At 63.1% G+C, this 53059-nt stretch carries 61 protein-coding genes and 1 riboswitch (2 of these 62 only partly in view); of the genes, 35 read left to right on the top strand and 26 right to left on the bottom strand.

Going from position 1 to position 53059, the window contains the following annotated elements; all coding sequences use genetic code 11:
* The 6 genes from HF955_RS05040 to HF955_RS05015 form a co-directional block, all read left to right on the top strand.
* Positions 1–219: the 3' portion of a DUF350 domain-containing protein gene (locus tag HF955_RS05040; protein WP_291078420.1), read on the top strand. The gene continues 213 nt to the left of window position 1, outside the view; only the last 219 of its 432 coding nucleotides appear in the window; its start codon lies beyond the left edge, outside the window; its stop codon occupies positions 217–219.
* Between the two features lie 19 nt (positions 220–238).
* A complete protein-coding gene (locus tag HF955_RS05035) occupies positions 239–1060 on the top strand; it encodes a serine protease (protein ID WP_291078418.1) in 822 nt (273 codons plus the stop codon).
* Positions 1057–1956, top strand: a complete 900-nt coding sequence (pyrF, locus tag HF955_RS05030; RefSeq protein WP_291078416.1) for an orotidine-5'-phosphate decarboxylase — start codon at positions 1057–1059, stop codon at positions 1954–1956. Before HF955_RS05035 ends, pyrF begins: the two co-directional genes overlap by 4 nt.
* Before the next feature lie 99 nt (positions 1957–2055).
* Complete coding sequence (locus HF955_RS05025; RefSeq protein WP_291078414.1) at positions 2056–4212, top strand: PQQ-dependent dehydrogenase, methanol/ethanol family; 2157 nt, start codon at positions 2056–2058, stop codon at positions 4210–4212.
* 46 nt (positions 4213–4258) lie between these two features.
* Entirely contained in the window at positions 4259–4798 is a 540-nt protein-coding gene (locus HF955_RS05020; protein WP_291078412.1) for a hypothetical protein, read from the top strand.
* Between the two features lie 58 nt (positions 4799–4856).
* Entirely contained in the window at positions 4857–5681 is an 825-nt protein-coding gene (locus HF955_RS05015) for a sulfotransferase family protein (RefSeq protein WP_291078411.1), read from the top strand.
* Here HF955_RS05015 and HF955_RS05010 read toward each other — a convergent pair.
* Positions 5665–6345, bottom strand: a complete 681-nt coding sequence (locus HF955_RS05010; protein WP_291078409.1) for a glutathione S-transferase family protein — start codon at positions 6343–6345, stop codon at positions 5665–5667. The two genes, HF955_RS05015 and HF955_RS05010, sit on opposite strands and share 17 nt — an antisense overlap.
* Positions 6342–6638, bottom strand: coding sequence for a YciI family protein (locus tag HF955_RS05005; RefSeq protein ID WP_291078408.1), 297 nt, complete (start codon positions 6636–6638; stop codon positions 6342–6344). The genes HF955_RS05010 and HF955_RS05005 overlap by 4 nt, the downstream gene beginning before the upstream one ends.
* Positions 6639–6775: 137 nt before the next feature.
* Between HF955_RS05005 and HF955_RS05000 the strand changes: the two genes are divergently transcribed.
* A complete protein-coding gene (locus HF955_RS05000) occupies positions 6776–7396 on the top strand; it encodes a TetR/AcrR family transcriptional regulator (RefSeq protein ID WP_291078406.1) in 621 nt (206 codons plus the stop codon).
* A 228-nt stretch (positions 7397–7624) separates the two neighbouring features.
* Here HF955_RS05000 and tsaD read toward each other — a convergent pair whose 3' ends face one another.
* Positions 7625–8731, bottom strand: coding sequence for a tRNA (adenosine(37)-N6)-threonylcarbamoyltransferase complex transferase subunit TsaD (tsaD, locus tag HF955_RS04995; RefSeq protein ID WP_367279753.1), 1107 nt, complete (start codon positions 8729–8731; stop codon positions 7625–7627).
* A 76-nt stretch (positions 8732–8807) separates the two neighbouring features.
* Between tsaD and HF955_RS04990 the strand changes: the two genes are divergently transcribed.
* Both HF955_RS04990 and HF955_RS04985 read left to right on the top strand, forming a co-directional pair.
* Complete coding sequence (locus HF955_RS04990; protein WP_291078402.1) at positions 8808–9665, top strand: hypothetical protein; 858 nt, start codon at positions 8808–8810, stop codon at positions 9663–9665.
* 19 nt (positions 9666–9684) lie between these two features.
* Positions 9685–10086 carry a globin gene (locus HF955_RS04985; RefSeq protein ID WP_291078401.1) on the top strand — a complete coding sequence of 134 codons (402 nt, stop codon included), beginning with the start codon at positions 9685–9687 and terminating at the stop codon, positions 10084–10086.
* 22 nt (positions 10087–10108) lie between these two features.
* Here the strand turns inward: HF955_RS04985 and HF955_RS04980 are convergent, their stop codons facing one another.
* Positions 10109–10915 carry an enoyl-CoA hydratase-related protein gene (locus HF955_RS04980; RefSeq protein ID WP_291078399.1) on the bottom strand — a complete coding sequence of 269 codons (807 nt, stop codon included), beginning with the start codon at positions 10913–10915 and terminating at the stop codon, positions 10109–10111.
* A gap of 143 nt (positions 10916–11058) precedes the next feature.
* Between HF955_RS04980 and HF955_RS04975 the strand changes: the two genes are divergently transcribed.
* Both HF955_RS04975 and HF955_RS04970 read left to right on the top strand, forming a co-directional pair.
* Positions 11059–11580 (top strand): sigma-70 family RNA polymerase sigma factor, encoded by a 522-nt coding sequence (locus HF955_RS04975; protein ID WP_291078397.1) that lies wholly within the window; start codon positions 11059–11061, stop codon positions 11578–11580.
* Positions 11573–12169, top strand: a complete 597-nt coding sequence (locus tag HF955_RS04970; protein WP_291078395.1) for a hypothetical protein — start codon at positions 11573–11575, stop codon at positions 12167–12169. Before HF955_RS04975 ends, HF955_RS04970 begins: the two co-directional genes overlap by 8 nt.
* Positions 12170–12177: 8 nt before the next feature.
* Here the strand turns inward: HF955_RS04970 and HF955_RS04965 are convergent, their stop codons facing one another.
* A complete protein-coding gene (locus tag HF955_RS04965) occupies positions 12178–13017 on the bottom strand; it encodes a class I SAM-dependent methyltransferase (RefSeq protein WP_291078393.1) in 840 nt (279 codons plus the stop codon).
* Positions 13018–13093: 76 nt separating this feature from the next.
* On the opposite strand from HF955_RS04965, the gene HF955_RS04960 reads away from it, so the two are divergent.
* Positions 13094–13525: a helix-turn-helix domain-containing protein gene (locus HF955_RS04960; protein ID WP_291078391.1), complete on the top strand. Its 432-nt coding sequence runs from the start codon at positions 13094–13096 to the stop codon at positions 13523–13525.
* On the opposite strand, the gene lepA is transcribed toward HF955_RS04960, so the two are convergent.
* Positions 13522–15327 (bottom strand): translation elongation factor 4, encoded by a 1806-nt coding sequence (gene lepA, locus HF955_RS04955; protein WP_291078389.1) that lies wholly within the window; start codon positions 15325–15327, stop codon positions 13522–13524. The two genes, HF955_RS04960 and lepA, sit on opposite strands and share 4 nt — an antisense overlap.
* Positions 15328–15512: 185 nt before the next feature.
* Here lepA and HF955_RS04950 point away from each other — a divergent pair, with 185 nt between their 5' ends.
* Positions 15513–16007 carry a ferritin-like domain-containing protein gene (locus HF955_RS04950; protein ID WP_027839841.1) on the top strand — a complete coding sequence of 165 codons (495 nt, stop codon included), beginning with the start codon at positions 15513–15515 and terminating at the stop codon, positions 16005–16007.
* Between the two features lie 122 nt (positions 16008–16129).
* Here the strand turns inward: HF955_RS04950 and HF955_RS04945 are convergent, their stop codons facing one another.
* Positions 16130–17719 (bottom strand): AbgT family transporter, encoded by a 1590-nt coding sequence (locus HF955_RS04945; RefSeq protein ID WP_291078386.1) that lies wholly within the window; start codon positions 17717–17719, stop codon positions 16130–16132.
* A gap of 168 nt (positions 17720–17887) precedes the next feature.
* Between HF955_RS04945 and HF955_RS04940 the strand changes: the two genes are divergently transcribed.
* The 9 genes from HF955_RS04940 (at position 17888) to HF955_RS04900 (ending at position 26097) form a co-directional block, all read left to right on the top strand.
* Positions 17888–18985, top strand: coding sequence for an aromatic ring-hydroxylating dioxygenase subunit alpha (locus HF955_RS04940; protein WP_291078384.1), 1098 nt, complete (start codon positions 17888–17890; stop codon positions 18983–18985).
* A gap of 1314 nt (positions 18986–20299) precedes the next feature.
* Positions 20300–20938 carry a fasciclin domain-containing protein gene (locus tag HF955_RS04935; protein ID WP_291078382.1) on the top strand — a complete coding sequence of 213 codons (639 nt, stop codon included), beginning with the start codon at positions 20300–20302 and terminating at the stop codon, positions 20936–20938.
* A gap of 81 nt (positions 20939–21019) precedes the next feature.
* Complete coding sequence (gene ruvC, locus HF955_RS04930; RefSeq protein ID WP_291078380.1) at positions 21020–21523, top strand: crossover junction endodeoxyribonuclease RuvC; 504 nt, start codon at positions 21020–21022, stop codon at positions 21521–21523.
* Positions 21520–22146, top strand: a complete 627-nt coding sequence (gene ruvA / locus HF955_RS04925) for a Holliday junction branch migration protein RuvA (protein ID WP_291078378.1) — start codon at positions 21520–21522, stop codon at positions 22144–22146. Before ruvC ends, ruvA begins: the two co-directional genes overlap by 4 nt.
* The gene (ruvB, locus tag HF955_RS04920) at positions 22143–23171 is read left to right on the top strand and encodes a Holliday junction branch migration DNA helicase RuvB (protein WP_027846499.1); all 1029 of its coding nucleotides are present in this window, start codon (positions 22143–22145) and stop codon (positions 23169–23171) included. Before ruvA ends, ruvB begins: the two co-directional genes overlap by 4 nt.
* A 96-nt stretch (positions 23172–23267) precedes the next feature.
* Positions 23268–23510: a YdcH family protein gene (locus tag HF955_RS04915; protein ID WP_027846498.1), complete on the top strand. Its 243-nt coding sequence runs from the start codon at positions 23268–23270 to the stop codon at positions 23508–23510.
* Between the two features lie 22 nt (positions 23511–23532).
* Entirely contained in the window at positions 23533–23661 is a 129-nt protein-coding gene (locus HF955_RS04910; protein WP_291078374.1) for a hypothetical protein, read from the top strand.
* A gap of 102 nt (positions 23662–23763) precedes the next feature.
* Positions 23764–24075: a hypothetical protein gene (locus tag HF955_RS04905; protein WP_291078372.1), complete on the top strand. Its 312-nt coding sequence runs from the start codon at positions 23764–23766 to the stop codon at positions 24073–24075.
* 1104 nt (positions 24076–25179) lie between these two features.
* Positions 25180–26097 (top strand): hypothetical protein, encoded by a 918-nt coding sequence (locus HF955_RS04900; protein ID WP_291078370.1) that lies wholly within the window; start codon positions 25180–25182, stop codon positions 26095–26097.
* A gap of 7 nt (positions 26098–26104) precedes the next feature.
* Here the strand turns inward: HF955_RS04900 and HF955_RS04895 are convergent, their stop codons facing one another.
* The gene (locus HF955_RS04895) at positions 26105–26566 is read right to left on the bottom strand and encodes a phage tail protein (RefSeq protein WP_291078368.1); all 462 of its coding nucleotides are present in this window, start codon (positions 26564–26566) and stop codon (positions 26105–26107) included.
* A 379-nt stretch (positions 26567–26945) separates the two neighbouring features.
* A complete protein-coding gene (locus tag HF955_RS04890; RefSeq protein ID WP_291078366.1) occupies positions 26946–27167 on the bottom strand; it encodes a SlyX family protein in 222 nt (73 codons plus the stop codon).
* Between the two features lie 131 nt (positions 27168–27298).
* On the opposite strand from HF955_RS04890, the gene HF955_RS04885 reads away from it, so the two are divergent.
* Positions 27299–27874: a hypothetical protein gene (locus tag HF955_RS04885; RefSeq protein WP_291078365.1), complete on the top strand. Its 576-nt coding sequence runs from the start codon at positions 27299–27301 to the stop codon at positions 27872–27874.
* A 442-nt stretch (positions 27875–28316) separates the two neighbouring features.
* On the opposite strand, the gene HF955_RS04880 is transcribed toward HF955_RS04885, so the two are convergent.
* The 3 genes from HF955_RS04880 to HF955_RS04870 form a co-directional block, all read right to left on the bottom strand.
* Entirely contained in the window at positions 28317–29270 is a 954-nt protein-coding gene (locus tag HF955_RS04880) for a hypothetical protein (RefSeq protein WP_291078364.1), read from the bottom strand.
* A 263-nt stretch (positions 29271–29533) separates the two neighbouring features.
* On the bottom strand, positions 29534–31483 hold the full coding sequence (gene thiC, locus HF955_RS04875) for a phosphomethylpyrimidine synthase ThiC (RefSeq protein ID WP_291078362.1): 1950 nt from the start codon (positions 31481–31483) through the stop codon (positions 29534–29536).
* Positions 31484–31494: 11 nt separating this feature from the next.
* Positions 31495–31821: a hypothetical protein gene (locus tag HF955_RS04870; protein WP_291078360.1), complete on the bottom strand. Its 327-nt coding sequence runs from the start codon at positions 31819–31821 to the stop codon at positions 31495–31497.
* A riboswitch (TPP riboswitch) is annotated at positions 31818–31930 on the bottom strand. Its footprint overlaps the gene before it by 4 nt.
* 107 nt (positions 31931–32037) lie before the next feature.
* On the opposite strand from HF955_RS04870, the gene HF955_RS04865 reads away from it, so the two are divergent.
* From HF955_RS04865 to HF955_RS04855, 3 genes are all read left to right on the top strand, one after another.
* A complete protein-coding gene (locus HF955_RS04865) occupies positions 32038–32391 on the top strand; it encodes a helix-turn-helix transcriptional regulator (RefSeq protein ID WP_291078359.1) in 354 nt (117 codons plus the stop codon).
* 1 nt (position 32392) lies between these two features.
* Positions 32393–32848 carry an SRPBCC domain-containing protein gene (locus HF955_RS04860; RefSeq protein ID WP_291078357.1) on the top strand — a complete coding sequence of 152 codons (456 nt, stop codon included), beginning with the start codon at positions 32393–32395 and terminating at the stop codon, positions 32846–32848.
* A gap of 113 nt (positions 32849–32961) precedes the next feature.
* Positions 32962–33765, top strand: coding sequence for a hypothetical protein (locus HF955_RS04855; protein WP_291078355.1), 804 nt, complete (start codon positions 32962–32964; stop codon positions 33763–33765).
* 4 nt (positions 33766–33769) lie between these two features.
* On the opposite strand, the gene HF955_RS04850 is transcribed toward HF955_RS04855, so the two are convergent.
* From HF955_RS04850 to HF955_RS04825, 6 genes are all read right to left on the bottom strand, one after another.
* The gene (locus HF955_RS04850) at positions 33770–34480 is read right to left on the bottom strand and encodes a hypothetical protein (protein WP_291078353.1); all 711 of its coding nucleotides are present in this window, start codon (positions 34478–34480) and stop codon (positions 33770–33772) included.
* A 73-nt stretch (positions 34481–34553) separates the two neighbouring features.
* A complete protein-coding gene (locus tag HF955_RS04845) occupies positions 34554–34916 on the bottom strand; it encodes an MmcQ/YjbR family DNA-binding protein (protein ID WP_253065367.1) in 363 nt (120 codons plus the stop codon).
* The gene (locus HF955_RS04840) at positions 34913–35269 is read right to left on the bottom strand and encodes an ArsC/Spx/MgsR family protein (protein ID WP_291078352.1); all 357 of its coding nucleotides are present in this window, start codon (positions 35267–35269) and stop codon (positions 34913–34915) included. The genes HF955_RS04845 and HF955_RS04840 overlap by 4 nt, the downstream gene beginning before the upstream one ends.
* Positions 35270–35303: 34 nt before the next feature.
* Positions 35304–35684 carry a DUF2065 family protein gene (locus tag HF955_RS04835; protein WP_027839090.1) on the bottom strand — a complete coding sequence of 127 codons (381 nt, stop codon included), beginning with the start codon at positions 35682–35684 and terminating at the stop codon, positions 35304–35306.
* Positions 35685–35737: 53 nt separating this feature from the next.
* Positions 35738–36490 carry a phosphodiester glycosidase family protein gene (locus HF955_RS04830; protein WP_291078347.1) on the bottom strand — a complete coding sequence of 251 codons (753 nt, stop codon included), beginning with the start codon at positions 36488–36490 and terminating at the stop codon, positions 35738–35740.
* Between the two features lie 44 nt (positions 36491–36534).
* Positions 36535–38667 carry a spermidine synthase gene (locus HF955_RS04825; RefSeq protein WP_291078345.1) on the bottom strand — a complete coding sequence of 711 codons (2133 nt, stop codon included), beginning with the start codon at positions 38665–38667 and terminating at the stop codon, positions 36535–36537.
* Positions 38668–38892: 225 nt separating this feature from the next.
* Here HF955_RS04825 and HF955_RS04820 point away from each other — a divergent pair, with 225 nt between their 5' ends.
* Positions 38893–39498: a PadR family transcriptional regulator gene (locus HF955_RS04820; protein ID WP_291078343.1), complete on the top strand. Its 606-nt coding sequence runs from the start codon at positions 38893–38895 to the stop codon at positions 39496–39498.
* A gap of 86 nt (positions 39499–39584) precedes the next feature.
* Positions 39585–41081: a tryptophan halogenase family protein gene (locus HF955_RS04815; protein WP_291078342.1), complete on the top strand. Its 1497-nt coding sequence runs from the start codon at positions 39585–39587 to the stop codon at positions 41079–41081.
* Positions 41082–41083: 2 nt separating this feature from the next.
* On the opposite strand, the gene rlmN is transcribed toward HF955_RS04815, so the two are convergent.
* Positions 41084–42253: a 23S rRNA (adenine(2503)-C(2))-methyltransferase RlmN gene (rlmN, locus tag HF955_RS04810; RefSeq protein WP_291078340.1), complete on the bottom strand. Its 1170-nt coding sequence runs from the start codon at positions 42251–42253 to the stop codon at positions 41084–41086.
* A gap of 176 nt (positions 42254–42429) precedes the next feature.
* Here rlmN and HF955_RS04805 point away from each other — a divergent pair, with 176 nt between their 5' ends.
* Entirely contained in the window at positions 42430–43074 is a 645-nt protein-coding gene (locus HF955_RS04805) for an OmpA family protein (protein WP_027839085.1), read from the top strand.
* 102 nt (positions 43075–43176) lie between these two features.
* Here the strand turns inward: HF955_RS04805 and HF955_RS04800 are convergent, their stop codons facing one another.
* The gene (locus HF955_RS04800; RefSeq protein WP_291078337.1) at positions 43177–43692 is read right to left on the bottom strand and encodes an invasion associated locus B family protein; all 516 of its coding nucleotides are present in this window, start codon (positions 43690–43692) and stop codon (positions 43177–43179) included.
* 174 nt (positions 43693–43866) lie between these two features.
* Here HF955_RS04800 and HF955_RS04795 point away from each other — a divergent pair, with 174 nt between their 5' ends.
* Both HF955_RS04795 and HF955_RS04790 read left to right on the top strand, forming a co-directional pair.
* The gene (locus tag HF955_RS04795) at positions 43867–44457 is read left to right on the top strand and encodes a sigma-70 family RNA polymerase sigma factor (protein WP_291078336.1); all 591 of its coding nucleotides are present in this window, start codon (positions 43867–43869) and stop codon (positions 44455–44457) included.
* Positions 44450–45142, top strand: coding sequence for a cupin domain-containing protein (locus HF955_RS04790; RefSeq protein WP_291078334.1), 693 nt, complete (start codon positions 44450–44452; stop codon positions 45140–45142). Before HF955_RS04795 ends, HF955_RS04790 begins: the two co-directional genes overlap by 8 nt.
* On the opposite strand, the gene HF955_RS04785 is transcribed toward HF955_RS04790, so the two are convergent.
* From HF955_RS04785 to HF955_RS04775, 3 genes are read right to left on the bottom strand one after another with little or no spacing between them, the layout of a single operon-like run.
* Positions 45143–45667: an RNA methyltransferase gene (locus HF955_RS04785; protein ID WP_291078332.1), complete on the bottom strand. Its 525-nt coding sequence runs from the start codon at positions 45665–45667 to the stop codon at positions 45143–45145.
* A 1-nt stretch (position 45668) separates the two neighbouring features.
* A complete protein-coding gene (locus tag HF955_RS04780; RefSeq protein ID WP_027839082.1) occupies positions 45669–45989 on the bottom strand; it encodes a hypothetical protein in 321 nt (106 codons plus the stop codon).
* Complete coding sequence (locus HF955_RS04775; protein WP_291078330.1) at positions 45989–46861, bottom strand: isoaspartyl peptidase/L-asparaginase; 873 nt, start codon at positions 46859–46861, stop codon at positions 45989–45991. Before HF955_RS04775 ends, HF955_RS04780 begins: the two co-directional genes overlap by 1 nt.
* Positions 46862–46960: 99 nt before the next feature.
* On the opposite strand from HF955_RS04775, the gene HF955_RS04770 reads away from it, so the two are divergent.
* Both HF955_RS04770 and HF955_RS04765 read left to right on the top strand, forming a co-directional pair.
* The gene (locus HF955_RS04770) at positions 46961–47950 is read left to right on the top strand and encodes an NADPH:quinone oxidoreductase family protein (protein WP_291078328.1); all 990 of its coding nucleotides are present in this window, start codon (positions 46961–46963) and stop codon (positions 47948–47950) included.
* Between the two features lie 68 nt (positions 47951–48018).
* Positions 48019–48327 carry a PilZ domain-containing protein gene (locus tag HF955_RS04765; RefSeq protein WP_291078326.1) on the top strand — a complete coding sequence of 103 codons (309 nt, stop codon included), beginning with the start codon at positions 48019–48021 and terminating at the stop codon, positions 48325–48327.
* Positions 48328–48403: 76 nt separating this feature from the next.
* On the opposite strand, the gene dnaK is transcribed toward HF955_RS04765, so the two are convergent.
* Positions 48404–50317, bottom strand: coding sequence for a molecular chaperone DnaK (dnaK, locus tag HF955_RS04760; RefSeq protein ID WP_027839078.1), 1914 nt, complete (start codon positions 50315–50317; stop codon positions 48404–48406).
* A gap of 304 nt (positions 50318–50621) precedes the next feature.
* Here dnaK and HF955_RS04755 point away from each other — a divergent pair, with 304 nt between their 5' ends.
* Positions 50622–50834: a DUF2061 domain-containing protein gene (locus tag HF955_RS04755; protein ID WP_291078323.1), complete on the top strand. Its 213-nt coding sequence runs from the start codon at positions 50622–50624 to the stop codon at positions 50832–50834.
* 76 nt (positions 50835–50910) lie between these two features.
* Positions 50911–51762 (top strand): hypothetical protein, encoded by an 852-nt coding sequence (locus HF955_RS04750; RefSeq protein WP_291078321.1) that lies wholly within the window; start codon positions 50911–50913, stop codon positions 51760–51762.
* Here HF955_RS04750 and HF955_RS04745 read toward each other — a convergent pair.
* Both HF955_RS04745 and hrcA read right to left on the bottom strand, forming a co-directional pair.
* On the bottom strand, positions 51759–52367 hold the full coding sequence (locus HF955_RS04745; protein WP_291078319.1) for a nucleotide exchange factor GrpE: 609 nt from the start codon (positions 52365–52367) through the stop codon (positions 51759–51761). The genes HF955_RS04750 and HF955_RS04745 overlap by 4 nt on opposite strands.
* Positions 52364–53059, bottom strand: the 3' portion of a protein-coding gene (gene hrcA, locus HF955_RS04740; RefSeq protein WP_027839074.1) for a heat-inducible transcriptional repressor HrcA. The gene runs 396 nt beyond the window's last position; the window shows 696 of its 1092 coding nt (coding positions 397–1092); its start codon lies beyond the right edge, outside the window — the gene reads right to left on this strand; the stop codon is at positions 52364–52366. Before hrcA ends, HF955_RS04745 begins: the two co-directional genes overlap by 4 nt.

Genomic DNA, 53059 nt, shown 5'->3' with positions numbered 1-53059 from the left:
GCTTCAAGCGTCACGTTGATAGATTTGGCGATCTGGGGCGTGGTATCCCTGCTGATCCAGCTTCTGGTCTATCGCCTTGTGGATGTGCTGCTGACCGACATTCCGAAGCGGATCGAGAAGGAAGAGGCCGGCGCGGCTGTCGTCCTGATCTCGGCCAAGCTCGCCTCCGCCATGATCATCGCCGCGGGCCTGTGGGACCCGGTATTGCAGAGATTCTGAAGGAGAGGCGTCGACAGGGATGCGTTCGTTTGACTGGGTGATCTACGCATTGGTGCTGGGCGTCGTCGTCTGGACCCTGTTCGCGCGCGATCCCAAGGCCGACGCGCCAGAGCCGCCACAATCCGTGATCGAGGCCGACGGGCCCACCCTGCCGCCGCCATCGCCGCTTGATGAACAGGTTCTGGTTCAGGTCAGTGAGCCCAAGGATGGCATCGGCACCGCCTTTGCCGTCAACAAGCAAGGCCAATGGATCACTGCCCGCCATGTCGTGGACGGCTGCAATTCGGTCGGCCTGCTGGTCGCCCCCGGACAATATGTGCCGGTCGACAGCATCGTCGTCGATCCTGACCATGACCTTGCCTTGCTCTCCACGGGGCGCAGCCCGAACCCCGTCAAGCTGGACCTTGAATCCCCGCTGCGCATTGGCACGCCGGGCTATCATGTCGGCTACCCCCAGGGGCGGCCGGGTGAAGTGGCCACAAAGCTGATGTCCCGCTCGAAACTCATCACGCGTGGCCGCCGCGAAGGGGCAGAACCCATCCTGGCCTGGGCCGAGATCGGGCGCACGCGCGGCCTCACCGGCTCGCTGGGCGGCATATCCGGCGGTCCGGTCTTTGATGCGGGGGGCGCCGTGCGCGGCGTGATCGTTGCCGAAAGCCCGCGCCGCGGTCGCATCTATACAGCCGCGCCAACCTCTATCGACGCCTTTCTCACCAGTCTCAGCATTGATCGTGAGGACGGTCCCGCCGAAATTTTTGCCGAAGAGACCTATGGCCCGATGTCGGACAATGCCCGCCGGCGTCTTCAGGTCGTAAAGGTCGCCTGCCGGGTCACGCCATGACACATTTTGCTTCCCGCCTCATCGGTGCTGTCCGGCGCCAAGGCCCCCTCTGTGTGGGCATTGATCCGCATCCGGGGCGCGTGCCCACCCTGTTCGGTGGGGATACGCCGGAAGGCCTGGCCGCATGGGGGGAGGCGGTGGTGGCTGCCACAATCGGGCGCGCGGGCATCGTCAAGCCGCAGGTCGGCCTGTTCGAACGCCACGGTCCGGACGGCCTGCGGGCCCTTCAGCGCGTCTGTTCCGCAGCAACCGAAGCGGGCCTGATCGTCATCACCGATGCCAAGCGCGGAGACATCGGCACCACGGCAAAGGGCTATGCAGCGGCCTATCTCGCCAACACGGCGCCCTTTCCGTCCGACGCCGTGACGGTCAATCCCTATATGGGCCTCGACACGCTGGAACCCTTCCTCGATCAGGCCGAGGCCAATGAAAAAGGTGTGGTGGTGCTGGCCCGCACGTCAAATCCGGGTTCGGCCGATTTCCAGGCCCGGGACCTGGACGGCGCCCCGCTTTATGCGCGCGTCGTCGAGGCGCTCGCCCCGGCCATTGAGCGCCTGAAAGGCCCCGAAAACTGGTCCAGCCTGATGCTGGTGGCTGGCGCGACCGGCCCGGAGGAAGCCCGTCACCTGCGGCGGCTCGCGCCTGACGCGCTGTTTCTTGTACCCGGCTACGGGGCACAAGGCGGCGGGGCGGCCGATGCCCTTGCCGGCTTTGCGCGGATCGGCGACCGGCTTGAAGGCGGCGTGGTGAACGCCTCCCGGTCTGTCACCTTTCCTGAAGGATCGGATACAGCGACCGATCTTGTCGCCTGGCGCGCCCTGATCGAGACGGCCATTGACGCGGCCCAGTCGGACCTGTCCGTCCATGCCGGGCAGGGGGCTGACACGCACGCCTGACCTTGAGACAGGTCTCGACAATCGGCCCGCCTCCTCTACTCTTTCCCGGGAAAGCGGCGTCAGACCGTTTCGAGGAAACGAACAGGGAGAGGAACCGCCATGACAAACTGGCAGTCCACACTGATTGCGGGGGCATCCTTCGTAATTCTCGCCGCTTGCGGGCAGGCGAAAACGGCCGACACAGACACATCAGCTGAGCCAGAGGCATTCGCTTCGGTCGACACCAACCGGATCAGCACGGCCAGTGCCGGAGAAGAATGGCTGACCTATGGCGGAACATATGACGAGCAGCGCCATTCCAGCCTGACAAATGTGAACACCGGCACCGTCGCCGATCTCGGTGTTGCCTGGACCTATGACCTCGCCACCAATCGCGGTGTGGAATCGACCCCGATCGTTGTGGATGGCGTCATGTATGTCACGTCAGCCTGGTCACTGGTCTATGCGCTGGATGCAAAGACGGGTGAGGAACTCTGGGTCTACGATCCGGATGTTGATCGCGCCGTCGGCGTAAAGGCCTGCTGCGATGTCGTGAACCGCGGTGTCGCGGTCTATGACGGCAAGGTCTTTGTGGGCGTCATTGATGGCCGGCTGGAAGCGCTCGATGCAAAAACCGGCGATGTCGTCTGGAGCAAAGTCACGGTCGACCAGTCAAAGCCCTACACGATCACCGGGGCACCGCGCGTCGTGAACGGCAAAGTGCTGATCGGCAATGGCGGCGCGGAACTGGGCGTGCGCGGGTATATCTCCGCCTATGATGCGAATACCGGCGACAAGGTTTGGCGTTTCTACACCGTTCCGAACCCCGAGAAGCAACCGGACAATGAAGTGTCCGACGCTGCGTTTGAAGAGATCGGCAATGTCACCTGGGGGGATGAAGGCGCCTGGGTCACCGATGGCGGCGGTGGCACCGTGTGGGATTCCATCGTCTATGATGAGGTGAACGAACAGGTCATTTTCGGAGTCGGCAATGGTTCACCCTGGAACCGGGATTTCCGCGATCCGTCCGGCGGGGACAATCTGTTCCTCTCGTCCATTGTGGCCGTGGATGCGGAAACCGGCACCTATAAATGGCACTTCCAGACGACGCCGGGCGACAATTGGGATTATACCGCCACCCAGACCATCATCCTGGCGGACCTGCCGGTCGGCGAGGATGGCGAGTCCCGCCGTGTTGCGATGCAGGCCCCGAAGAACGGGTTCTTCTATGTGCTGGACGCCGCGACCGGAGAGTTCATTTCCGGCGATGCCTTTGTTCCGCTGAACTGGGCCGAGGGGCTCGATGAGAACGGGCGTCCGATCGAGATCGCGGATGCCCGCTATGGCACCGTCCCCTACGAACAGCTTCCCGGCCCGCTCGGGGCGCATAACTGGCACCCGATGGCGTTCAATCCGGATTTGAACCTTGCCTATATTCCCGCACAGGAAATTCCGCAGGCCTATGCCCGCGATCCCCGGTTCGAGACCCAGTCCATCGCCTGGAATACGGGCGCCGACTTCGCGGCCGGTGTGCCCCCGATTGCACCGCCCGAAGTGGCGAAATACCTGCGCTCGACCCTCAAGGGCCGCCTGATTGCGTGGGATCCAATTGCCCGAGAAGCGCGCTGGTCAGTCGAACATGGCAATGCCTGGAATGGCGGGGTGTTGTCGACGGCGGGTGGTGTCGTTTTCCAGGGCAAGCTGAACGGAGACTTTGTCGCCTATGATGCCGCGACCGGGGACAGGCTCTGGAGTCATGAGCTGAAATCCGGCGGCGCGTCCGGCCCCGGCACATACATGGTCGACGGCGAACAATACGTCACCATCACAACCGGCTGGGGCAGTGCCTTTGGCCTGTCAGCCGGCTTCGCCTATGACGAGACCGTTCCTTCGACTGTCGGCAAGGTCGTGACCTTCAAGCTGGGCGGGGAGGGTGAAATCGCCGATCCGGACTTCCCGATGATCGACAAGACACCGAAGGCGGATTCGTTTGGTGACGAGACCATGATCGCCGAGGGCTCCGTGCATTATGCGCGCAACTGCACCGTCTGCCACGGACCATTGGCGGTCAGTTCCGGGGTCCTGCCGGATCTGCGCTGGTCGGCCATAACGGGCAATGAGACGGCATGGAAAGGTGTCGTGCTGGATGGCAACCTCGCCTCGAACGGCATGGTCTCCTTCGCAGACCATCTGTCCCCGGAGCAGGCGGAGGCCGTGCGCGCCTATGTGCTGGCCCAGGCGCATGCGGCAACGCCTGCAGACTCCGGCGCAGACTGACCGATTGTGAGTGGCGCGGCCTTCGGGGCCGCGCTACATACACGTCATGCATATCCTGATCCTCATTCTCGGTATCCTGACGACGATCGGCATCTGGTCCTGGCGGATCCAGATGGCGCGCCGCGGGGCCAGGGTGGCGATGGATGCAGCGGGGGCCATCGCCAATGCGCCCCGGCGCTTTGCCTTCAAGTACCGGGCCGGGAAAGCGGGAATAAGCCTGATCGAGGACCCGCGCGAAGCCGCCGCCATCATGATGATGGAAGTGGCACGGGCGCGGGAAGGACCGCTGACCGATGCCCAGGCCCGCACCATTGATGAAGAGATCATGCGCCATTTCAGGTTCACCCGCAAAGAGGCGGATGAATTGTCGGCGCATGCGGCCTGGGTCACCAATTCAGCACCCGACCCGCTGGCGACCATGCGCACGCTCAGTCAACTCGTGGTCAGCGCCCCTCAACTTGGTCCGAAGGAGATCGTTGATCTCGACGCCATGCTGGTCGCCGTGTCGGAAGCCGAAGGCGTGCCCACGCGCGCGCAACTGGCCCTGTTGCAGGTGTTCAGGGACAGGGCAGGCCTGAAGACCTGACGCGCCAACCGCTGTCGGCGCTTGCGCCGCCGGTGTGGGCGCAATAGGGATTTGGGTCATGTCAAAGCCATTGCCCAGCGAGTACCGCGCCAAGGTCCTGAACGAATCCTGGACCAATTTCTCCATTCTGCGGCATGGCCGGTTCGACGGCATGCTGGTGACGTCGAAGAATTCCGGCACGCACTGGCTGAAATACATGCTGGCCGTCGCGCTGGCTGAAACACACGGCATTCCCCATCCGGCCTATTTCTCCGAGAATGCAGTGCGGCCCTATATCGGCTGGCCCAAGGATGATGTGACGTTCCCGGAATTGCCGCGTCTGGCTTTCAGCCACACCATTCCACACCATCTGGCCGAATGGGGCTGGGCCCGCAGCCTTGCAGGCCTGCCGCCCTATGTGCTGGCGGTGCGCCATCCCATGTCCATCCTCGCCAGCCACCATGCCAAATGGGAATACGACATCAAGGTCGACTGGCTGACCTATCTGAAAGGCGATCCCGGCGGGTCGAAATATCGCTGTGATCTCTACTGGCTGGCGCGCTTCTGGAATCGCTGGGGCGATGTACGTGCGCGCCATGGAGAATCCCTCCTGCTGGTCCAGTATGAGCGGACCCAGAAGGATCCCCGCGCGGTCCTGCAGGCCGTGTCGGATCATTGGGCGCTCGGCCTGACTCCTGCCGCCCTGGACGTCGCGCTTGCCGCTGGCACCAAGGAGGCGATGGCCCTCAAGGTTGATCCCGACGCCGAGCCAAACGTCCTGCAGAACCGCAAGACGCCGCTTTCAGACCTGTTCACGGGCGAGGCGATGGACATCTATGCAGACCATGTCCGGACCCTGTTCCGGCATGATCTCGACTATGACCTGTTCAGTCTTCCGGCTTGAGATAGCCGCTTGATCGGCCATCGGCGGTGTATTTGATCCACCATGGTTCGGCCTCGGCCTGCGCTTCCAGCTCCAGGAAGAGCGGGTCTTCCAGAACGGCCGCCGAATACTCCGCCGCTGCGCCGGTCAGCGGCAGGCCATAGGTCCGGAAGCGCGTCACGACCGGGGCATAGAATGCATCCGCCGCGCTCCACTTTCCTAACAGGAAATCGCCGCCCGCGCCAAATTGCGCGCGCATCTCGTCCCACATGACCTGAATGCGGGCGATGTCGGCCGCCAGCGCCTCGGTCATTTCAGGCGTGGCGGTACGGCCGCGAATGTCCATCGGGCACGCCTTGCGCAAGGCCGGGAAACCGGCATGCATCTCGCTGGTTACCGCGCGCGCAATCGCCCGCTTGCCGGCATCTTCCGGCCAGACCTCGCCCGCAGGCGCCCAGTCGGCAATCCATTCCGTGATCGCCAGGCTCTCCCAGACGGTCACATCGTCCCAGATCAGCAGCGGCACTTTCGCGGTCGGGCTGATCTCCTTCAACCGTGCCGACGTGTCCGGGAAGTCCAGCGGCACGATCACTTCCTCCACCGGCAGGCCCACGCGCCGCGCCACCAGGAGCGGCCGGATCGACCAGCTCGAATAGTTCAGATTTCCAAGGACCAGCTGTCTCATGCGCGCTTTCCTTCCCCGATCAGCCACTTCACCTCATGCACCCGGACCTCCCCGAACACCCCCGCCCTGGCATAGGGGTCCTCCGCGCCCAGCGCCTTCGCCGCCGCCAGACTGTCTGCCTCGATCAGGCACAATGAGCCGATCATCCGGCCATCCTCCGACAGGAGCGGCCCGGCCATGCGCACCGCCTCGCCCAGGGTCTGGACCCATGCCAGGTGGGCCGGGCGATTGGCGGCGCGCAGCTCGGCGCCATTGATGTCATTGTCGAGATTGTGAAAGGCGAAAAGCGGCATGTATCGAGGCTCCGGCAACAGGTGTGGCTGACCTGCCATATGGCACAGGCGGCGCCCTCTGCCCATAGGCGCGGATCGCGACAGAAATGGGCTGAATGAATCATTGATCCTTCAGTAACAAGGAGTATGGTGGCCGCATGAATGACACGACCGATACCCGCCAGCAGATACTGGAAGCCGCCATGGAGCGCATCGTCCATTATGGCTATGCCAAGACGACGATGTCCGAGATCGCCCGGGACTGCAACATGTCCGCGGGCAACATCTATCGCTTCTTCGCGTCCAAGCTGGACATTGCCGAGGCGATCGCACGCAAGTTCAATTCCGAACTCTACCAGACCTATGCCGGCATCTGCCGTCAGTCCGATTCCGCCGCCGACCGTCTGCGCCGCTTCTTCGAGTTCAGCCTGGTCCGCACCTTTGAAGCCTTCGAAGAGAAGGACAAGTTGATCGAACTGGCCGAGACGCTGAGTGACGAGCGCCCTCTCTTCTTCAATGAGCAGCTCGCACAGGAGCGCGTCTATCTCGTCCAGATCCTGGAGGCCGGCATCGAGTCGGGCGAATTCCGCCAGATCGAGCACAAGGACGAGACGGCAGAGATGATCCAGGCGGCCATGATGAAGTTCCGCTTTCCGCAATTGTTCTCCCATCTGACGCTGCCAAAACTGAAACGGGAACTCGCCGGCGTCATGAACCTGGTTCTGGCAGGCCTGTCCGCCGGGGCCGCGGTTCCGGAGCGCAAAATAGATAAACTCTGAATAATTTCGTTTTCGTTCATTGATAAATGTTCAGGCTGATGCTATATGTCAGGCATCGGCAGCGATGGTTGCTGCCGGCAAGAGCTGAAAGATCAGATCAATGACCCTGTCCAAGACCGAAGCCCGCCAGTCCCTGGTCGCTTTTCTTGCGGCATTGCCGATGGCGCTGGCCATCCTCGCCGCCACCTATTCGCTTGCTGAATTCGCAGTATAGACCCTGTAGTCAGGTTAGGCCTTCGCGCCCCGTCGCCCGGTCTCGTAAACCGGTGCCGCCCGCGCTGCCGCTTCGTCCAGCGGCCAGCGGGGGCGCGCGCCGGTGGCGAGGTCTCCATCCGGCTCGCTGACCAGGCCTGCTGCCAGCCGTTCGGCTCCGGCCAGGGCGATCATGGCTGCATTGTCCGTGCAGTGCCGAAGCGGAGGGGCTATCAGGCGGGCGCCTGCAGCGTTGGCAACCGCCTCCAGCGCGGCCCGGATCGCCTTGTTCGCCGCCACGCCGCCCGCCACGACCAGCCGTTTTTGGCCATCCCCACCCGGATCAAACCCGTCCAGCGCCCGCGCGGTGCGTGAGGCGAGGATATCGGTGACCGCCTTCTGGAAACTGGCGCACAGATCCTTGATCCGCGCGTCCGTCATGCCGCTTTCCGCGGCGCGCGCGACCGCCGTCTTCAAGCCTGCAAAGCTCATGTCCAGGCCCGGCCGGTTCAGCAGGGGCCGGGGCAGCGCAAACGCGTCCGGATCGCCCCCCTCGGCCAGCCGCTCGACGGCGGGTCCGCCCGGAAACCCGAGGCCCAGCGTCTTGGCGGTCTTGTCGAAGGCTTCCCCGACCGCATCATCAATGGTCGAGCCGAGGCGGCGATAGTCGCCCAGGCCGCGGACCTCCAGAAACTGGCAATGCCCGCCGGAGACCAGCAGCAGAAGATAGGGGAAGGGGCAGTCATTGCCGAGCCGCGGGCTCAGCGCATGACCTTCCAGATGATTGACCGCCACAAAGGGCTTGCCGGCCGCCTGCGCAATCGCCTTGCCGGTCATCATGCCCACCAGCACGCCGCCGATCAGGCCGGGGCCGGACGTGGCGGCCACGCCATCCAGGTCTTCATAGCCGATCCCGGCCTCGTGCATGGCGGCCTTCACGGTCAGGTCTGCCAGTTCGGCATGCGCGCGGGCCGCAATCTCCGGCACGACGCCCAGATAGGGCGCATGCTCGTCGAGTTGCGTACGGATCACGTCAGACACCAGCTCTGCCCGCCCGTCGGTCAGGCGCAGCACCGCCGCAGCGGTCTCGTCGCAACTGGTCTCGATGCCCAATATGGTCAGCGTGTCGCTCATCCCGTGCATTTAGGCCGCCGGGAAGCATTTGGAAAGCGCGGCCCGCAGGCCCTATAATCAGTAAAAAACAATGGGAGGCACGATCTTGGCGACACCATTCCGGTGGAATATTGCCCGTCGGGAACAATTGGGCGGCCTGATTTCGGCGACCGCGCCGGGTCGGCCCCTGAACGACATGTTCCTGGAATCCCTGCGCGCCACGGCATCGCGCATCCTTGCCCATGCCAACCGGTCCGACCTCGCCTTCATCGGCCGCACGCCGGAAAACCTGTATGATTACCTGTCGGGCTGTTTCGAGGGCTTGCGCGATGTGCCGGCGCTGCATCTCGTGCAGTATTCGTTGCGCAATGCCGGTTCGGTCGAGCAAGTGCCCGAGCCCGCCCTCAACGGTCTGTTCGACTACCTGACTGCCGAAGGCCTCGGCCCCAGGGCGATTGCCACCGGCCCGCGGCCGATTGCCCTGGTCGACTTCGTCGCCTCCGGTGGCACGATGGAAGGGCTGATCCGCCTGATGAGGCTTCAGGCCGAGCGGGAAGGGCAGGACTGGACCGCTGTCCAGCGCCGCCTGCGCATCATCGGCCTGCGCGTGCGCACGAAGAATTCGCCCAATACATGGCGCTGGCAACAGCATCAGGACTGGTTGCACTTCATTCCGGACACGATCATCCGCAATGTCTCCGCGCCTGCCGCCTTTCTCTACTATCTCGGCAATGACCAGCCCAAGGTGACGGCCAGCTTCCATCCGGGCCGCTGGGCAGAGGAGGAAGGCGCCGCCCGCCGTCCCAGTCGCGACCAGCAGGCCGCGCTCGGCTTCGCGGCCCAGCTCTATGATCTCGGCCGCTCACGGGACGAACGCCAGTGCCTCGCCCACCGCATCGCCCGCCATCGCAAGATGAGCCAGCGTGCCACGCGCCGCCTCGTTCTGCGATTGCGAGGGGGATAATCGCCAGATAGGATACTGCATGACCCAATCCGACCCGATAACCGCCTCTCTTGAACGCTTCGGAGCGCTCTGCGCCGATCCGGCGCCGTTGATTTATCAGCGCCTGTTCGCGCGGCATCCGGATTTTGAGGAATTGTTCGCGATGGACACGGATGGCGGTGTGCGCGGATCGATGCTGACAACCTGTTTCGAATGTATCATCGGTCTGGCGGAAGGCAGCCCGCTGCCACGCTTCGAAATGCAGTCTGCGCGGCTTTCACATCAGGGCTATGGCGTACCCGAGTCCAAACTGGATGACATGTTCGCCGCCATCCGCGATACGTGCCGGGATACGCTGGCGGGCGAGTGGACCCCCGCCATGGAGGCCGCCTGGGCGGCAGTTCTGGCCGAAATCGCCTGCATGGGCCACGCCCCGGCCTAGTTCAGTCTGCAGAAAGGGGGCGCTACCGCCCCTTGAATGCTGCTGGTCGTTTCTCCAGGAACGCCATCATGCCTTCGCGCGCATCCTCTGTCTTCAGAAGGGGCAGCAATTGCAGGAAGACATGATGCACATGCTCCGTAAACGGCTCTGACAGGCCCATCCGCATCAGACGCTTCGAGGCCTGCACGGCCAGTGGCGCATTTGACGCAATCTCCCGGGCCATCGCACGCGCTTCATCCATCAATGTGTCGTGAGACACCACTTTCGCGCACAGCCGCTCAGCCAGGCAGTCCTCCGCGCTCAGTGTGCGGCCGGTAAAGATCAGCTCGCACGCTTTCTCCCAGCCCAGCATGCGGGGCAGGAACCAGGTGCCGCCGGATTCCGGAAGGATACCGCGCTTGGTGAAGGCTGCAGCCATCTTGGCCTTGTCCGACATGATGCGGATGTCACAGCCGAGCGCCGTATCCATGCCATAGCCGGCCGCCCCGCCATTGATCGCGCAGATCGTCGGCGTATACATGTTGAACAACACCGTTGGCGGCGTATTGCGCAGATCCAGCGTGGCGCTCGCCACGGCGCCGGACCCGATACCTTCGCCTTTCGTGGCGCTTTCCAGATTGAGCCCCGCACAAAAGGCGCGGCCCGCCCCGGTCAGGATCACGCAGCGCACATCCCTGTCAGCATCCGCTTTGAGCAGCGCCTCACACAGCTCGTCCAGCATCGGGCCGGAAATGGTGTTCAGCCGTTCCGGCGCATTCAGCGTGATCGTCGCAACATGGTCTGCGACCTCATAAAGAATTTCAGCAGGTTGTATGTCTGTGTCCGCCACGGCGTGTCTCCCTCTTGTTTTGGCCGGAAGCGTAGCGTGGACCGACAGGCGAGCCTAGGCTGTCCTCGCGGCAGTTTTCCGTCGCGGCGGACCAGTTTTCAGATTCTGTGTAAGAAAGTCAGGTCGCGGTGGACTAAGAAGACATGACACACGCAAAAGATCAGGAAGATCGCTACCGGGCAGCGGCTGAAGAGTTCGGCCCTGCGATGCAGCGGCTCGCCCGCGCGACAGAGGCCAATTCCGCCCGGCAAGCCGATTTGCTGCAGGAAATGCATGTCGCACTCTGGCAAAGCCTTGCCCGGTTCGACGGCCGCTGCGGCCTCGGTACCTGGGTCTATCGGGTCACGCACAATGTGGCGGCCGACCATGTCCGGCGCGAACGCCGCCACCGGCAGGCCGCTGTGCCCCTGGATGTTGTTGACCAGATGCCGGACGGCCGCAGCGTCTCTGCCGAGCGGGAACAGGCGGATGCGCTAGCCCGCCTGCATCAGTGGATTCGGGGATTGGGCCCGCCCGACCGGCAAGTGATGCTGCTTTACCTCGAAGAAGTGAGCGCAGCCGACATTTCCGACATCACAGGCCTTACGCCCGGCGCTGTGGCCACCCGTATTTCCCGTCTCAAATCCCGCCTCAGTTCAGATTTCAAGGAGTCCCGTCATGACTGATTTCGACCAGATTCGCGCCCTTTGGACCGCTCAGCCTGTCGAGCCATTTACACTGTCCGTAGACCAGCTGCGCAAGCGCGCCGGAAAATTCCAGGCTCGGATCCGCCAGCGAAACATCACCGAATATCTCGCCGCCCTTCTGGTGATCGGTGTATTCGGCTGGATGGCCTGGCTCATTCCGGTGTTCACAGTGAAGGCGGGCGCACTCCTGATCATTCTCGGCGCGCTTTATGTCTGCTGGAAACTGCACAGGATCGCCGGGCAGGGGGCTGGTCAGCAGGCAGACAATACAGCCCGCTTGCTGGACCATCACCGCACCGAACTGCTGCGCCAGCGTGATGCGCTCGCCTCGGTCTGGCGCTGGTATCTCGCCCCCTTTGTGCCGGGATCGGTTCTGTTCGTGGCGGGGGTGAATTTCTCGCCGGACACCGGACTGCCCTTCCTGGCGGGGCTTGCCAGCTTCGCTGTCTCCATGGCGATCATGACCGGCGTGTTTGCCGCCATCATATGGCTCAACAATCGCGCGGTGAATCAGCTCGATGCAGAGATTGCCGAACTCGATCGGGTGTGGAACGAGGGCGCAGCCTAAGCCTGGGCCTAGGCCGCCCGAGCCGTCGTTTTCCAGCACGCAGCCGTAAAGGCGATTTTGTCTCCCTCGGCAAACTCCATGATGGCGGCCCGTACCACATCGATGACTTTCTCGCGCGTCGCCTCATCCACGCCCTGTGCCATTGCATAGCCGACCGGCCCCATCAGCGAGACGTAGAGATCCATCGCCGACAGGGGGAACCGGCAGTCCACGTCCAGCTTCTCATGCGCCAGATCCTGCCATCCGGCCTCGGACAGAATGCGCTCCACACGCGCAGAATCGGCAAAGCCGAACTGGCCCCGCGCGTTCGGCTCGCGCTTCGGCAGGCCGGGCAGAAGCGGGCGCGCGGCGGTCTCGGCAGCTGTCATGAACGGATTCTCCGCCGGGTCCCGCCAGCTGAGCAGCACCATGCCGGCCCCCGGCGCAGCGGCGCGGTTCAGATTGCGGAAGGCCGCGACGGGATCTTCAAAGAACATCACGCCGAAGCGGGAGGTGATCAGGTCATAATGACTGGCGGAAAACTCATGCGTCTGTGCGTCGGCCACAATGAATTCGGCGTTTGACCCGGCCTCAGCGGCGCGTTTGCGGGCATGCGTGATCATCGTCTCGGAAATGTCGAGGCCGAGGCATTCTGCATCCGGGCCGAGGGCGTCGCCCAGGGCCAGCGTCGTTGCGCCGGTTCCGCAGCCAATGTCCAGCACGCGGGCCGCCCCCGCTGCTGATGCGGTCTCGACCAGAACACGCTCAAAGGGCGTGAAGGCAGCATCCAGCAATGCCTGCGCCCGGACCCATGCCTTGCCGCCGGCGCCGTTCCAAATCTCTTCCTGATCCTTGTTTGCGATGCTCATTCTGCCTGCCTTTTCCTTGTCAAACTGGGCTGATATCGGCATCCTGCCACTTCAAGCCGACTTGAGGTCAAGAGCCATGTTGGAAATTTCAGACGTTGCGAAGCAATCCGGCATCCCGGCCTCCACGCTGCGCTATTATGAAGAGCGCGGCCTCATTCGCTCGGCCGGACGGCGTGGCCTGCGCCGCCTGTTCGAACCGGACGTTCTGGAACGGCTCGGCCTCATCTCCCTTGGCCGTGCCGCCGGTTTCACGCTGGAAGAGATCGCCGCCATGATGTCGGAAGAGGGGCCCCGCATCGAACGCGCGGCGCTGGTCTCAAAGGCAGATGAGCTGGACGAGAAGATCCGTCAAATGACGATCATGCGCGACGGCCTGCGCCACGCCGCCAAGTGCCGCGCCCCCAGCCATATGGAATGCCCCAGCTTCCGCCGCATCCTTCGCGCCGCCATGACAGGTAAGATTTCGGTGAAGGACAGACCGATGGGGCTCAGTGGACGAAAGTCTTAATCCCCATCCATCCGCAGTGCTGCCACAAAGGCTTCCTGCGGGATCTCGACCTTGCCGAACTGGCGCATGCGCTTCTTGCCGGCGGCCTGCTTGTCGAGCAGTTTCCGCTTCCGGCTGGCGTCGCCGCCATAGCATTTCGCGGTCACATCCTTGCGCAGGGCACTGAGCGTTTCACGTGCGATCACCTTGCCGCCAATGGCTGCCTGGATCGGGATCTTGAACATCTGGCGGGGGATCAGATCCTTCAGCCGCTCACACATCTGGCGGCCCCGGCTTTCGGCGCGGTCGCGGTGTACCAGCATGGCGAGCGCATCCACCGGCTCGTCATTCACCAGGATCTGCAGCTTGACGAGATTCTCCGCGCGGTGGCCGACAATCTCATAGTCAAAGCTCGCATAGCCGCGGCTGATGGATTTCAGCCGGTCATAGAAATCGAACACGACCTCGTTCAGTGGCAATTCGTATTTCACCATGGCGCGCCCGCCGACATAGGAGAGTTCGGTCTGGATGCCGCGCCGGTCCTGGCAGAGCTTCAGGATGCCGCCGAGATATTCGTCCGGCGTGTAGATCGTCGCATTGATCCACGGCTCGCGGATTTCCTTGATCTTGGTGACTTCCGGCATGTCCGCCGGATTGTGCAGCTCGATCTCGGTATCGTCCGTCATCGTCATTTCATAGACAACGCTCGGCGCGGTCGCGATCAGGTCCAGGTCGAACTCGCGGCTGAGGCGTTCCTGGATGATTTCCAGGTGCAACAGGCCGAGGAAGCCACAGCGGAAACCCATGCCCAGCGCCGCAGAGGTCTCCATCTCCCAGGTGAAGCTCGCATCATTCAGGCGCAGCTTGCCCATCGCGGCGCGCAGTTCGTCGAAATCATTCGCATCCATCGGGAACAGGCCGCAGAACACGACTGGTTGCACGTCCTTGTAGCCGGGCAGGGCCTTGGCGGTCGGGCGCTTCTCTTCCGTGATCGTATCACCGATGGCCGTGTCGCTGACTTCCTTGATCGAGGCGACGAGAAAGCCAACTTCGCCCGGCCCCAGCGCGTCGGTTTCGGTGATCTTCGGATTGAACGTACCCACCTTGTCGACCTCATAGGTCGCGCCGGTGCGCATCATCTTGATCTTCTGCTTCTTCTTCAGCACGCCGTCATGCACGCGCACGATGACCACCACGCCCAGATAAGGGTCATAATAGGCATCGACCAGCGCGGCCTTCAGCGGCGCGTCGGCCTCGCCCGTTTGCGGGGCAGGCAGGCGCTGCACGATGGCCTCCAGCACGTCCGGAATGCCAAGGCCGGTCTTCGCCGAAATCTCCAGCGCGTCAGACGCGTCGAGCCCGATCACATCTTCAATCTGCGCTTTCACGCGGTCAACGTCCGCGGCGGGCAGGTCCACCTTGTTGAGCACGGGCACGATCTCATGGTCCTGGTCGATCGCCTGATACACATTGGCCAGCGTCTGCGCCTCGACGCCCTGAGAGGCATCCACGACCAGAAGCGAGCCTTCGCACGCGGCCAGGCACCGGCTGACCTCATAGGCGAAGTCCACATGGCCCGGCGTGTCCATCAGGTTCAGGACATAGGTCTCCCCGTCCTGCGCCTTATAGGTCAGGCGCACGGTCTGGGCCTTGATGGTGATGCCGCGCTCCTTCTCGATGTCCATCGAGTCGAGCACCTGTTCCTTCATCTCGCGGTCGGTCAGCCCGCCGCAATGCTGGATGAGGCGGTCGGCCAGCGTCGACTTGCCATGGTCGATATGGGCGATGATCGAGAAATTGCGGATTTTGTCACGTGATATCATGGCCGGGATATAGCCGTGCTTGCGGCCTGCGGGAAGCGGTCACATTCACAGGAGGCGCGCTTCCCGGCCGCGGATCGCCGATTTCCCGCGGATTTCCATTAAAATCAGGCAATTCCGGAACTTCCCCCGGCGCGCGTCCATTGAGTCCCTGTCACATGAACCCCAGCCCGACGGAAGGAATTCCCATGAGCATCACGACTCTCAAAGACCTCTATATCGACCAGTTGCAGGACCTCTACAGCGCCAATCGCCAGTCGCTGAAAGTCACCCGCAAGCTCGCCGACAAGGCCAGCAATGACAAGCTGAAGGATGCGCTGAAACGCGGCGTGGACGGCATCCAGGACGGCATCGATGCAGTCGAGGGGCTGATCCGCCAGCACGGCGCCGATCCGCGCGGCGAGTTCTGCCAGGGCATGGAAGGCCTCGTGAAGGAAGCAAACGCCCACGCCATCGAGGCCGACATTGCCGACAAGGATGTGCTCGATGCCTCGATCATCTCGCAATATCAGCGCATGACCCATTATGCGCTCGCCGGTTATGGCACGGTCGTGGCCTTCGCCCGCCGCCTGCGCCTCAGCGACGAGGTCCGCACGCTTCAGGCGTGTCTCGACAGCACCTATTCAGGTGATCGGGAAATGTCGCAGCTTGCCGAAGGTGAAGTGAACCGAGAGGCGGCCTGATCCGTAAAGATCTTACCACCGAGAGAGAGCTGGCGGCCGGTCGCCCCCATCCATAGACGGCCGCCCGCCAGGGTGGGAACCCGGTCCGGCATATGCCGGGCCGGGTTTTCCATACAGGCTGCCTAGCCGCCGGTGCCCGGCACGGTGATGTGCGCGGGGGCGCCCGGGCCAAAATCCATGCCGAGGAAGATCCAGCCCATCATCAGCACAACGCCCGTGATCAGCATCCACACCGAATAGGGGATCATCATCGCCGTCAGGCTGCCGAGCCCGAAATCGGTTTGCCAGCGCCGCGCAAACACCAGGATCAGCGGGAAGTACACCATCAGCGGCGTGATGATGTTGGTCGCGCCATCGCCCACGCGATAGGCCGCTGTCGCCCCTTCGGGGCTGACGCCCAGCAGCATCAGCATCGGCACCAGAACCGGCGCCAGCAGCGCCCATTTCGCGCTGGCCGAGCCGACGAACAGGTTCAAGAGCGCCGAGAACAGCACGATCAGGCCCAGCACGATCGGCAGCGGCAGGCCGCTGGACTGGATCGCGTCCGCGCCATGCACGGCCGAGATCAGGCCCAGATTCGACCAGCCGAACATCGCGACGAAATGGGCCGCCGCAAAGGCGAGGACGAGGTAATAGCCCAGATCCTTCATTGCCTCGGTCATCATGTTCACGAGGTCGCGGTGATTGTTGATCGTGTTGGCCGCTGCGCCATAGGCCCAGCCGGCCGCCAGGAACAGGACGAGGAAGCCTGCCACGAGGGAGCGGAAGAACGGTCCAGCCTTCTGGTACCACGGGTCGCCCTCGGTGCCCGGCCCGTCTGCCAGCAATGGCGTGCCCGGCCCGAACGTCATCAGCGCCCACAGCGCGCAGACGCCCAGCACAGCCAATCCCGCCATGCGCAGGCCCTTCTGCTGTTCAGCGGTCAGCGGCTTGTCCTCATCGCCCGCCTGCACGGCGGCGTCCGGGGCAGGGGTCCATGTGCCAAGGCGCGGCTCGATCACCTTGTCGGTCACAAACCAGATGACCGGCAGGTAGATCAGCAGCAGCGCGATGATGAAATAGGTGTTGCCGGCAATGTTCATCGTCCAGCCCGCATCGATATTGCTCGCGCCATAGGCCGCCTCGGTGATGCCGAACAACAGCGCGTCGAGCTGGCCGGGCGAGATGTTGGCCGAAAACCCGCCCGACACGCCTGCAAAGGCCGCCGCAATGCCCGCCAGAGGGTGGCGTCCGGCCGAGGCGAACAGGATGCCCGCCAGCGGGATCATCACCACATAGCCCGCATCGGCGGCATGGTTTGACAGCATGGCCACCAGCGCGACCAGCGGCGTCAGCAGGACTTTCGGCGCATTGCGCACGGCGGCGCGGATCGCGCTGGAAAACAGGCCCGAGCGCTCCGCCACGCCCGCGCCCAGCATCACGACCAGAACATAGCCAAGCGGATGGAAGTGCGTGAACGTCTTTGGCATCTCCACCCAGAGTCGCTGGATGTTGTCTGCCGAGAACAGGCTGGCGGATTCGATGATCAGCGGCGTGCCACCCTCGGTCACCTGGGTTGGGTGCGGCGCGCTGAAACTGGCCCAGGCGGCGATCTGCGAAATCGCCATCAGGGCGATAATCAGGTAGAAGAACAGGAAGACCGGATCGGGCAGGCGGTTGCCCGTCTTCTCCACCCATCCCAGGAATCCCTTGTTGGTCACTGTCTCGGCCATGCCCGATACCCCATTGTTTCCGCGCCAAAGGCGACACCTTATTGCCAATTGCCGCGCTGGCAATATTCGGCCCTGCATGCGCCACAGTCTGCGCTGCAGCCCGAACACTGGTGACCCCCTGCCAAATGCGGTAATCAGGCGCTTCAGTTGACCAAACGGCCCCCGCCCATGCCCGACACACAGCCTCCCGCGCCCAAACAGGGCATTACCGAAGACGGCTTCCTGACCGACAGCTGGTATCTGGCGGCGCCCTCGACAGAGCTGAAACCCGGCAAGCAGCACCGGATCATGGTTCTGGGGGAGCCTGTCGTGGTGGGGCGCACGCCGAAAGGGGAGGCGTTTGCCCTGCGGGACATCTGCCCGCACCGGCTGGTGCCGCTCTCGGCCGGCCAGCAGCTGGAAACCGATGGCGAATGGACGCTGCAATGCCCGTATCATGGCTGGCGCTTCGGCACGGATGGCGGTTGCAAGCTGATGCCCTCCCTGACCGACGACAGCCCCTATGATCCGTCCAGGGTGAAAGTGCGCCGCTATCCGGTGCATGAGGCGAATGGCGCGGTCTATCTCCATGTCGCGCACAATCCCCGCAGCGTTGAGCCGCCGGCCGTGCCGCCGCCGGAATTCGGCCCGCTGCCGGAAAAGCCGGGCTTCGTCATCCATGACGTGTTCAACGCGCATATGGATGATGCCGTCGTCGGCCTGATGGATCCGGCTCATGTGCCCTTCGTGCACAATCAATGGTGGTGGCGCCCGCCCTCGACGGGCCTGAAGCTGAAGGAAAAGCCCTTTGTGCCCACGACACGCGGCTGGGCGATTGACCGGCACCGGCCAAGTTCGAACTCGAAACTCTATCGCTGGGTGTTCGGCGATGATGTGGAAACCGAAATCCGGTTCCAGCTGCCCGGCTATCGCTGGGAAATCATCTCCAACGACAAGGCGCGCCTCCTGACGCTCACCTGCCTGACGCCGGAAGCCCCGAAACGTACACGGATCACCCAGTTCACCTGGTGGACCGGCGCGCCGCTGCTCCACCTCGCCGTGCCCATCGCCAAACCCATGGCGCGCAAATTCCTCCGCCAGGATGGCGATATGGTGGATCTGCAAAACCAGGGCATGGCCCACCAGAAAGCCATGATGTGGATCGACGACATCGACATCCAGGCCAAATGGTACCAGCGCCTAAAACGTGAGTGGACGGACTGCCGGACAGAAGGGCGCGAGTTCGCGAACCCGATTGAACCGCGCGTGCTGAGGTGGATGAGTTAGGGAGGCTGGTCGACAGCTCAAGAGGGTTCGCCTTGCGATTCTGTAGGGCGGGGTAGCGGAGCGCAACCCGCCCTACGCTACTCCTCTCCCCGTCTCTTCCTCTCTCCGCATCTCCGGCGGATGCCGGAGTCTCCTGCGGCTGGTTCCGCGCTCTTACCGCAGGAGGCCCCGGCATCCGCCGGGGATATGTTGTATGGGGATAAGGTTTGCGCTCTCCTCCTGGCGTCACCCCCGACGCGCAGCGTCTGGGGGCCCATCTCTGAAAGACGCCGCAAGTGCGTCACACGCAATCGCGGGGGCCAGGCCCAATCGTCCCCTTTCTCCGCATCTCCGGCGTACGCCGGAGCCTCCCTCGGCTGGCTCCGCGCTCTAACGGCAGGAGACCCCGGCATCCGCCGGGGACACGGTGCTGGAGGATGGAGATCATGCTCTCCCCCCGCAGGCCCCTGCGAAGGCAGGGGCCCATCTCCTGCTTCCTCCTCAAGCGCTTCAGGCGATGGCGGGAGATGGATACCTGCCTGCGCAGGTATCTCCGGACCAGCTGAATCCGGCGCACAGCCCCTCATGCGATGATGGTCATCTGCCCTTCCGGGAGCCGGATCAGGTACCGTTCTGGTCGGGAGGGCAGGGACAGGAGGGTGCGGGCCGGAGCAGCGGTCCGGTCCGCACCTAGGCAGGTCAGGCCAGGGTGAGCCTGCGAAAGCAGGTCGGGCTGTCGAGGAACAGAAATCGTGCCAGTGGCACGATTTCCCGAGACAGGCCTCGTCCAGAGCCCTGCGCTTGCGCTTGGGCCTGCTCCGGGCAATCGCAGTGCGATTGCTTTTCCTCCGCAGCCGGTAACGAAGACCCGGGACCATGGGCCCCCATGAGGGTGTCCCGCCGAAGCCCCTGTCCGGCGCGGCGGGCGGTAACGCTCCATTCCGTAGCCTTGTTCAGTTCCAGGCGGAGCGCCACGGCGCCCGCCGCGCCATGGCTCTGTTGGGGCCGGTTGTTGGATCCCCGGATGGCGAGCGCCAGTCCGGCTTTGGGTGCTGGAGGAAACACCCTCACCTCCCATTGCTGACGCAATGGGCCCCTCCTCTCCCAAAGGGAGAGGGGTGCAACTCGGAGCCCGGACAAATCCCTCTCCCGCTTGCGGGAGAGGAGAGACCCGCGCCGAAGGCGTGCGCGGGGTGGTGAACTGGACGATGGGCCGCCCGCGTCCTGCCATGGAAAACCCGCATTGAGCGCGCGGAATCCGGTATGCGCCACTGAACCAAATCACGGCGCGCGCGTTGTCTGCCCATTGCCTGCCGGAGGAAAGGATCCCCGCATATGAAACCCGCCCTGCTTGTTCCTGCTCTCGCCGCACTGATGCTGGCCACCGCCTGTTCGGGCGAGTCCCCGCAACCCCAGGCCCTGCCGGATGATCCGGTCCAGCCCTATGCGGACGACATCGACATTGCCGATCCGGCCCTGCCGGAACCGGAGGAGGAGGACGTCTTTACCGAAACGATGGACCGCGACGCGATGGTCCTGTCCGGACCCAATATCCTCGACACGATTGCGGCCGATCCGCGCCTGTCCACCCTGTATGGCGCCATCGAGGCGGCCGCGCTGGACGAGACGCTGGCAACGGGCGGCCCCTATACCGTGTTTGCGCCGACCAATGATGCGTTCGACGCCCTGCCGGAGGGCCAGCTGGAAGACTATCTGCGTCCCGAAAAGGCGGACCGTCTCGTCCGCATGCTGGAATACCATATTGTCGAGGGCGAGCTGCGGGCGGCAAATGTGCCTCCGGCCGAGGACGGCACGCCCGTCGCCAGCCTGAACGGGCTGGACCTGTCGCTGCGGGACATGGGCGGCGGTGATCTGATGATCAATCAGGCCAGCCTGATGGAAACCGATATCGACGGCGGCAATGGCGTCGTGCATGTCATCGACTCCGTGCTGGTGCCGCGCGAAACAGAATAGGAGAAAGCGGCTGCAGCCGGTGTGAACAAATCGAGAAAATGCAAGGTGTCATTAACCCCGTGCCTTGATAGGATGACGGGGATGAGCACCACGATTCGCATTCTCGGCATCGATCCCGGCCTGCGCCATACGGGCTGGGGCGTGATTGAACAGACCGGCGCCCGGCTGGCGCACATCGCACATGGCGTGATCTCGGTCGATCCGGCCCTGGCGATGTCGGACCGTCTGGGCGGAATCTTCGAGGCGGTCGGCGAACTGGCCCGGCATTATGGTCCCCATGCATCGGGCGTGGAGGAAACCCTGGTCAATGCCAATCCGCGCTCGGCGCTGAAGCTCGGCCAGGCGCGCGGCGCAGCCATGGCGGCACTGGCCATGGCGGGCATTCCGGTCGCCGAATTCGCGCCGCGCAAGATCAAGCTTGCCATTGTCGGCACCGGCACGGCCGACAAGGACCAGGTCGCCTTCATGGTCAAGCGCCTCCTGCCCCGGGCCGGGCAGATGAAAACGGACTCGGCCGATGCCCTCGCCTGCGCGATCTGCACCGCGCATCATTTGCCGCTGGATGTGAAACGGGGCGCAGCATGATCATTGGCAGGCTGACCGGCACCGTTGCCGCCCTCGGCGCGGACCATGTCCTGATCGACGTCAATGGCGTCGGATATGTCTGTATGGCGGGCGCGCGCCTCCTGGCCAAATTGCAGGCCGGTGACGAGACGGTGCTGCATGTGGAAACGCGGGTGACGGAAAACTCCATCACCCTGTTCGGATTCGGCTCGGACGAGGAGCGGGCCTGGTTCGTGCGGCTGCAGGATGTGCATGGCGTCGCCGGCAAGGCAGCGATGGCGATCCTCGATGCGATCACGCCCGCAGAATTGATGGATTCGATCGCGCTGGGCGATGCCTCCGTGCTGACTAGGGCCAAGGGTGTCGGCAAGAAGCTGGCCGAACGCATTACCGGGGAATTGGCCGGCAAGCCGCCGCCCCTGGGCCGGTTCGGAAAGTTTGAAACGGCAAAGGTTGCCGGCCTTGCCAGCGCGCCCGTGGCCGCCGCCACGACCGGGGCACGCAGCGAAGCGATCTCGGCGCTGGTAAACCTTGGATATGCCCAGGCCGACGCCGCCCGCGCCGTCGCCAGCGCAGCGAAGGAGACAGGCGATGAGGAGGTCGGCGCGCTGATCAAATCCGCCCTGAAGGAGCTGGCGCGATGAGCCGCGAGGGCGCCTTGTCCGACCCGAACGCCCAGGGCGGCGATGCGCTGGACCGCGCGCTGCGGCCGCAGGCCTTTGATGACTATGTCGGCCAGCGCAAGGCGAAGTCCAATCTGAAAGTCTATGTCGAGGCCGCGCGCAAGCGTGCCGAAGCGCTGGACCATGTTCTCCTGTTCGGCCCGCCGGGCCTCGGCAAGACGACGCTGGCACAGATCCTGGCCCGGGAAATGGGTGTCGGGTTCCGCGCGACCTCCGGCCCCGTCATTGCCAAGGCCGGGGATCTCGCGGCGATCCTGACCAATCTGGAGCCGAACGATGTTCTGTTCATTGACGAGATCCACCGCCTGCCGCCCGTCGTGGAGGAAATCCTCTATCCTGCGATGGAGGATTATGCCCTCGACATCGTGATTGGCGAAGGCCCGTCGGCGCGCTCGGTGCGGCTGGATTTGTCGCCCTTTACCCTTGTCGGCGCCACCACCCGCGCCGGCCTGCTGGCCACGCCCTTGCGGGACCGGTTCGGCATTCCGCTGCGGCTGGAATTCTATGAGCCGGAGGAACTCGCCCGCATCGTCATGGCCGCCGCGCGCAAGCTGACCGCACCGATCACGGAAGAGGGCGCCATCGAGATTGCCAGCCGGGCCCGGGGTACACCGCGAATCGCGCTGCGCCTGCTCCGCCGGGTGCGCGACTTTGCCGAAGCCGATGGCGGCACGATCACGAAAGACGCCGCCGCCAGCGCGCTGAAACGGCTTGAAATCGATTCCGACGGACTCGACGCGCTGGACCGGCGCTATCTGCATGCGCTGGTAAAGACCTATGCCGGCGGGCCGGTCGGCGTGGAGACGCTGGCCGCGGCCCTGTCGGAAGCGCGCGACGCGGTGGAGGACGTGATCGAGCCCTATCTGATGCAGAAAGGCTATGTCGCCCGCACCCCGCGCGGCCGGGTCGCCGCGCCGCTCGCCTATGATCGCCTCGGCCTGCCGAACCCCGGCACCGGGCAGGCAGGCCTGTTCGGGGAAAAATGACCCCCGATCCCTCCGGTTAGGTAGTTTTCCCGATTCCGGCAGCCCCCGCGAACGGGCCAATTGGGCCCAGACGCTGTTTAGAGGGAGCCGATCCACATGTCGCACACGCCGCACGAACTCGCCGCCGATTTTCCGGAAGCTGCCGACCGCATCCGGGCATTGAAGGAGTCCAATCCCCATTTCGCGCGCCTGGCCGAGGAATATCATGAGGTGAACCGCCAGATTCACCGCATCGAGACGGATGTCGAACCGGCCAGCGATGATTTCCAGACCCGGCTGCGCAAGCAGCGCATGGCGCTGAAGGATGAATTGTACGCCCTTCTGAACGCCCCGGCCTGACGCTGAACAGGAGAACACGGTCATGGGCAATCTCAGCGTGGACGCCCTCGCCATTGCGGCGCTGGTCGGCTTTTCGACCCTTTTGCTGATCGGAGCGGGCCTGACGGCCTGGCTGTGGAAGCAATCCGGCAAGTCGGAAGGCGATCTGTAGGATTGCATAGCTGGCCTGCAACAGCTTGCTCAAATTAGGGGAAGACATTTCAACCGAGCGGTGTTACGTAACAATGCAATCGATTGTAGTGGGACCAATCCGATGACGTATTCCTTTGCTGGACTTGCCGGTGAATTTCCGGACGCCGTGCCTGAAATCTTTGAACTGACCTCGACAGACGAGGCCTTCGAGCAGATGGCGCGGGCCTTCGAGGACATCACCCAAATGCTGGCCGAAGCCGAGACCAGCATTGATGCGCCGGATCTGCGCGACCGGGAGAAGCTGGAAGCCCGCCGGGCCGAATTGCGCGCTGCCCTGTGCGCGGCGCTGTGCGAGGCCACGGGCCAGGATCGCTGGTGTGAAGAGGCCGCTGGCCTGCGCGGGGACAAGAACCCGCGCAGGTCGGCCGCCTGAACGCGATCTGACACCGCCCCCGTGCGATAGCCAGGAGGCGCGGTCCCTTCCCGTTCCCGTCATCCCGGAATTTGCGTGAGCAAATATCCGGGACGCTGCGGATGCCGGAGGCAGATGAGGGCACGCCTCCCTCGCAAGCGGGGGAGGTGCCGAGCCTCGCGAGGCGGAGGGGGCTGGTGCTGGGGGTCCGGAGTCCCCCCTCCGTCAGCCGGCTGCGCCGCCTGCCACCTCCCCCGCAAGCGGGGGAGGAGAAGAGGTGCGGTGTTCATTTTCGATTCCTCCTGCACATTTGGCCGGACTGGCGCGCGCCATCCGGGGATCTCATAGGCGGCCCCAGCAGAGCCACGGCGCGGCGGGCGCCGTGGCGCTCCGCCTGGAAATGAAAAGGCTACGGAATGGAGCGTTACCGCCCGCCGCGCCGGACAGGGGTTTCGGCGGGACACCCTCATGGGGGCCCATGGTCCCGGGTCTTCGTTACCGGCTGCGGAGGAAAAGCAATCGCACTGCGATTGCCCGGAGCAGGCCCAAGCGCAAGCGCAGGGCTCTGGACGAGGCCTGTCTCGGGAAATCGTGCCACTGGCACGATTTCTGTTCCTCGACAGCCCGACCTGCTTTCGCAGGCTCACCCTGGCCTGACCTGCCTAGGGCCCGGCGGGACCGTCTGTCTCCCGCAAGGCCCATCCTGTCCCTGCCTCTCCGACCAGAACGGTACCTGATCCGGCTCCCGGAAGGGCAGATGACCATCATCGCATGAGGGGCTGTGCGCCGGATTCAGCTGGTCCGGAGATACCTGCGCAGGCAGGTATCCATCTCCCGCCATCGCCTGAAGCGCTTGAGGAGGAAGCAGGAGATGGGCCCCTGCCTTCGCAGGGGCCTGCGGGGGGAGAGCATGTTCTCCATCCCCCAACACCGTGTCCCCGGCGGATGCCGGGGTCTCCTGCCGTTAGAGCGCGGAGCCAGCCGAGGGAGACTCCGGCGTACGCCGGAGATGCGGAGAAAGGGGACGATTGATGGGGGCGGGGGTTTCTCCTAGAAGGGGCGGAACGGAGATCAGGCCGGGGCCTGGGAAGAGGGGGTCATGACCGGGTCGGGCCAGCGCGCGCCATGCTGATATTCACCTCCACGCTGGCCGTCTGGGCACTTGATCCGGATACGGGCGATTGCTGGCAGATCGACAGCGGCAAGGGTGTCTATTACGGCATCAGCTTTACCGAGGACCGCCTGTTCATCGGGGCCCGGCAGGCCGCCTATGGCAGTGACCAGTCCGTGCAGCAGAATGTTGTCCTGGTCTATGACCGGGCCCTGCGCCTGAAGAATGTGCTGGCCCCGCGCGGCGCGCCGATCCGCGACCTGCACCAGATCCTGGTGGCGGGGCGCAGCCTGTATGTCACCTCCACCTATGATGACACGATCGCCATTCTGGACCTGTCCGACCGGCGCTGGACCGAATGGCGGCCCTTGCCCGCGCGGGCGGGGGCGCCGGACGAGTATCATGTCAATTCCCTGTTGGCGGCGGGCGAGTCGCTCTGGCTGGCAGGCAAGCGGCCAAAGCCCTGGGTGGCCGAGTTCGACCGGGCCGGGCGGCAGCTGAAACGGCAGATGCGCCTCGGGCGCGGCACGCACAATGTCTGGCTGGACGATGGCGTGCCGGGCGTGTGCAGTTCCGATGAGGGCGCGCTGGTCTGGCAGGATGGCCGCCGACGGATGATTTCAGACGGGGCCTGGACACGCGGCTATTGCCGCCTCGGAGACCGCATCTTTGTGGGGCTGAGCGAGGTGAATTCGCGCGAGAACCGGGCGCAATCGGATTGCTGCCTTGTTGAACTGGATGCCGATCACGCCCCCGTGCGGGCCTGGCATTTGCCGGGCTGGGGCATGCTGCATGATGTGCGGGCCCTGAACACAGCGGATGCGAGCCATAATGGCGTGCGCTTTGCGCTGGACCGCGCCCGGCTGGATCTGCGTTTTCGCCGCCAGCGCCTGTCGGCCGGGTTTGGCCCGTTCACGCCGCCGCCGGCCTGAGGCCGGATCAGTTCCGGGACGGGAAGATGCCTTGCGTCACGACGCAGTGTTTCAGCGCGAGATAAGGCGGCATGTTGTTTCCGGCGGCGGAGTCGCCCAGCGGGTCTGCTGCGCCATCATGCGCCAGTGCCGGGCCAGCAATGTCGGATTCGGTGCCGCCACGCTCGCCTTGCCGGCGGTCGGTCAGGCCGGGGCCCTGGCCCGCGCCGACGACCACCCGTCCGCGCAGATCGGGCAGGGCAAATGTGGTGCGCCCATCCCCGCCATACATGGTGCCGAGCAGGGAGAAGAGCGCCGAATTCTGAGAAATCGGCAGCAGGCGGCCATCCGCCTCCAGCGTGCCGCGCGGGCAGAAATTGAAGCCGACGGTCAGGATCTCGCCGAGATACTCGTCCGGGCCGGCCTGCGCCGATGGTGCGGCCAGTGTCGCTGCGATGAGTGCTGCCGTGAAAATGGAAAGCCGGGCCATGATGCATCCTCCCCTTGATGGATGGGACGCAGTCTAGGCGGCTTTGGGGGCGCGGCAAGGGGGGCGTCGATTGCCATCAACACCGGATCCCCGGCGGATGCCGGGGTCTCCCGCCATTAGAGCGCGGAGCCAGCCGCAGGGGACTCAGGTGCCCTGCGCCCCACGCTTGGGCCTGCTGCGGGGCGAATGCAGTGCATTCGCTTCATCCCTTCGCAGCGCCGGAGATACGGAGAGAGGGAAGTTTGTCATCCCGGAAAGCGCGCAGCGCTTATCCGGGACCCATCCTGCCGAAAAACACCCATGCTGCTGGGTCCCGGATATTTGCTGCCGCAAATTCCGGGATGACAAGGTTGAGACGTGGAGGGCGTGGCGGGTTACGCTAATAATGCGGGGGCGGCCGGTCCACGGGGGCGGCCTGGCCGGCGGACTGTTCGGCATCCGCCACGCGCTCGGCAAGGCGCGCCACCTGCCGCTCCAGCCGCTCGATCAGCTTCCATTGCGCCGTGATGGCCGCGTTGAGGTCCTCAATCGTCTGCTCCTGATGGACAGCGCGCATTTCAAGCTCGTCGAGTCGGGAGGCGGTGTCGGGTGTGTCTGACATGGCGGAGGGATTAGCGGGGGCGGTGGGGGGAGGCAATACAACAAAGCGGACCTTGCAAGAGGGGCTTTGGTTGCGCGGGTGGACTGGCGCGTTATGATAAACAGAGACACGTCCTTGATGCAGGAGCTCTCATGATCATTCGATTTGTCGTTTTCGCGGTCCTTATCCTTCTGGCAGTTTCAACTGTTTCATCCGCGAGTGCGCAGATCAGGGAGTATGAGGCGGCCCGCGTCGACATGTCGGCCAAGAGCCGCGAGTGCAAGGCACAGGGCGGGAAAATCGCTGGCGCGATGGACTGCTTCCGCACCTGCGCGATGAGCGCGCGCACGGTCCAGAACTCGACCGGCCTTGCCGCCGAAGCGGTCGCGCAGATGCAGGCGGAATGCGACGCGAAATACCGCTTCGCCCAGACCGGCACGGCGGCGCCGGTTCCGGCTGCGCCTGACTATTCCGGCCGCGCCGCAGCCCTGCCGGCCAAAGCCGCTTATTGCCGCCAGGCCGAGGCCCGCATGGGTTGCCCGGTCGACCCGTCAGAGCCCAACTGGGTAAAGCGCGAGCAGATCTGCAACACCGCCAAGGTCTGTGGCCGCTGCGGCGATGCGGGGCTGGTCGAACGCCTGAGCACCACCCCCGCCCGCCGCGACACGATGATGCTCGACAGCTGCGAGGAAAACCATGACGCCGTGAAAGCCTGGCTGGACGGCTAAAGCGGGCGGGTGTGCGATCTGATTTTGCTGTACGGCCGCTCGATCAGCGTCCACTGCGCCGTGATGGCCGCGTTGAGGTCCTCGATCGTCTAATCCTGATGGACCGCACGCATTTCAAGCTCGTCGAGGCGGGATAAGGTGGAGGGTGTGTCTGTCATGGGGCGAGGGCTTAGCGTTGGAGGTGGGGGGAGGCAATGCGGGAACCCATAGGGCGGGTCATGACTCGCCAAGACTTTGTGCGAAGGGGGTGGCAATAGCGGCTCTGGCGGAAATGTGCGGAGGTAGGATGGGCCCACGCAACGCCGATATCCACCGTGCGATATTTGCGGTGAGGCCGGATGGTGGCTATCGCTCCGCTCAACCCACCCTACAGCAATGCGGAGCATCGCATTACTATGGCGATCCAAGGCATCGCTTTGCTGATATTCTCATTGTGCCGAACTTACTGTTCAGAAGAACTTCGAGGACCATCGATCATAAACAGCCTGCGCAGCACTGAGCGGAATTTCCTTCTGTCTCTAAACTTCAGCATTAGAAATGGAGGAATCAGGTATATGAAGGTGCCAATGACAACGGCGAGAAATAGACCTCTATCGATTCCTACAACCGTCTCTTGAAGGGTCATATTTGACAAAGATGCATTGGTGATAGGTAGTTCCTCGCAATCTCGAAATGTAAAGATAGAGGAGCGTTCGGTACAGACTTTGAATTTATTAGACTTCGGACGAAACAAGACGCCACCCGAGGCGTGTTCTCCTTGAAAATAGATGCTTGACTGCACTCCGTTGTCCAGAAACAGAGAGCTTCCCAAGATTGTAAATAGAACAACATAAGCGACGGCCAGAGGAGCAAGTATCGGACGCGTCATCGGCTTGTCATCGACGTCAACCAATCTAGCCTCGAAGTTGATGTTCTTACGATCAAGTGTTTCAGATTTTGGAACCATACAAACGGCAGAGATGGATATGCTTTCTCCGCGCTTTAGCAGAGACCACTCCGCGCAAACTTTCTCTTTGCCAAGCGTGCGTACTTGAACGTCGGCGGCTCCTGAGCAGTCAATAGATAGAATTTCGCAAAAATCGGGGAAATGAAAAGTGACAGGACTTAGAAATCGGTCCTGCGATATATCTCGCGTGCCGATATTCTTGATCTTCAACTCCGCCACGTAGATATCTTCATGTACTTGATTGCCATCTACCGTGTACTGCACGGACACTTTTTCATGGCTTCTGGACAGGCGAAGACCAATAAGGCTTATAACCTCGTACCCAAGCTTACCTCTAGAGCCTAATCTTGGGGCGATTAGAGTAGCGAATACCGTTAGACCTCCGATAGTTACCACCCAAAAGAGGGAGTTGGTGAGCAAATCCAGAAAAAAGGGCTTCAAATTTTCCATCTTGAGCTTTTCAATCAGAACCTAAAGGAATTCCAATCTTACACTTAAGGTGTAATTCCGCAAACGATCCAAAGGACTAAGAAAGTGATTGCCTCGATTTCTTGCGAAAGTAACCCTTCTGAAGGGAAGACAGCGCTTCCATCAGTGAGCTCATATCGACAATATATATGGCTTCTAGCTCGCGGGGGAAGATGAGGGCTATAAGCGCAGTTTCCGGAGTGAAAAGGCTTCATTCTAGGGCCCGTTCGAACGTAGCAAGGCGACTACGTTGTCTCAATGTATAGTTGGCGTCCCATTGCCTCATACTCGGCGCTCTTCTCTTCCATCCCCTTTTTCGCCTCCGCCGCCTGCTTCTCTAGGTCCAGTCGCTCATTCTCGCTCATGCCCGCCGCATATTCCCGGACCTCCGCGGTAATTTTCATGCTGCAGAATTTCGGGCCGCACATGGAGCAGAAATGGGCGACCTTGTGGGCGTCCTTGGGCAGGGTCTGGTCGTGGAAGTCTCGGGCGGTTTCGGGGTCGAGGGAGAGGTTGAACTGGTCTTCCCAGCGGAATTCGAATCGGGCGCGGGAAAGCGCATCGTCGCGGATCTGCGCGGCGGGGTGGCCCTTGGCGAGGTCTGCCGCGTGGGCGGCGAGCTTGTAGGTGACAACGCCGACTTTCACATCGTCACGGTCCGGCAGGCCCAGATGCTCCTTGGGCGTCACATAGCAGAGCATGGCCGTGCCATACCAGCCGATCATCGCCGCGCCGATGCCGGAGGTGATATGGTCATAGCCGGGCGCGATGTCTGTGGTGAGGGGGCCGAGCGTATAGAAGGGGGCCTCGCCGCATTCGCGCAGCTGCTTTTCCATGTTCACCTTGATCTTGTGCATGGGCACATGGCCCGGCCCCTCGATCATGACCTGGCAGCCCTTGTCCCAGGCGACCTTTGTCAGCTCGCCAAGGGTTTCCAGCTCTGCGAACTGGGCGGCGTCATTGGCGTCTGCAATCGCGCCGGGGCGCAGGCCGTCGCCGAGGGAAAAGGAGACATCATAGGCGCGCATGATGTCGCAGATCTCCTCGAAATGTTCGTAGAGGAAGCTTTCCTTGTGGTGGGCCAGCATCCATTTCGCCATGATCGAGCCACCGCGCGAGACGATGCCGCAGACACGGTCTGCGGTCAGGTGGATATAGGCGAGGCGGACGCCGGCATGGATGGTGAAATAGTCGACGCCCTGTTCGCACTGTTCGATCAGCGTGTCGCGATAGACTTCCCAGGTGAGGTCTTCGGCAATGCCGTTCACCTTTTCCAGCGCCTGATAGATCGGCACCGTGCCAATCGGGACGGGGGAGTTGCGGATGATCCATTCGCGCGTGTTGTGGATGTTGCGGCCGGTGGAGAGATCCATCACATTGTCGGCGCCCCAGCGAATGGCCCAGACCATCTTGTCGACTTCTTCCTCAACCGATGAGGCGACGGCGGAATTGCCGATATTGGCATTGATCTTCACAAGGAAGTTCCGGCCGATGATCTGCGGCTCCAGCTCGGCATGGTTGATATTGGCCGGGATGATGGCGCGGCCGGCAGCGATTTCCTGACGGACGAATTCCGGCGTGATGTATTCCGGGATATGCGCGCCGAAGCTCTCGCCCTGTGCGATCTGTTCCGCGGCGCCCTCGGCGGCTTTCGCGCGGCCAATGTTCTCGCGCGTGGCGACATAGATCATCTCTTTCGTGATGATGCCGGCCTTGGCGAATTCGTATTGCGTAACGAGGTTTTTTGATTTGCTCGCGGCTGTTCCGTCGCCTTCGGCTCCGGGCCGCTGCGCCTGCGCGTTGCTTGTGGGGTCAAAATCAATCGCCTTAAGAGGCCGGTGCTTTACCGGGAATTCGCGGGCAAGGTATTTGCCGGTGGCGCCGCCATTGTCTTCCGGTTTCACATCGCGGCCGTCATATTCCTCGACGCCGCCACGCTCCAGCACCCAGGCGCGCCGGTCGCGGGCGAGGCCTTTCTCGACATCGATGGTGACCGACGGATCGGTATAGGGGCCGGACGTGTCATAGACCGGCACGGCAGGCTCGTTCGCGGAGGGGTGAAGGTCAATCTCGCGGTGCGGCACGGCGATGTCCGGCGCATCGGCGGGATGGGAATAGACCTTGCGGCTGGCGGGCAGGGGGCCGGTGGTGACGTTGGGGGTCTCGAACTGGCTTTGATCGGCGGGCTTGTTCATGGGGCTATTCCTTAGATGGCCGGTGTGGCGGACATGAATGTCTTGTTGAAGTCGGCGGCTGTGGCGGGCAGCTGGACGAAACCTTTCCGGGCCCATTCCTGCACAAGGTCTGCCGAGGACGCGTATCTGTTGGCGAACAGGCAGGGATCGGCGGAGTCGTAGGCCCAATCGGCAAAAGCCGACTGTCGGTTGGACTGGATGGCAATGCTGTTGTTGACGGCGTGTGTATCGCAAATGTGGATTGTGCGCTTCACTGCAGCGTTTTGATTCAGCTCGAACCACCGCTCTTCCGGCGTTGCGAAGACGGGATCCCGATACTGAAGTCGTATATATTCCACGCGCTCACTCCCGTCCCTTGCGCCGGTATTAGCCGGATCAGGTTCAAAGGGTGCTCGGGCGGCATCAGCCCAATCTCAGCGCTTACCAGACGCGCCCCTCGGATGCGGGAAGAATAGGCGGGTTGGAGGCGGAAGGAAAGAGGCGAGGTGGCGACAAAAGGTAGGTGATTGCCTAAGTGTCTTGACGGGATCGCGCAGTCCGGGATAGGTAGCCATATGCCTAACCATTTCTCTTCCGACCCTGCCGCCCTCGACCGCGCCTTTCAGGCATTGGGCGATGCGACGCGGCGCGGCGTGCTGGCGCAGCTGGCGCTGGGCGAGGCGCCGGTGTCAAAGCTGGCCGAGCCCTATGACATGGCCCTGCCGACCTTCCTGCAGCATCTGAAAGTGCTGGAGGCGGGCGGACTGGTGTCCAGCCGCAAGCAGGGGCGCGTGCGGCTCTGCAGGCTTGAGGCGGCGCGGCTGGCCGAGCTGCGATCCTGGATCCGGCAACATGAACAGGTCTGGGCGGCGCGGCTCGACCGGCTGGATGATTTCCTGAACACACACGATCCCGAGAAGGATACCTGACATGACCCATCACACCGCCCAGCATGGCACCGCCACGCTCGAGAAGGGGCTGTCTGCCCCACCAGCCCGCGTCTTCGCCGCCTGGGCCGATCCGGAGCAGCGCAAGGTCTGGGGCTCTCCCTCGGACGAGATCGACATGCGCATTGATGCCGCCGACTTTACCGTGGGCGGAGAAGATGTGACGACCTGCCTGGCCGGCGGCGAGGCCGTCGCCGTGGTGCGCGGGCGGTATCACGACATCGTGCCGGACAAACGCATTGTCTATACGGAGATCATCGCGTCGATGGAGGCCCTGGAAGGGGCGTGCCTCGTAACAGCCGAATTCCTGCCGGAGGGGGATGGCACCCGCCTCGTCGTGACACTGCAGACGGTGGCGCTGGATGGATCAACCCTGCGGGAGGAAGCGCAGGAGGGCTGGGCCAGCGCCCTGATCCGGCTGGAAGACCTGCTCGCCTGACGCCGGACTGCGGAAAAATAGCAGCTGATTAATGCCAGAGGGCAGTTTGTTAACCCTATGGCGACTCCGAATCGCAATGTTTGGCAAGAACCCGATGACGGAGACCTGCCCCCATGGCTTTCACGGCGACATTCGGCCCGGCTGAAGAGACGAAGGCGAAGACGAAGTACAAGACGTTCAAGGTGGACCTCTGGGCGACGGATCTGAATCCGACCGAGATCGGCATCATGAAGCGGACCCAGCATGAGGCCGCGTCTGACCAGTTCACCAAGGATATGGAAATCTTCGGCCAGGTGAAGGATGGCCGGGAGCGGACCGGCATCCTGGCCTATCGCAAGGAAATGTGGAAAACCGAGGAGGGCATGAAGCGCCGTCTGGTGCTGAAACTGTTCTCCGAGGGCATGCATTGGCGCGGGACGGCCGAGCTTCTGATGGGGCGTTCCCTGCAGTTGAGCATCGGGGCCAAGGGTGTCCCGGTTCCGGCCTATTCAGTGAATATCAGCCGCCATGACCAGATTATCCAGCTGGAGCGATCGGCCCACAAATGGCCCCTGTTTCCGGAGAAATTCTCCTTCTTCATCGATACGAAGAACGGCCCGCGTTTCTACCGCCTGCGCCGGAACGTGATCGGCATCGGTGCGGACTATAGCCTGTATGACGATCGGGGCCGGAAGATCGGCAGCCTGGACCACCGGATCATCAATCTGGGTGGGTCCTGGATCGTGAAGCTGGATGCGGCGGAGAGCTATGCCAAGCTGGAAGCTGTCTTGCAGATATTCTGTGCCCTGCTGAAATTCAACGGATCTGCGCGCAGGCATGTGGCGAAAGAGGTGGAGCAGCTGCATATCGGGCGGGCTGTGCGCCAGCTGGACACGCAGGAACGCAACCTCTACCTGAACCCGCGGCGCCGTCGCTGAGCGGTCAGGCGGCTTCCTGTTTCAGTTCGATCCACAATTGTTCCGACTGGGCGAGCAGCCGTCCATCGCGCGTGAACAGCGCAGTGGCTGCGCCATGCTTGCGTCCATCATCAAACAGGGACCATCCGGCGACGATCAGTTCGTCTCCCGGGGCCGGCCGGTCGTGGATCTGGGCGGTGATGCGGGCCAGAACCATGGGATTGTCCTGAAACCCGATCGCGAATGCGCCCGGACAATCCAGCGCCGCCCAGAGGATTTCGGGACGGATCAGCCCATCATCGCCTGCCAGGCTGGCCTCCGGCGTCCAGACATCGGTCACGCCGTCATAGTTATCGGGCCGGCCCGTGAACAGGCAGAGCCCGTCTTCGGTGCGGGCCGGTCCACAGACATAGCAGCCGGGAAAAGCGTGGGTTTCAACTGGCGGGAAATGGTCCGGGCCGGATTTCGCGATCTCGTAACCGGGGGCAGCCGGAGGCGGAGCGAGCGGCGCGCCGGGGCGAACCTGCATGACGATTTGCCCGTCGTGACGGACGTCATATCCGTCGGCGGTCGGCACGCCCTGCATGGGCATGTCCAGAGGAGGGGGCGCGCGCAGCGATACTTCTGCCGGACCGTCAATCCGGCTGGCGGCGAGGCCCGCGGAGACGCCGCCATTGGCCGAGCCGGGCGGTCCGTTGAACATGGCGGGGACAAGGATTGTAAACGCGGTGGACATGGGGCAACTCCTGTCCTGCGCGCATGCCGATTGCAGGCCGCCCTGCCAATGCGACATGCCGTCCGGTACGGTCCTAGTCGATCAGGCCGAGCTCGCGTTGTTTCTTCTTGCTGAGCGCCATGCCAATCAGGCGGAAGGATTCTGTGAGATATTCCTTCAGATCGTCGTCGGAGAGCGTTTCATCCGAAAAGCGCTGGATCCATTTCATGCCGCGCGAGGCGAGATAGGGGGCGCCCTGGCATCCGGGCTGTTCCTTCAGGATGTGAAAGGAGATCGGGCGGACCTTGAACGTACAGGCGGCCAATTGGTCCCCGTCGGGCGTCCCGATGGCAAAGACCTTGTTCCCGATCTTCCAGACATGCGAGCCACCCCATTGCACGACATGTTCGGTCTGGCCGAGGCCATCACAGAAGGCGTTGTACTCTTCGAGCGTCACCGTGCCAGTGCCTGCTGTGTGCCGCTGTCCCAGCCAACGAGGATTTCGGCGCCGGTATCGATGACGGGGCGTTTGATGAGGGTCGGATTGGCTTTCAACAGGTCGGCGGCCTCGTCACCGAGAGCGCCCGACTTCTCAGCCTCGGACAGGCTGCGCCAGGTCGTGGACCGGCGATTGACCAGCGTCTCGGGCCCGACTGCCTTCAGCCAGGCCGGAACCAGACGGTCAAGATCGGCTTCGCTGCGAATGTCCACAAAGGCGGTTTCGCGGTCTGCCGCGTCCAGCGCCTTCAATGCCTTCTTGCATGTGTCGCAATTCTTCAATCCGTAAAGCGTGACCGGGCCAGCCGACATGGCAATTCCTTTCATCCTGTCCTGCGCGACAGAGCTAGAGCGCCCCGATGGCGAAGACAACTGCGCCAATGGCGATGGAGACAATGCCGAACCCGCGCAGATGGTCATCGTCCGGCATCATCCAGTGGGCGAGCGCCCAGAGAGGCTTGGGCCATGCCACCAGCAGCAGGCCCTCGATCAGCGCCCCGGCCACAAGCAGGGTCGCCAGCCCGTCCGCGATGCTGGAGAAACCATTCTGGACAGACAAGGTTCCGCCAGCCCCGAAGATCATGACAGCGCCGCACAGATACCCGACCGCAGGGCTGGCTTCGAGATCATCAATCAGCCGGGCCATGCGCAGCGGGTCTGTCAGAAGGCCCGCTCCGGCCGCCATGGCATAGAGGCCAAACAGGAGAAGGATCGTGCTGGACAGCATGCCGGGCTCCGTTCGCGACTGCCTGGAAATCCTAGCACGTCCCGGCGGAGGGGTCAGTCGCTTTCCGATGGAATGGTGACGCCCACGATCGGGCCCATGTCGAGCCCGGTCTCGTTACGCCCGAGGTCCGGCGCATAGAGCTTGGAGACCACCCCGTCCAGAAACAGGGCGTTCGGCGTGTCCAGTTCGTCCCGGAACAGGGTGGCGAAACTGTGAAAGTTGACCGGCACGTCGCTGATCGCGAAATGCAGCGTGCCATCGGTGGCGACCCCGACGCCATTGCGGCGCTTGCGGCTGGGCCCGTCGGCGTTGAAGTTCGGGTGCAGCTTGCCTTCAATTACCAGCATCGGGCCGGACTGGGTAGCAAATGTCGGGTCGGGCGCCAGGCTTTCATAGGCCAGGGATTCGGTGACGTGCGGGGTGCCGTCTGCATCGATCCAGAACACGCCATTCGGCAGCATGCCGAAATTTCCTGGGCCGGCACGCGTGACCAGCGGCGCTGTCTGGCTGCCCTGTTCGACATACAGTCCAACCGGTCGGCGATCCTGATGATACATGCCGCCATTCATGGCGAAGAGGAGCGTTTCCTGCCGAGACTCCAGATGCGCGGCCAGCCGGTCGAATTGCCCGAACGGTGCCCCGTCAGGATGGGACAGCCAGAGTCGTGCCTGTGCATCCGGCGGAAAGGAGCAGACCGTATAGGGCTGATTCAGGTGCAGGACTGGCGCGCAGGGGGAGGGGGTCTCCGCCTGGGCACAGGCCTGCAGCAGCGTAAGACACAACAGGACGGAGAGGATCAGGCGCATGGTCGAAGACTAGACGTGTGGCGAGACCGGCGCCATGGCCAAGTTCATTTGGCGCGATGGGTTTCGATCATCGCCCCGACAAGGTTCGAATAATCGTCGGTCCAGGGACGCCGGGCGTCAGCCGTGACCGGTTGCCAGCGCGCATCCGCGTCGAAGGGGGTCAGCGCCCCGGCATGTTTCGCAAACATCATCACATTGGTGGGCTGGACGCCGCTGGCGGCCTCATCCGGTGTGGGAACGTAGAATTGATGGCGCATGGCCGCGCCTTCCGCTGCGCCGATCCGCGCCAGCACGGGCACGAGGTCGATATGACGGTTCGAGATATGGAAGACGAGCACGCCGTCTTCGGCAAGGCGCGACAGATAGAGCTGCATGGCTTCGCGGGTCAACAGGTGGACGGGAATGGCGTCTGAGGAGAACGCGTCCAGCAGCAGCAGGTCGAATTGACGGGGCGCTGCGTCGGCCAGCGTGATGCGGGCATCGCCCAGGATGATGCGGGCGTCCGGCGTGCAGCTGGAGAGAAAGGTGAAATGGTCCGGATTGGTGGCCATGTCGACGACAATCGGATCAATTTCGTAATAGGTGAAATCCTGTCCGGGCCCGGCATGGCAGGCCACGCCGCCCGCCCCGAGGCCGACGACGCCCACTGTGCGGGCAGTGCCGGCCAGCTGCGTGAAGGCCTGCCCGATGGGCGTGGCGGCATTGTAATAGGCCAGCGGGGTGGGGCGGTCTGTCTGGCTGCGGATCTGGGCGCCATGGATCGTGTTGCCATGTTGCATGAGGGTCAGGTCCGTGCCGGCGGGCGAGTAGACCTTCACGACGCCGAAGAAGCCGCGGCGCGTGACCATGCTGCCATCCGCGTCTGCCCGCAGCAGGGCGAAGGTGGACCAGATGGCACCGATGGCAAGCAGGATGCCGGCCCCGATGGTCAGGGTACGGCGATCCAGGGTGAGCCGGACGCCCTTGCCGAGAAAGGGCGGGCTGAGCAGCAGCGCCGCGCCAAGCAGAAGCGGATATTCGTGGATGTCATTGAACAGGACCGGAGCCAGCAGGGCGACAAAGGCTGAGCCAAGCACACCGCCGAGCGACATGAGGAGATAGAATTCGGTCAGGCCGCTCGCCGCCGGGCGACGCGCGACCAGGGCGCCATGCAGGCTGAGCGCGGCGAGGAAAAGCGCGCCGATATGGATGATCAGGCCGAGCACCACGATCTGGGAATTGAAGACCGGGACGTTCAGCATCAAAAGGGCAGCGGCGACAGCAAACAGCAGCGACTTGTCGGCCATAGCAGGCGAGATCAGCGGCCGCTTTGCGAAAACGATGATGAAGGTGGCGATGTAGGCGATCAGCGGCGGTGCCCACAGGAAGGGGGCAGAGGCAATGTCGGTGGAGATGTGGGATGTGGTCGCCAGCAACAGGCCGGACGGGATGGCCGACAGGAGCAGCCAATAGCCCTTTTCCTTCCAGCTGATCGATGCGGGACCTGACATTGCGGGCGCGGTAGCCGCGTCAGGGACGGTGCGGCGATGGTGGCTGAGCACGAGCAGCCCGCAGGTGACCAGCAGGAGCGCGACCAGGCCATAGCCTCCGCTCCAGAGCAGGGATTGTGCGCCGAGCGTCGAGAAGGGCTCCATCATGAGCGGATAGGCGACCAGTCCCAGCAGCGACCCGGCATTCGACGCGGAATAGAGATGGTAGGGATCCTCCGCATCCGGCCGGCCGGAGCGCGCATACCAGTGCTGGATCAGGGGGGCGGTGGCCGACAGGATGGCAAAGGGCGGCGCGATCGAGACGAGAAAGGTGCCGGTCAGCCACAAGGCGGGATGCTGTGGGTCCGGCGCGCCGAACAGGCCGGAAATCGACAGGGGCAGCGCCAGGGCGGCGAGCGCCAGCAGGGTGGCATGAATGGCGACCTGCAGGCGCAGGGAGTTCAGCCGCCCCAACAGGTGCGCATAGGCATAGCCGCCCAAGAGCGCCGCCTGAAAACAGACCAGCGAGACGTTCCAGACTGCCGGCGCGCCGCCCATCAGCGGCGTTGTCATCTTGGCGTACATGGGCTGGACAAGGAAGATCAGCGCAGCCGAGAAGAAGACGGTGACCACCCAGGGGCGCGCTCCGAGCCGGTCGGTGAGTACGGACAGGCCTGCTGCCGGCCTGGCTGATTGCGCATAATCCATCGACACCCACCCCTTGTTCTCATGTCCGGGACCAATCGGCAGTGTGCCCGATCCCGGTTAAGCGGCCCTCTGCAATTCGATCGAATTGATTGATGGGCGGAGAGGTCCCGTTAAGGCTTTGCGCAAATCGGCGCGATGATTGCCTGAAGATTTTAGATAGTACGAAACTTGATTTTTCGATATATCGAAAATATATGCGATTCAGATATATCGAAAGGATACAAAATGACATATCGACACAAGGACATGGGATTTCGCGGCGGCGCGGGCCGGGGCGACGGGGATTCAGAGCGTTTGCACGGGAGACGGTTCAGGATGCGGCACGGACATGGACGAGGACGGGGGCAGGGGCCCCGTGGCGGTCGGCGCCGTCCGCTGAATCATGGGGATCTGCGCCTGCTGATCCTGGAGCTTGTCTCCGGAGAGCCGCGCCATGGCTATGATCTGATCCGCGAGATCGAAGGCCGCACGGGCGGGGCCTATGTGCCCAGTCCGGGAGTGATCTATCCGGCGCTGGAAGCGCTGCTGGATCTGGGCTGGGTAGACGCGGACATGGATGGCCAACGCCGCCTGTTCCGCCTGACCGAGGCGGGCCGTGAGCAAAGGGAGGCCGCCGCCGAGACGGTGGCCGCCATCGAAGCGCGACTGGCCGATCTGCAGGAGAGTGACCGCCCGGACGACCCGCATGACGTGCGCGGCGCGATGCACCGGCTGCGCCATACGGTGCGGGACACAGTGCGGTCAGCCCCGAATGACGGAGAAACGCGCAAGACGGTTGCCGACATTCTGGCAGACGCGCAGGCCCGCATCGCCGCCCTCAAGGCCGACTGAACGGGGCGGGGGCTGCGCTGCCGGATTGACCGGCCGGGACATCCTGCCGAGTATGCCGCGTTATGGAGGCGAGCAGGGAACAGGACATGGTTCAGACAGTTCTGGTTGCGGGCGGCGGCAGCGCTGGCTGGATCACGGCAAACCTGCTGAATGCGCACTGCCGGAGAGCAGGCAGGCCGACCCGGATTCTGCTCGTGGAGTCCCCGGACATTCCGACCATCGGTGTTGGGGAAGCAACGGTGCCGACCATCCGGCGAACGTTGAAGGATATCGGTTTGCCGGAACAGGATTTCCTGACCTCGGCCGAAGCGACCTTCAAGACACTGATACGCTTCAATGACTGGAACCCTGGTGAATCCTATGATCATCCCTTCGACCGGCGGGCCCGGCCCCAGACGGACCGCGCGGCTGGGGCATGGGGGGCAGGGAATGGCCTGGCCTTCGACCGGCACTTTTCCGCACTGACCCGGCTGGCGGACCACAACATCGCGCCGAAATCTCCTCGACATCCACAGTATCAGGGAAGCTTTCCCTATGCGTATCATCTCGATGCCATCAAGCTGGCTGCCCGTCTTTCGACATTCGGACGCGAACGGGGAATCGAACACCGCCTGGCCAACATCGCACGGGTGAATGTTTCACCGGAAGGATTGATCGGTTCTGTCGAAACAGACCAGGGCGAGATCCTGACTGCGGATCTGTTTGTCGACTGTACGGGTTTCCGGTCGATTCTGCTCGGCGACGCGCTGGATGTGCCCCTGCAATCCTATGCCAAATACCTGTTGTGTGATCGCGCCGTAACGATGCGTGTCCCCTATGAGGTGTACCGGCCCGACCGCATTCTGACCTATACGAAGGCCACAGCACGAGAGTCCGGCTGGCAATGGGACATCAACCTGCAGAGCCGACGGGGTATCGGCTATGTTTATTCCAGCCAGTTCCTGGACGCGGACGCGGCCGAAACCGCGCTTCGGCAGTTTGAAGGCCCGCACAGCGAGTCGCTTGAGGCCCGGCACATCCGGTTCACGAGTGGCAAGCGTGTGCACAGCTGGAGAGGTAATTGCGTGGCCGTGGGACTGGCGGACGGATTTCTGGAACCCCTCGAATCCTCTGGTCTGTATCTGATCGAATTTGCAGGTCTGGCGATTGCCAGCATGTTGGAGGATTTTGCCACCGCGCCGCATGCGACGGTGCGGTACTACAACAGGATCATGACTGACCTGTACGAGGAGATACTGGGTTTCCTGAATTTGCACTATGTGATTTCCACCCGTCGCGACACGCCGTTCTGGCGGGCAGCGACTGCAGAGGATGCCATTGTTGATGATTTGAGGGACCGGCTTGAACTCTGGCGGCACCGGGCCCCTACCCAGTTCGACTTTCCCGGGGCTGATCGCTTGTTCGCGCGGGACAGCTACGAGTTCATCCTTCATGGGATGAACTATGTCGCCGGACTGGTTCCGGGCAAACCGGATATTCCGGACATCAGTCCCCTTGTGGACAAGGCCCGGCACGAATTGCCTGAACATGAAGCGTTCCTGGCGCTGCTCCAGCGATCTGCTTCTTCCGCTCAGACAGCCTGAGTTCAGGTCGTACCGGGTGTCTCTTCAGCCAGGGCTTCGCGGCGTTTCTCTGCGGCGGACTTCTTGACGCTTTCCGAGCGCAATTGTCCGCAGGCGGCGAGAATGTCGCGGCCGCGCGGCGTACGGATCGGGGACGCATAGCCGGCCCGGTTCAGCACTTCGGCGAATTCCTCGATGGTCTCCCAGTCGGAACACTCATACGGGCTGCCCGGCCAGGGGTTGAACGGAATGAGATTGATCTTGGACGGCACGCCTTTCAGCAGGCGGACGAGATCGCGGGCTTCGGCCAGGCTGTCATTCACGCCCTTGAGCATGACATATTCGAAGGTCACCCGTTTCGAATTGCCGAGATCCGGATAGGCGCGGATGGCTTCGAACAGGGTCTGCAGGTCATACTTGCGGTTGATCGGCACAATCTCGTTGCGCAGGTCGTCATGTGTGGCGTGCAGGGAGATGGCGAGGGCGGCGCTGGTGCGGTGACCCAGTTCCGGAATCTTCGGCGCAACCCCGGCGGTCGAAACGGTGATCCGGCGGCGCCCGATGGCAATGCCGTCCCCATCCGAAATCGTGTCGATGGCCTCGGCCACATTGTCGAGATTGTAGAGCGGTTCGCCCATGCCCATGAAGACGATGTTCGTGAGCTTGCGGTTCTCGGTCGAGGTGGGCCATTCGCCGAGCCCGTCGCGCGCGATCAGGATCTGGGCGACGATCTCCTGGGCGGTCAGGTTTCGCACCAGTTTCTGTGTGCCGGTGTGGCAGAAGGTGCAGTTCAGTGTGCAGCCGACCTGGCTGGACACGCACAATGCACCGGCCTTGCCCACATCCGGGATGAAGACGCTTTCGCCTTCAACACCGGGGCCGAACCGGGTGAGCCATTTCTGTGTGCCGTCGCGCGAGACCTGATGGTCCGTGATTTCCGGTCGGGTCAGCACGAAGGTTTCGTCCAGTTTCGCCCGCAGGTCCTTGGCGATGTCGGTCATGGCGCCGAAATCCTGCGACCCGAAATGGTGCAGCCAGCGGCGCAGCTGCTTGGCGCGCATGCCGGCTTTCTTCGGTTCGAGTCCGAGGGCTTCCATCTCCGCTTTCAGGGCGGGCAGGGACATGCCGGCCAGCGAACGGGGGGCAGGGGACACAGCGTCGGGGCGCCGGGTGAGGTCGAGTGCGGTTTTCATGATCGGCCGCCTATAACATGCTGAAGCCGTTCAAGGAATTGCTCGCTGCAGGGCCAACATTACGGGGAGTTAATGGCCTGCGCCATTGTTTTGTCACCGAAGGAACGGAAAGACTGCGCCACGCGTTGATATGCGTGCCCAATTCCGGGCTGTCCTTTGTCAAAGGAGCTGATGAAATGAAACGTCTTTCCTATGCGCTGCTCGCGCTTCCCCTGATCGCCCTTCCGGCTTGCGAAACCGGGCCCAGCCAACGGGTCCTGACCGGCGCCGGTGTTGGCGCAATCCTCGGTGCGGGCGCAGGCACGCTGGCAGGTGGCGATGATGGCCGCAATGCTGCAATCGGCGCTGCGGTCGGCGCAATCGCAGGCGCTGCTGTCGGCGACTATATGGACAAGCAGGAGCGTCAGCTGCGTGAACAGACGGCCGGTACCGGTATCGGCGTCGAGCGCCAGGGCGACCAGATTGCCCTGACCATGCCGTCCAACATCACGTTTTCGGTGAACAGTGCGACGATCCAGCCGAATTTCTACAGCGCCCTCAACGACGTCGCCGCAACGCTGGTCGATTACCCGTCAACCGCCGTGGACATTATCGGCCATGCAAGCTCCGACGGTCCGGACGACTACAATATGGAGCTGTCCCAGCGCCGTGCGGAATCAGTGCGTTCCTATCTGGTGAACCAGGGCGTGACCCCGGTGCGTCTCGCCGCTGTGGGCATGGGTGAAACCCAGCCGATCGCCGACAATGCAACGGCCGAAGGCCGCGCAGCCAATCGCCGGGTCGAAATCATCCTGACGCCGATCACGCAGGAAAGCTACTAGGCGAGTTCGAACTGACCTGACCCCGTCAGGTTGCAAGGCCAGCCGGGCACGCGTCCGGCTGGCCTTGTCGTGTTTCGGGAGACCGAATGCAGCCCTTGGCCGCTAGCGACAGGTTTCCGATGCCTTGTCGATAGCCGCGGCCGAGCCGCTGAGGGAGAAGTGATAGGCGACCTGGGTGTTGCGCTTGGAGACGGCCTCCACCCGCAATTCCCGGCCCTTGCGCAGGGCAGAGACGATGCGGGCATCGTCGGAATCGTCGGCAAAGGCTTCCCGACCGACGCCGAACAGCGTCCAGGATGAGCGGCCTACACTGGCTTTCGGGGCCAGATCCTCGCGCAGTTCATATCCGACCTTGAGGCTGGGCTGGTTGCGGGCGCGGCCGGATTTCCAGTTCGTCACATAAAACCAGACATCCCCATGATTGGCCGAGCGTGGCGCCTTGTCGGTGGCCTGTGTTGCGGCATAGCAGATGGTCTCGCCATTGGCGGTATCGGTGAAGACCGACCAGTCCTTGTAACGCCCGATGGCGGTGGGGCTGGCGCTGGCAAGCGGTGCGGCCAGTGCGGCAGACACCGCAATGGCGATCAATGAGTTCCGGCTGAGTCTCGGTGCGTGCATCTTCCAGATATTTCCCTTGGCGCGGAGTTTCCCTGCACGATACAGACAACAGGGTTAAGGCTAAACTACGGCGGTTGGCGGCGTGCAGCTTCACACGGGCGTGTTCACTGCACTGGTTGCCTTCCGAACCGGGCGGCCCGATACTGCGGACGTGCCGAGACTAAGAGCCTGCGTGTGAACGACACTGTAACAACGACCCTCTCGCCTGTGTTGCGGGCCCATCATGCTGACTGCATGGCGCGGATTGCCGCGAACAAGTGTCGGGAGTCGTTTTCGGAGCTGTTCGATTTTTATGCCCCGAGGCTGAAAAGCTATCTGTTGCGGCTGGGGGCCAGCGAAAACGAGGCGGAGGATCTCGCGCAGGATGTGATGGTCACGGTGTGGCGCAAGGCGGGCATGTATGACCGCAAGCAGGCGTCGGTCTCGACCTGGGTGTTTCGCGTGGCGCGCAACCGCCGGATCGACCGGTTCCGGCAGGCCTCGCGGCCCGAACTGGATGCGGATGAGCCAATGTTGCGTCCGCCCGATATCGAACAGCCGGACGTGGCGCTGGACCGCGCCCAGATCGAAGAGACGGTCCGTACGGAATTGCAAAAACTGCCCCCGGAACAATTGGAATTGCTGCAGGCGGCCTTCTATGAGGGCCTGTCGCATTCCGAGATTGCCAGCCGGTTCAATTTGCCTCTGGGCACGGTGAAATCCCGCATAAGGCTGGCCTTCGGCCGATTGCGCGGGCAGTTGGAGAAGGGAGACGGTGATGCCTGAGCCCCGCGAACACGGACGCGATGCGATGAGCGGTCCCGCGAATGCCGCATTCAGTGAATTGTATTCGGCGTATGCTGCCGGACGCCTCGATCCGGCCTTTGCCTTGCTGCTGGAAACCCAGAGCATGCTGCGGGGAGATGTGCGCCATGCCCTGGCGGTCAGCGAGACAATCTCCGGTGTGGTGCTGGAAATGGCCGAACCAGCCCGCATGTCCGCCGGCGCGGCAACCCGAGCCCTAGACCTGATTGCACAGCTTGAAGGCGAGACGGGACGGGCGGCCTCCCGCCAGCCGGAAGACCGGGAACTGGCTGACCTGCCGGATCCGTTGCGGACCCCCGCCCAGGACGCGTTCGCCGCCGCTGGCTGGCAGGGAACGGCCCCCGGCATCCGGCGCATGAAGCTGGATGTGGGCAGCGAACTCGACGTCGAATTGTACCGCATCCAGCCCAATGCCCGCGTGCCACGGCATACACATGGTGGCATGGAGTTCACCCTGGTTGTGGCAGGCGGCTTTTCCGATGAGAGCGGCAGCTATGGTCCCGGAGACCTTGCGGTGAAAGGCCCCGATGACACGCATCAGCCTGTCGGGGATCCGGGAGATGTGTGCTTTGCCCTGGCGGTGCGGGATTCCGGCCTTCGCTTTACCGGTGTGATGGGCATGATCCAGCGGGTGCTGGGCCGCTGATTACTTGCGGTCCTTGCCCGGTACGTAGGAACCGGGCCGGCCGTCTCCGCCGGTGCCGCCGGGCATGATGGGACGCGGCGCATAGCCCCCCATGGACAGGTGGCGGTCATACATGACCAGCGCACCGGCCAGGCTGACATTGATGCAGAATTTGGTCGGAATTTTCACCACATGGTCGCAGCGTGCGACAATGTCCGGCGACAGGTCGCCTTTTTCCGGACCCAGAATATAGGCCGCCTGAGGGGGGTGCCGGAATGTCGGCAGCATGACGGCGTCATCGGTCAGTTCCACACCGACCAGCTGGCAGCCACGCGGCAACTGCATCTCGTCCACATTGTCCCATTGATAATAGGGCACCTGGCCGGCCGTCTTGGATGTATCGGCCTGATAGGCCGCCTTCAGCCGGTGCTCGGCATTGATGGAAAAGACGAAACTGGCGCCGAACGCATTGGCCGTGCGCATCAGGGCGCCGAGATTCATCGGTTTGGAAATCCGCTCCGATCCGATGGCGAAATAGCCGCGCATGTCAGAAAGCCTCCAGACCAAATCGCAGGACGACCAGAAGGGCGACAATCACCGGCAGCGTGAACACCGAGGCCCGCCGCGCCAGGCGGAGATGAGCGAGCTGGTCGGGATAGGTTGTGTTCAGATGGGACGCGACGTCGGTATGGGATATCTGGCGTCCGGCATCGGCCACGCCCTGCCGGTAGGCGGCATCCGACGGCAGGCCGCCGAACTTGTCGGCCAGCGCGCGGCGCAGGGCCAGTGACACCATCCAGCGCATCTGCAGGGCCAGCAGCAGGACGAAGACGGTGATGCCGAGCAGAATGAAGAAAACAATCGCCATCAGCCGAACGTGCCCACTTCGAAACGGCCATTCGAGTCCGCCATGGCGCGTTTGAGACCCGACGAATTCCAGAGCGTGGAAATTTCACCACTGGCAGACACGGCAATCATGCCGCCCTGACCGCCGAGCCGGCGAACATCATCCAGGGCGCCCTGGACCGCCGATTCCAGCGCTTCGCCCGCATAGCGGATGCGCGCCGACACATCGGCCGCGGCCGCGGCGCGGATGAAGTATTCGCCGAGCCCCGTGCACGAGACGGCGCAGCGTTCATCAGCCCAGGTGCCGGCGCCGATCAGGGGCGTGTCCCCGAGCCGCCCCGGGGTCTTGCCGCGAATGCCTGCCGTGGACGTGGCCGCCGAGAGGTCGCCATAAATGTCCAGCGCGACCGCGCCGACCGTGCCGGTGGAACGGATCATGTCCTGCGTGGTCAGTTCGTCCACCGGATCATAATAGGCCTCCGGATCCTCGATCACGTCCAGGCCGGAATTGGCGAGCAGTTTTCGCGCACCATCGGCGATCAGCAACACGTTGGGGGTCTGCTCCATCACAGCCCGGGCACAGGATACCGGATTGCGATAGCCCTGAAGCGCGCCGACGGCCCCGGCCGTGCGGTTGCGGCCGTCCATGATGGCTGCGTCGAGTTCATAGGCGCCATCGAGATTCGGCGCCGCGCCCTTGCCGGCCAGGTAGAGGCCCGATTCCTCAAGGCCCTGGACCATGATCTCCACCACGTCGAGCGCGGCCTCGCCATCGCGCAGGCGTTCGGCCCCGTTCTGCAACAGGGTCGCCAGATGGGCTTCCTGCAGGGAATAGTCGTTGCCGGGAATTGGTCCGGCTCCGCCATGCAGGGCAAGGGCCCATTTCTTTGCCATTTGATCGCTACCTCTCCGCTACGTCAGGCTTGGACTTTTATCAGGCACACCGCTACCGTCTGCCAGCAGAAACAACAAGACGAGAAGGATGTTGCAGGCATGAAAGCAGTGCTCTCCAAGGAAGTGGGCGGACCGGAAACATTGGTGCTGGAAGAGGTGTCGGTGCCGGAGTGCGGCAAGGGCCAGGTCCTGATCGAAGTGAAGGCGTGCGGGGTGAATTTCCCGGATTCGCTGATCATTCAGGACATGTACCAGTTCAAGCCGCCGCGCCCCTTCTCGCCGGGCGGAGAAATCGCCGGCTTCGTCAAGGAAGTGGGCGAGGGGGTCAGCCATGTGAAGGCCGGCGATCGCGTGCTGGCATCGATCGGCAATGGCGGCATGGCAGAATATGCGCTTGCGGCCCAGCATGCCGTGATGCCGATTCCGGACGGCATGCCCTTCGAGGAGGCTGCCGCCTTTCTCATGACCTATGGGACCAGCTATTATGCCCTGAAGGACCGGGGCGACCCGAAGCCCGGCGAAAAACTACTGGTTCTGGGCGCCGCTGGCGGTGTCGGCATTGCCGCGGTCGAACTGGGCAAGGCCATGGGGCTGGAAGTGATCGCGGCCTGCTCGACGCAGGAGAAGGTCGATTTCTGCCTGTCCAAGGGCGCCGACAAGGGCCTTGTCTATGCCCGCGAACTCGACCGGGACGGCCAGAAGGCCTTCTCCAATGACATCAAGGAAGTGTCCGGCGGCGGCGTCGACATCATCTACGACGGCGTCGGTGGCAATTATGCGGAACCCTCGCTGCGCGCGATGAACTGGGAAGGCCGGTTTCTGGTGATCGGGTTCCCGGCAGGCATCCCGAAACTGCCGCTGAACCTGACCCTGCTGAAGAGCTGCGATGTGCGCGGCGTGTTCTGGGGCGCGGCGGTTGCACGGGACCCGAAAGCGCATGCCCAGAATGTGTCGGAACTGTTCCAGCTCTACAGCGAAGGCAAGATCCGCCCGCACATTTCGAACTCGTATCCTCTCGAGAAATCAGCTGATGCGATTCAGGAGCTGATGGACCGGAAGGCGCAAGGCAAAGTGGTTGTTACACTCTAGTCTCAAACCCCTGACTTAACACAGCTGGGCGGGGGGCGAACCTCGCATTGTGTTGTAGCTGCTGCAGCATGACACATGATTCCTCCCCGCCCAAATCCACCCCGCCCAGTCAGAGACGCGCCGCGGCCCGCAGGCGCACTTTGCGTCGTGGGCGGATATTGCTGAACCTTCGTCACAGCACGGTCGACGTCATGGTTCGAGACCTGTCTGCGACGGGCGCACAGTTGAAGCTGCCTGGTCTTTGGGATGTGCCGACCGATTTCGACCTGCAGATCCTGGCGCCATGTGGTGGCGAGGAACTGATCGTGTCGTGTGAGAAACGGTGGCAGACCGGCGTGCTGATTGGCGCGAGGTTTGTCCGACCTCCACGCAAATAGTCCAGATTGGTTGCTCTCATGAAAAAAACCCGCCGGATCGTTCCGGCGGGTTTTCTGATGGTCAGGTGAGGGCGGCCTAGGCGGACTTCTGGTCGCCGTCGACTTCCTCGAAATCGGCATCCACCACATCGTCGCCATCGGCTGCGGAATCTGCGGCCGCATCAGTATGGGCAGCTTCTTCCTGCTGGCTGGCATAGATGGCTTCGCCGAGTTTCATGGCGGCGGTCATCAGCGCCTGCTGCTTGGCCTGGATGTCGGCGATGTTCTCGCCTTCGCGGGCTTCCTTGAGCTCGTCGATGGCGGTCTGGATTTCGGCTTTCACCTCGTCAGAGACCTTGTCGCCATGCTCCTCGACCTGTTTCTCGGTCTGGTGCACGAGGGCCTCGGCATGGTTCTTGGCTTCGACCAGTTCGCGGCGGGCCTTGTCGGCGCCGGCATTGGCTTCGGCATCTTCCATCATCTTCTTGATGTCGTCCTCGGAAAGGCCGCCATCTGCCTGGATGGTGATCTGCTGTTCCTTGCCGGTGGCCTTGTCCTTGGCGGACACGGACACGATGCCGTTGGCGTCGATGTCGAACGTCACCTCGATCTGCGGCACGCCGCGCGGGGCCGGCGGAATGCCTTCGAGGTTGAACTGGCCGAGCATCTTGTTGTCGACGGCCATTTCGCGTTCGCCCTGGAAGACCTTGATCGTCACAGCCGGCTGATTGTCGTCAGCCGTCGAGAAGACCTGGGACTTCTTGGTCGGGATCGTGGTGTTGCGGTCGATCAGGCGGGTGAACACGCCACCCAGCGTCTCGATGCCCAGCGACAGAGGGGTCACGTCGAGCAGGACCACGTCTTTCACGTCGCCTTGCAGAACGCCGCCCTGGATGGCCGCGCCGATGGCGACGACTTCATCCGGGTTCACGCCCTTGTGCGGCTCGCGGTTGAAGAATTTCTTCACCGCCTCCTGCACCGCCGGCATGCGGGTCATGCCGCCAACGAGGACCACTTCGTCAATGTCGGCAGCGGACTTGCCGGCATCGGCGAGCGCCTTCTTGCACGGTTCGATCGTGCGCTTGACGAGATCCTCGACCAGGCTTTCGAACTTGGCGCGGGTCAGCTTGATGTTGAGGTGTTTCGGGCCGGTCGCGTCTGCCGTGATGAAGGGAAGGTTCACTTCATACTGGCTGGCGGAGGACAGCTCCTTCTTGGCCTTCTCGGCTTCTTCCTTCAGGCGCTGGAGCGCCAGCTTGTCGGCCTTCAGGTCGATGCCCTGATCCTTCTTGAACTCGTCCGCCAGGAAGTCGACGATGCGCAGGTCGAAATCCTCACCACCGAGGAAGGTGTCGCCATTGGTGGACAGCACTTCGAACACGCCGTCACCGATCTCCAGCAGGGAGACGTCGAACGTACCGCCGCCGAGGTCGTAGACGGCGATAGTCTTGGACTGCTCGTCCTTGTCGAGGCCATAGGCCAGGGCTGCCGCGGTCGGCTCGTTGATGATGCGCAGCACTTCAAGGCCCGCAATCTTGCCGGCATCTTTGGTCGCCTGGCGCTGAGCGTCGTTGAAGTAGGCCGGAACGGTGATGACCGCCTGGGTCACTTCGCTGCCCAGATAGGCTTCGGCCGTTTCCTTCATCTTGGTCAGGATGAAGGCCGAGATTTCCTGCGGCGCGTAATCCTTGTCACGACCTTTCACCCATGCATCGCCGGACGGGCCCTTGACGATCTCGAAGGGCGAAATTTCCTTGTCCTTCTGTGCGGTCGGATCGTCGAACTGACGGCCGATCAGGCGTTTGATGGCGTAGAAGGTGAAATCCGGATTCGTCACAGCCTGGCGCCGGGCCGGCATGCCGATCAGGCGCTCGCCGCCTTCGGTGAAGGCAACCACGGACGGGGTCGTACGCTGGCCTTCTGCGTTTTCGATGACCTTCGCCTGGCCGCCTTCCATGACGGCAACGCAGGAATTGGTCGTACCAAGGTCAATACCGATGATTTTGCTCATATTGCGTCTCTCTTTTTATCAAGCCGCCACGGGCCATGTTCTGTTGCGGTCTGCTCAGCAGCCCCGGACAGCCGGTGGCTCTCTCCAAGGGTTCAAATGAGGTGGCGGAAACGGGTTTTATCCGTGCGCCGGTTCGACTTGCGATATGGGAAGGCTTTAGCGCGTCTCAAGGGGGGAACAATACGTAGCTGTACAGGTTTTTGGCCCCTTGCTGCGATAGGTTGGCTCTATGGGAGGTCGCGCGCCTATTTATTTGAAAATGGTTCTCACTCTCACTATTTCAATTGGTGTGAAAGGATTTCCCATGCCCCGCCAATTGATCAAGACCCTGACCTACAGCCTGATGCATCTTACGGTCGCCGTCGCGGTGGCCTTTGCCCTGACGCGCAACTGGCACGCGGCGCTGGCCATTGGCCTGATCGAACCGGCCGTGCAGACCATCGCCTACACATTCCATGAGCGGCTCTGGGAACGCTTGCCGATGGCGCGGTCGGCCCCTGCGGAACCTGTCGGCTGATCGCGTTTCGGAAAGGCTGGACGCGGTGATGCCCGGCTTGGCATAGTGGTCAAAACACATGCCGGGGAGGCCATCCATGATCCGCACAGCCGCTTTCGCTTCATCCCTCATTCTGATGGGGGCCTGCGCGGCCCCTTCGGCCGGGCCGCACAGCGAGGCGCTCCCGCTGGCGGTCGCCAGCATCGAACAGGTCTGGGTGGCCGAAGGGTTCGAAAGTCCCGAGGGCGTGGCGGTGGCGCCGGACGGGGCCTACCTGATCTCGAATGTTGTCGGGGAGGGGAGTGCAAAGGATGGTGATGGATACATTTCCCGCCTCGCGCCCGACGGTACAGTGACCGAGCGCCACTGGGCAGCAAAGCTGGACGCACCGAAGGGCATGGCCGTTCTGGACGGCGATCTGTACGCGACCGACATTGATGCCGTTGTGTCCTTTGATGCGACCACCGGCAAGCGGCTCGGCAAGGTGCAGATCCAGGGCGCGAAATTCCTCAACGATGCGACGGTCTGGAACGGCGCGGTGTTCGTCTCCGATTCCGGCGATGCCGCCATCTACCGGATCGAGGATGGCGCGGCGGCGCTGTGGCTGCAGGATGAACGGCTGGCGGGTGTGAACGGCCTGTTGGGGGATGGCGACCGGATGCTGGTCTCTACCATGACAACCGGCAGCTTGTTCAGCGTGACCGCAGATGGCGAATTGACCGAGATTGCCGCCGGCATGGAAAATGCCGACGGGATCGGGCTCGTGCCGGGCGGCGGCTATCTCGTCTCGTCCTGGCCCGGCCAGATCCACTATGTCGGCGAGGATGGCGTCGTCACGACCCTGTTTGACGAGCCGGTCTCCCAGAACGATCTGACGGTGATCGGCAATACGGTCATTGTGCCGAACTGGCGGCAGAACACAGTCACGATGTGGAAGGTGCGTCGCTAGTTCGCCGCGCCTGCGCTGACGGCGACCATGGCGGCGCGCAGGGTGCGCTCGCCGATCTTCCAGCCGGGCTGGAAGCAGGAGGCGATGGTGCCGTTTGGCTGGTCTGACGGGATGTTGGCGACGGCCTGGTGCAGGTTCGGGTCGAACGTGTCGCCGGGCTGGGCCGCGATGGCGGTGACGCCGTGCCGGGCGAGGGCCGTGTGCAGCTCCTTCTCCGTCATCTCGATGCCGCCAAGCAGGTTCTTGCCCGGCTCTGACAGGGCATCGCGGTCTTCCTCGGACAGGGCCGAAAGGGCGCGGGACAGATTGTCGGAGACGCTGAGCAGGTCGCCGGCGAATTTCTCGATGGCGTAGATGCGGGCATCGGCCACCTGGCGCTCGGCGCGTTTGCGTGTGTTTTCAAGGTCTGCGAGCGTGCGCAACAGCTGTTCGCGCAGTTCCTCCTTCTCGACCTCGAGCTGTTCAACGGGTGTCAATTCGTCTCCCGGCGTTTCATCCTGTTTCGGAGCAGACCTCAGGATGTCATCCGCGGCCGCTTTCAGGTCAGCCTTAGAGGCATTCGGATCGATCTCAGCGGTTTCGCCGGGCTTGGTTTCGTCGCTCATCCTTGCACATCCTTCTTTCGGCGATTGGTCAGCAGCTGGCCGACCATTTTCGCCGTATAATCCACCATGGGTATCACGCGGGCATAGTTCAGCCTTGTGGGGCCAATCACGCCGAGCGCGCCGATAACCTGTTTTCCGCCTCCCATATAGGGAGCCACGATCACACTTGAACCCGACAGCGGGAAAAGCTGGTTCTCCGAGCCGATGAACAGCCGGACGCCATCGGCCTCGCGGGTCGTATCGAGGATATCGAGCAGGCTTTGCTGGCGTTCAAGTTCGTTGAACAGCTGGCGCACACGGTCGAGATCCTCGGCGGCCTGGGCATCTTCCAGCAGATTGGCGCGGCCCCGCACGATCAGGGACCGGCCCCGGCCCGGCGCTTCGCCGCCCCATTGGGCAAGGCCCTGTTCGACAAGAGAGGAGGCCGCCTGGTCCAGTGCCGCGCGGCGGGTGCGCAATTCTTCACGGATGTCGAGGGAGACTTCCGACAGGGTGCGGCCGCGCACGCGGGTGGACAGATAATTGCCGGCCTCGATCAATGTTGTGGCGGGCAGGCCTTCGGGGACTTCCACGATCCGGTTTTCGACATCCCCGTCTTCAGTGACGATGACGCACAGGGCTTCGCGTCCGCCCAGAGGCACGAATTCGGCATGCCGCACCACCGCATCGCGGGTCGGAGAGGAGACGAGGCC

Origin of the sequence: Hyphomonas sp., assembly GCF_017792385.1 — a bacterium.
Classification (GTDB): Bacteria; Pseudomonadota; Alphaproteobacteria; order Caulobacterales; family Hyphomonadaceae; genus Hyphomonas.
Note: the sequence above shows the minus strand (reverse complement) of the source record. Positions and strands in the feature narration are given on the sequence as shown.

What these genes read in the sequence shown, in the direction of transcription:
- HF955_RS05025 (WP_291078414.1), top strand. Translation starts at nt 2,056, where the DNA reads ATGACAAACTGGCAGTCCACACTGATTGCGGGGGCATCCTTCGTAATT.
- HF955_RS05010 (WP_291078409.1), bottom strand. Translation starts at nt 6,345, where the DNA reads ATGAGACAGCTGGTCCTTGGAAATCTGAACTATTCGAGCTGGTCGATC.
- HF955_RS04750 (WP_291078321.1), top strand. Translation starts at nt 50,911, where the DNA reads ATGATCCGCACAGCCGCTTTCGCTTCATCCCTCATTCTGATGGGGGCC.
- HF955_RS04905 (WP_291078372.1), top strand. Translation starts at nt 23,764, where the DNA reads ATGACGTATTCCTTTGCTGGACTTGCCGGTGAATTTCCGGACGCCGTG.
- HF955_RS05020 (WP_291078412.1), top strand. Translation starts at nt 4,259, where the DNA reads ATGCATATCCTGATCCTCATTCTCGGTATCCTGACGACGATCGGCATC.
- HF955_RS04890 (WP_291078366.1), bottom strand. Translation starts at nt 27,167, where the DNA reads ATGTCAGACACACCCGACACCGCCTCCCGACTCGACGAGCTTGAAATG.
- HF955_RS04755 (WP_291078323.1), top strand. Translation starts at nt 50,622, where the DNA reads ATGCCCCGCCAATTGATCAAGACCCTGACCTACAGCCTGATGCATCTT.
- HF955_RS04960 (WP_291078391.1), top strand. Translation starts at nt 13,094, where the DNA reads ATGTTGGAAATTTCAGACGTTGCGAAGCAATCCGGCATCCCGGCCTCC.
- HF955_RS04940 (WP_291078384.1), top strand. Translation starts at nt 17,888, where the DNA reads ATGCCCGACACACAGCCTCCCGCGCCCAAACAGGGCATTACCGAAGAC.
- HF955_RS04885 (WP_291078365.1), top strand. Translation starts at nt 27,299, where the DNA reads ATGATCATTCGATTTGTCGTTTTCGCGGTCCTTATCCTTCTGGCAGTT.
- HF955_RS04775 (WP_291078330.1), bottom strand. Translation starts at nt 46,861, where the DNA reads ATGGCAAAGAAATGGGCCCTTGCCCTGCATGGCGGAGCCGGACCAATT.
- HF955_RS04850 (WP_291078353.1), bottom strand. Translation starts at nt 34,480, where the DNA reads ATGTCCACCGCGTTTACAATCCTTGTCCCCGCCATGTTCAACGGACCG.
- HF955_RS04815 (WP_291078342.1), top strand. Translation starts at nt 39,585, where the DNA reads ATGGTTCAGACAGTTCTGGTTGCGGGCGGCGGCAGCGCTGGCTGGATC.
- tsaD (WP_367279753.1), bottom strand. Translation starts at nt 8,731, where the DNA reads ATGCACGGGATGAGCGACACGCTGACCATATTGGGCATCGAGACCAGT.
- HF955_RS04805 (WP_027839085.1), top strand. Translation starts at nt 42,430, where the DNA reads ATGAAACGTCTTTCCTATGCGCTGCTCGCGCTTCCCCTGATCGCCCTT.
- HF955_RS04840 (WP_291078352.1), bottom strand. Translation starts at nt 35,269, where the DNA reads ATGTCGGCTGGCCCGGTCACGCTTTACGGATTGAAGAATTGCGACACA.
- pyrF (WP_291078416.1), top strand. Translation starts at nt 1,057, where the DNA reads ATGACACATTTTGCTTCCCGCCTCATCGGTGCTGTCCGGCGCCAAGGC.
- HF955_RS04910 (WP_291078374.1), top strand. Translation starts at nt 23,533, where the DNA reads ATGGGCAATCTCAGCGTGGACGCCCTCGCCATTGCGGCGCTGGTCGGC.
- HF955_RS04975 (WP_291078397.1), top strand. Translation starts at nt 11,059, where the DNA reads ATGACACACGCAAAAGATCAGGAAGATCGCTACCGGGCAGCGGCTGAA.
- HF955_RS05015 (WP_291078411.1), top strand. Translation starts at nt 4,857, where the DNA reads ATGTCAAAGCCATTGCCCAGCGAGTACCGCGCCAAGGTCCTGAACGAA.
- HF955_RS04935 (WP_291078382.1), top strand. Translation starts at nt 20,300, where the DNA reads ATGAAACCCGCCCTGCTTGTTCCTGCTCTCGCCGCACTGATGCTGGCC.
- dnaK (WP_027839078.1), bottom strand. Translation starts at nt 50,317, where the DNA reads ATGAGCAAAATCATCGGTATTGACCTTGGTACGACCAATTCCTGCGTT.
- HF955_RS04770 (WP_291078328.1), top strand. Translation starts at nt 46,961, where the DNA reads ATGAAAGCAGTGCTCTCCAAGGAAGTGGGCGGACCGGAAACATTGGTG.
- HF955_RS04745 (WP_291078319.1), bottom strand. Translation starts at nt 52,367, where the DNA reads ATGAGCGACGAAACCAAGCCCGGCGAAACCGCTGAGATCGATCCGAAT.
- ruvC (WP_291078380.1), top strand. Translation starts at nt 21,020, where the DNA reads ATGAGCACCACGATTCGCATTCTCGGCATCGATCCCGGCCTGCGCCAT.
- HF955_RS04765 (WP_291078326.1), top strand. Translation starts at nt 48,019, where the DNA reads ATGACACATGATTCCTCCCCGCCCAAATCCACCCCGCCCAGTCAGAGA.
- HF955_RS04835 (WP_027839090.1), bottom strand. Translation starts at nt 35,684, where the DNA reads ATGCTGTCCAGCACGATCCTTCTCCTGTTTGGCCTCTATGCCATGGCG.
- HF955_RS04985 (WP_291078401.1), top strand. Translation starts at nt 9,685, where the DNA reads ATGACCCAATCCGACCCGATAACCGCCTCTCTTGAACGCTTCGGAGCG.
- rlmN (WP_291078340.1), bottom strand. Translation starts at nt 42,253, where the DNA reads ATGAAAACCGCACTCGACCTCACCCGGCGCCCCGACGCTGTGTCCCCT.
- HF955_RS04915 (WP_027846498.1), top strand. Translation starts at nt 23,268, where the DNA reads ATGTCGCACACGCCGCACGAACTCGCCGCCGATTTTCCGGAAGCTGCC.
- HF955_RS04865 (WP_291078359.1), top strand. Translation starts at nt 32,038, where the DNA reads ATGCCTAACCATTTCTCTTCCGACCCTGCCGCCCTCGACCGCGCCTTT.
- HF955_RS04970 (WP_291078395.1), top strand. Translation starts at nt 11,573, where the DNA reads ATGACTGATTTCGACCAGATTCGCGCCCTTTGGACCGCTCAGCCTGTC.
- HF955_RS04820 (WP_291078343.1), top strand. Translation starts at nt 38,893, where the DNA reads ATGACATATCGACACAAGGACATGGGATTTCGCGGCGGCGCGGGCCGG.
- HF955_RS04965 (WP_291078393.1), bottom strand. Translation starts at nt 13,017, where the DNA reads ATGAGCATCGCAAACAAGGATCAGGAAGAGATTTGGAACGGCGCCGGC.
- HF955_RS04780 (WP_027839082.1), bottom strand. Translation starts at nt 45,989, where the DNA reads ATGGCGATTGTTTTCTTCATTCTGCTCGGCATCACCGTCTTCGTCCTG.
- HF955_RS04900 (WP_291078370.1), top strand. Translation starts at nt 25,180, where the DNA reads ATGCTGATATTCACCTCCACGCTGGCCGTCTGGGCACTTGATCCGGAT.
- HF955_RS04790 (WP_291078334.1), top strand. Translation starts at nt 44,450, where the DNA reads ATGCCTGAGCCCCGCGAACACGGACGCGATGCGATGAGCGGTCCCGCG.
- HF955_RS04830 (WP_291078347.1), bottom strand. Translation starts at nt 36,490, where the DNA reads ATGCGCCTGATCCTCTCCGTCCTGTTGTGTCTTACGCTGCTGCAGGCC.
- HF955_RS04860 (WP_291078357.1), top strand. Translation starts at nt 32,393, where the DNA reads ATGACCCATCACACCGCCCAGCATGGCACCGCCACGCTCGAGAAGGGG.
- HF955_RS04880 (WP_291078364.1), bottom strand. Translation starts at nt 29,270, where the DNA reads ATGGAAAATTTGAAGCCCTTTTTTCTGGATTTGCTCACCAACTCCCTC.
- HF955_RS04950 (WP_027839841.1), top strand. Translation starts at nt 15,513, where the DNA reads ATGAGCATCACGACTCTCAAAGACCTCTATATCGACCAGTTGCAGGAC.
- HF955_RS04895 (WP_291078368.1), bottom strand. Translation starts at nt 26,566, where the DNA reads ATGGCCCGGCTTTCCATTTTCACGGCAGCACTCATCGCAGCGACACTG.
- ruvA (WP_291078378.1), top strand. Translation starts at nt 21,520, where the DNA reads ATGATCATTGGCAGGCTGACCGGCACCGTTGCCGCCCTCGGCGCGGAC.
- HF955_RS04945 (WP_291078386.1), bottom strand. Translation starts at nt 17,719, where the DNA reads ATGGCCGAGACAGTGACCAACAAGGGATTCCTGGGATGGGTGGAGAAG.
- thiC (WP_291078362.1), bottom strand. Translation starts at nt 31,483, where the DNA reads ATGAACAAGCCCGCCGATCAAAGCCAGTTCGAGACCCCCAACGTCACC.
- HF955_RS04855 (WP_291078355.1), top strand. Translation starts at nt 32,962, where the DNA reads ATGGCTTTCACGGCGACATTCGGCCCGGCTGAAGAGACGAAGGCGAAG.
- lepA (WP_291078389.1), bottom strand. Translation starts at nt 15,327, where the DNA reads ATGATATCACGTGACAAAATCCGCAATTTCTCGATCATCGCCCATATC.
- HF955_RS05000 (WP_291078406.1), top strand. Translation starts at nt 6,776, where the DNA reads ATGAATGACACGACCGATACCCGCCAGCAGATACTGGAAGCCGCCATG.
- HF955_RS04825 (WP_291078345.1), bottom strand. Translation starts at nt 38,667, where the DNA reads ATGGATTATGCGCAATCAGCCAGGCCGGCAGCAGGCCTGTCCGTACTC.
- HF955_RS04800 (WP_291078337.1), bottom strand. Translation starts at nt 43,692, where the DNA reads ATGCACGCACCGAGACTCAGCCGGAACTCATTGATCGCCATTGCGGTG.
- HF955_RS04785 (WP_291078332.1), bottom strand. Translation starts at nt 45,667, where the DNA reads ATGCGCGGCTATTTCGCCATCGGATCGGAGCGGATTTCCAAACCGATG.
- ruvB (WP_027846499.1), top strand. Translation starts at nt 22,143, where the DNA reads ATGAGCCGCGAGGGCGCCTTGTCCGACCCGAACGCCCAGGGCGGCGAT.
- HF955_RS05035 (WP_291078418.1), top strand. Translation starts at nt 239, where the DNA reads ATGCGTTCGTTTGACTGGGTGATCTACGCATTGGTGCTGGGCGTCGTC.
- HF955_RS05005 (WP_291078408.1), bottom strand. Translation starts at nt 6,638, where the DNA reads ATGCCGCTTTTCGCCTTTCACAATCTCGACAATGACATCAATGGCGCC.